The 57,671-nt window shown below is 64.0% G+C and carries 50 protein-coding genes (2 of these 50 only partly in view); 20 read left to right on the top strand and 30 right to left on the bottom strand.

Annotation, left to right across the window (positions count from 1 at the left end; genetic code table 11):
- The 4 genes in view from E1748_RS03800 to pilV are tightly spaced (at most 34 nt apart) and all read left to right on the top strand, a layout consistent with a single transcriptional unit that may run on beyond the window.
- Positions 1-403, top strand: the 3' end of a protein-coding gene (locus tag E1748_RS03800; protein ID WP_133645806.1) for a type II secretion system F family protein. 674 nt of this gene lie to the left of the window's left edge; 403 of the gene's 1,077 nt are visible here — the last part of the coding sequence; its start codon lies off the left edge, out of view; it ends in the stop codon at positions 401-403.
- A gap of 34 nt (positions 404-437) precedes the next feature.
- Positions 438-1,067, top strand: a complete 630-nt coding sequence (locus E1748_RS03795) for a type 4 pilus major pilin (RefSeq protein WP_240766298.1) — start codon at positions 438-440, stop codon at positions 1,065-1,067.
- 31 nt (positions 1,068-1,098) lie between these two features.
- The gene (pilM, locus tag E1748_RS03790) at positions 1,099-1,575 is read left to right on the top strand and encodes a type IV pilus biogenesis protein PilM (RefSeq protein ID WP_133645805.1); all 477 of its coding nucleotides are present in this window, start codon (positions 1,099-1,101) and stop codon (positions 1,573-1,575) included.
- On the top strand, positions 1,572-3,269 hold the full coding sequence (gene pilV / locus E1748_RS03785; RefSeq protein ID WP_240766296.1) for a shufflon system plasmid conjugative transfer pilus tip adhesin PilV: 1,698 nt from the start codon (positions 1,572-1,574) through the stop codon (positions 3,267-3,269). The genes pilM and pilV overlap by 4 nt, the downstream gene beginning before the upstream one ends.
- A gap of 74 nt (positions 3,270-3,343) precedes the next feature.
- On the opposite strand, the gene E1748_RS03780 is transcribed toward pilV, so the two are convergent.
- Entirely contained in the window at positions 3,344-4,444 is a 1,101-nt protein-coding gene (locus E1748_RS03780; protein WP_133645804.1) for a type IV pilus twitching motility protein PilT, read from the bottom strand.
- A 113-nt stretch (positions 4,445-4,557) separates the two neighbouring features.
- Here E1748_RS03780 and sctC point away from each other — a divergent pair, with 113 nt between their 5' ends.
- The 4 genes from sctC to E1748_RS03760 all read left to right on the top strand — a co-directional run bounded on the left by sctC (position 4,558) and on the right by E1748_RS03760 (position 9,706).
- Positions 4,558-6,351, top strand: a complete 1,794-nt coding sequence (gene sctC / locus E1748_RS03775; protein ID WP_133645803.1) for a type III secretion system outer membrane ring subunit SctC — start codon at positions 4,558-4,560, stop codon at positions 6,349-6,351.
- Between the two features lie 90 nt (positions 6,352-6,441).
- The gene (locus tag E1748_RS03770; protein WP_133645802.1) at positions 6,442-7,491 is read left to right on the top strand and encodes a sensor histidine kinase; all 1,050 of its coding nucleotides are present in this window, start codon (positions 6,442-6,444) and stop codon (positions 7,489-7,491) included.
- A gap of 52 nt (positions 7,492-7,543) precedes the next feature.
- Positions 7,544-8,320, top strand: a complete 777-nt coding sequence (locus E1748_RS03765; RefSeq protein WP_133645801.1) for a response regulator transcription factor — start codon at positions 7,544-7,546, stop codon at positions 8,318-8,320.
- A 3-nt stretch (positions 8,321-8,323) separates the two neighbouring features.
- A complete protein-coding gene (locus E1748_RS03760) occupies positions 8,324-9,706 on the top strand; it encodes a type II/III secretion system family protein (RefSeq protein ID WP_133645800.1) in 1,383 nt (460 codons plus the stop codon).
- A gap of 75 nt (positions 9,707-9,781) precedes the next feature.
- On the opposite strand, the gene E1748_RS03755 is transcribed toward E1748_RS03760, so the two are convergent.
- Positions 9,782-10,747, bottom strand: a complete 966-nt coding sequence (locus E1748_RS03755) for a carbon-nitrogen hydrolase family protein (protein WP_133645799.1) — start codon at positions 10,745-10,747, stop codon at positions 9,782-9,784.
- A gap of 138 nt (positions 10,748-10,885) precedes the next feature.
- Complete coding sequence (locus tag E1748_RS03750) at positions 10,886-11,818, bottom strand: carbon-nitrogen hydrolase family protein (protein ID WP_133645798.1); 933 nt, start codon at positions 11,816-11,818, stop codon at positions 10,886-10,888.
- 102 nt (positions 11,819-11,920) lie between these two features.
- On the opposite strand from E1748_RS03750, the gene E1748_RS03745 reads away from it, so the two are divergent.
- Entirely contained in the window at positions 11,921-12,841 is a 921-nt protein-coding gene (locus tag E1748_RS03745; RefSeq protein ID WP_133645797.1) for a LysR family transcriptional regulator, read from the top strand.
- On the opposite strand, the gene E1748_RS03740 is transcribed toward E1748_RS03745, so the two are convergent.
- The 11 genes from E1748_RS03740 to sctU form a co-directional block, all read right to left on the bottom strand.
- The gene (locus E1748_RS03740; RefSeq protein ID WP_133645796.1) at positions 12,838-13,293 is read right to left on the bottom strand and encodes a type III secretion system chaperone family protein; all 456 of its coding nucleotides are present in this window, start codon (positions 13,291-13,293) and stop codon (positions 12,838-12,840) included. The genes E1748_RS03745 and E1748_RS03740 overlap by 4 nt on opposite strands.
- 105 nt (positions 13,294-13,398) lie before the next feature.
- Positions 13,399-13,605 (bottom strand): hypothetical protein, encoded by a 207-nt coding sequence (locus E1748_RS03735; protein WP_240766295.1) that lies wholly within the window; start codon positions 13,603-13,605, stop codon positions 13,399-13,401.
- A gap of 103 nt (positions 13,606-13,708) precedes the next feature.
- Positions 13,709-13,975: a type III secretion system protein gene (locus E1748_RS03730; protein WP_240766293.1), complete on the bottom strand. Its 267-nt coding sequence runs from the start codon at positions 13,973-13,975 to the stop codon at positions 13,709-13,711.
- A 17-nt stretch (positions 13,976-13,992) separates the two neighbouring features.
- Positions 13,993-15,048, bottom strand: coding sequence for an HrpD5 family protein (gene hrpD5, locus E1748_RS03725; protein ID WP_133645794.1), 1,056 nt, complete (start codon positions 15,046-15,048; stop codon positions 13,993-13,995).
- Between the two features lie 76 nt (positions 15,049-15,124).
- Positions 15,125-16,324: a hypothetical protein gene (locus E1748_RS03720; protein WP_133645793.1), complete on the bottom strand. Its 1,200-nt coding sequence runs from the start codon at positions 16,322-16,324 to the stop codon at positions 15,125-15,127.
- A complete protein-coding gene (gene sctS, locus E1748_RS03715; RefSeq protein ID WP_133645792.1) occupies positions 16,321-16,584 on the bottom strand; it encodes a type III secretion system export apparatus subunit SctS in 264 nt (87 codons plus the stop codon). The genes E1748_RS03720 and sctS overlap by 4 nt, the downstream gene beginning before the upstream one ends.
- A gap of 11 nt (positions 16,585-16,595) precedes the next feature.
- A complete protein-coding gene (sctR, locus tag E1748_RS03710; protein ID WP_133645791.1) occupies positions 16,596-17,252 on the bottom strand; it encodes a type III secretion system export apparatus subunit SctR in 657 nt (218 codons plus the stop codon).
- Complete coding sequence (sctQ, locus tag E1748_RS03705) at positions 17,239-18,399, bottom strand: type III secretion system cytoplasmic ring protein SctQ (RefSeq protein ID WP_133645790.1); 1,161 nt, start codon at positions 18,397-18,399, stop codon at positions 17,239-17,241. The genes sctR and sctQ overlap by 14 nt, the downstream gene beginning before the upstream one ends.
- A 24-nt stretch (positions 18,400-18,423) precedes the next feature.
- Positions 18,424-19,581, bottom strand: a complete 1,158-nt coding sequence (gene sctP / locus E1748_RS03700) for a type III secretion system protein SctP (protein ID WP_133645789.1) — start codon at positions 19,579-19,581, stop codon at positions 18,424-18,426.
- Positions 19,582-19,597: 16 nt separating this feature from the next.
- On the bottom strand, positions 19,598-21,607 hold the full coding sequence (sctV, locus tag E1748_RS03695; protein WP_133645788.1) for a type III secretion system export apparatus subunit SctV: 2,010 nt from the start codon (positions 21,605-21,607) through the stop codon (positions 19,598-19,600).
- Positions 21,608-21,612: 5 nt separating this feature from the next.
- Complete coding sequence (gene sctU, locus E1748_RS03690; protein ID WP_133645787.1) at positions 21,613-22,671, bottom strand: type III secretion system export apparatus subunit SctU; 1,059 nt, start codon at positions 22,669-22,671, stop codon at positions 21,613-21,615.
- A 360-nt stretch (positions 22,672-23,031) separates the two neighbouring features.
- Here sctU and E1748_RS03685 point away from each other — a divergent pair, with 360 nt between their 5' ends.
- The 9 genes from E1748_RS03685 (at position 23,032) to E1748_RS03645 (ending at position 30,064) form a co-directional block, all read left to right on the top strand.
- Positions 23,032-23,604: an HrpB1 family type III secretion system apparatus protein gene (locus E1748_RS03685; protein ID WP_133645786.1), complete on the top strand. Its 573-nt coding sequence runs from the start codon at positions 23,032-23,034 to the stop codon at positions 23,602-23,604.
- A gap of 47 nt (positions 23,605-23,651) precedes the next feature.
- Positions 23,652-24,047, top strand: a complete 396-nt coding sequence (locus E1748_RS03680; protein ID WP_133645785.1) for a serine kinase — start codon at positions 23,652-23,654, stop codon at positions 24,045-24,047.
- Position 24,048: 1 nt separating this feature from the next.
- The gene (gene sctJ, locus E1748_RS03675) at positions 24,049-24,846 is read left to right on the top strand and encodes a type III secretion system inner membrane ring lipoprotein SctJ (protein ID WP_133645784.1); all 798 of its coding nucleotides are present in this window, start codon (positions 24,049-24,051) and stop codon (positions 24,844-24,846) included.
- Positions 24,847-24,878: 32 nt separating this feature from the next.
- The gene (locus tag E1748_RS03670; RefSeq protein ID WP_133645783.1) at positions 24,879-25,712 is read left to right on the top strand and encodes a type III secretion protein HrpB4; all 834 of its coding nucleotides are present in this window, start codon (positions 24,879-24,881) and stop codon (positions 25,710-25,712) included.
- Positions 25,706-26,728, top strand: a complete 1,023-nt coding sequence (gene sctL, locus E1748_RS03665; RefSeq protein ID WP_133645782.1) for a type III secretion system stator protein SctL — start codon at positions 25,706-25,708, stop codon at positions 26,726-26,728. Before E1748_RS03670 ends, sctL begins: the two co-directional genes overlap by 7 nt.
- A 103-nt stretch (positions 26,729-26,831) precedes the next feature.
- Complete coding sequence (sctN, locus tag E1748_RS03660) at positions 26,832-28,139, top strand: type III secretion system ATPase SctN (protein ID WP_240766483.1); 1,308 nt, start codon at positions 26,832-26,834, stop codon at positions 28,137-28,139.
- Positions 28,140-28,166: 27 nt separating this feature from the next.
- Positions 28,167-28,652, top strand: coding sequence for a type III secretion system protein (locus E1748_RS03655; RefSeq protein WP_133645780.1), 486 nt, complete (start codon positions 28,167-28,169; stop codon positions 28,650-28,652).
- 32 nt (positions 28,653-28,684) lie between these two features.
- Complete coding sequence (gene sctT / locus E1748_RS03650) at positions 28,685-29,491, top strand: type III secretion system export apparatus subunit SctT (protein WP_133645779.1); 807 nt, start codon at positions 28,685-28,687, stop codon at positions 29,489-29,491.
- 69 nt (positions 29,492-29,560) lie between these two features.
- Entirely contained in the window at positions 29,561-30,064 is a 504-nt protein-coding gene (locus tag E1748_RS03645) for an HrpB1 family type III secretion system apparatus protein (RefSeq protein WP_240766291.1), read from the top strand.
- An 89-nt stretch (positions 30,065-30,153) separates the two neighbouring features.
- Here the strand turns inward: E1748_RS03645 and E1748_RS03640 are convergent, their stop codons facing one another.
- The 13 genes from E1748_RS03640 to E1748_RS03580 all read right to left on the bottom strand — a co-directional run bounded on the left by E1748_RS03640 (position 30,154) and on the right by E1748_RS03580 (position 53,984).
- On the bottom strand, positions 30,154-34,749 hold the full coding sequence (locus tag E1748_RS03640; protein WP_133645778.1) for a coiled-coil domain-containing protein: 4,596 nt from the start codon (positions 34,747-34,749) through the stop codon (positions 30,154-30,156).
- A 301-nt stretch (positions 34,750-35,050) separates the two neighbouring features.
- Complete coding sequence (locus tag E1748_RS31685) at positions 35,051-35,641, bottom strand: hypothetical protein (protein WP_240766290.1); 591 nt, start codon at positions 35,639-35,641, stop codon at positions 35,051-35,053.
- A gap of 250 nt (positions 35,642-35,891) precedes the next feature.
- Positions 35,892-36,836, bottom strand: a complete 945-nt coding sequence (locus tag E1748_RS03630; protein ID WP_240766288.1) for a phage tail tip lysozyme — start codon at positions 36,834-36,836, stop codon at positions 35,892-35,894.
- 376 nt (positions 36,837-37,212) lie between these two features.
- Positions 37,213-37,824: a hypothetical protein gene (locus E1748_RS03625; RefSeq protein WP_133645777.1), complete on the bottom strand. Its 612-nt coding sequence runs from the start codon at positions 37,822-37,824 to the stop codon at positions 37,213-37,215.
- Between the two features lie 168 nt (positions 37,825-37,992).
- The gene (locus E1748_RS03620) at positions 37,993-38,847 is read right to left on the bottom strand and encodes a methionyl-tRNA formyltransferase (RefSeq protein ID WP_133645776.1); all 855 of its coding nucleotides are present in this window, start codon (positions 38,845-38,847) and stop codon (positions 37,993-37,995) included.
- Positions 38,848-39,157: 310 nt separating this feature from the next.
- Positions 39,158-40,183 (bottom strand): hypothetical protein, encoded by a 1,026-nt coding sequence (locus E1748_RS03615; protein WP_133645775.1) that lies wholly within the window; start codon positions 40,181-40,183, stop codon positions 39,158-39,160.
- A 180-nt stretch (positions 40,184-40,363) separates the two neighbouring features.
- Positions 40,364-40,993: a hypothetical protein gene (locus tag E1748_RS03610; protein ID WP_133645774.1), complete on the bottom strand. Its 630-nt coding sequence runs from the start codon at positions 40,991-40,993 to the stop codon at positions 40,364-40,366.
- Positions 40,994-41,173: 180 nt separating this feature from the next.
- Positions 41,174-41,689, bottom strand: a complete 516-nt coding sequence (locus E1748_RS03605) for an HrpB1 family type III secretion system apparatus protein (RefSeq protein ID WP_133645773.1) — start codon at positions 41,687-41,689, stop codon at positions 41,174-41,176.
- Between the two features lie 325 nt (positions 41,690-42,014).
- Positions 42,015-42,530, bottom strand: coding sequence for a lytic transglycosylase domain-containing protein (locus E1748_RS03600; RefSeq protein ID WP_133645772.1), 516 nt, complete (start codon positions 42,528-42,530; stop codon positions 42,015-42,017).
- Between the two features lie 62 nt (positions 42,531-42,592).
- A complete protein-coding gene (locus E1748_RS03595; protein ID WP_133645771.1) occupies positions 42,593-44,017 on the bottom strand; it encodes a helix-turn-helix transcriptional regulator in 1,425 nt (474 codons plus the stop codon).
- A gap of 567 nt (positions 44,018-44,584) precedes the next feature.
- Entirely contained in the window at positions 44,585-45,502 is a 918-nt protein-coding gene (locus E1748_RS03590) for a response regulator transcription factor (RefSeq protein WP_133645770.1), read from the bottom strand.
- Between the two features lie 520 nt (positions 45,503-46,022).
- Entirely contained in the window at positions 46,023-50,543 is a 4,521-nt protein-coding gene (locus tag E1748_RS03585) for a DEAD/DEAH box helicase (RefSeq protein ID WP_133645769.1), read from the bottom strand.
- A 207-nt stretch (positions 50,544-50,750) separates the two neighbouring features.
- A complete protein-coding gene (locus tag E1748_RS03580) occupies positions 50,751-53,984 on the bottom strand; it encodes an autotransporter family protein (RefSeq protein ID WP_133647215.1) in 3,234 nt (1,077 codons plus the stop codon).
- A 435-nt stretch (positions 53,985-54,419) separates the two neighbouring features.
- Between E1748_RS03580 and E1748_RS03575 the strand changes: the two genes are divergently transcribed.
- Positions 54,420-55,478 carry an aldo/keto reductase gene (locus E1748_RS03575; RefSeq protein ID WP_133645768.1) on the top strand — a complete coding sequence of 353 codons (1,059 nt, stop codon included), beginning with the start codon at positions 54,420-54,422 and terminating at the stop codon, positions 55,476-55,478.
- A gap of 48 nt (positions 55,479-55,526) precedes the next feature.
- On the opposite strand, the gene E1748_RS03570 is transcribed toward E1748_RS03575, so the two are convergent.
- Positions 55,527-55,874, bottom strand: coding sequence for a carboxymuconolactone decarboxylase family protein (locus E1748_RS03570; RefSeq protein WP_133645767.1), 348 nt, complete (start codon positions 55,872-55,874; stop codon positions 55,527-55,529).
- 115 nt (positions 55,875-55,989) lie between these two features.
- On the opposite strand from E1748_RS03570, the gene E1748_RS03565 reads away from it, so the two are divergent.
- Entirely contained in the window at positions 55,990-57,018 is a 1,029-nt protein-coding gene (locus E1748_RS03565; RefSeq protein WP_133645766.1) for a cupin domain-containing protein, read from the top strand.
- Positions 57,019-57,055: 37 nt separating this feature from the next.
- Here E1748_RS03565 and E1748_RS03560 read toward each other — a convergent pair whose 3' ends face one another.
- Positions 57,056-57,457, bottom strand: a complete 402-nt coding sequence (locus tag E1748_RS03560) for a hypothetical protein (protein ID WP_133645765.1) — start codon at positions 57,455-57,457, stop codon at positions 57,056-57,058.
- An 83-nt stretch (positions 57,458-57,540) separates the two neighbouring features.
- A protein-coding gene (locus E1748_RS03555) for a hypothetical protein (protein WP_133645764.1) crosses the window boundary here: on the bottom strand, positions 57,541-57,671 show its 3' end. It continues 163 nt past the right edge of the window; the window shows 131 of its 294 coding nt (coding positions 164-294); its start codon lies off the right edge, out of view — the gene reads right to left on this strand; the stop codon is at positions 57,541-57,543.

Raw genomic sequence — 57,671 nt, 5'->3', positions numbered from 1 at the left:
TGCATTTTCGTCGCTGCAATCGGCGGGCTTTACCGTCGAGAAATCGCTGACGCGTCTCGCGGACAACGCGAAGCCGTGGCTGCGCCAGCGCATCGACGACATGCTGTTCGGCGTGAAGTCCGGGCTGAACGTCGGCGAGGCGATGAAGAACACGGGCTACGGATTCCCGTCGACGGAAATCGTCGACGACCTGTGCATTTATGCGGAATACAAGGGGTTCGCGGACGCGCTGCAGTCGCTCGCGGACGAATGGATGCAGGAAGGCGTGACCGTGATCGAAGCGCAGATGCGCATTGTGAACGGCGTGGCGATCGTCACGCTCGCGCTGGTTCTGTCGTGGCTGATTACCGGTTTTTTCGGAATTCAGCAGGAAATTGCCGCTTTGTCCCGTTCGATGCATTGAACGCGGTATTCAATCGTCATGCGGGTCGGGCTGCATGAAGCCGGGCGGGCGGGGCACCTGCCGGCAGCGGATGTCTGTGTTTATCAAGGAGATCGACATGCAACAGATGGTGAAACTGGCTTCCGGGCACGGCACACGGCCTGGAGTCCGCGCGCTTCGCAAGGCACGCGGGGCGCAGCGCGGCGCGTCGCTGCTGGAAGCAATCGCGTACCTCGGGATCGCGGCGATCGTCGTGATCGGTGCGGTCGCGTTGTTGAACGGTGCGTTCAGCAGTGCGGGCACGAACGAACTGGCCGAGCAGGTGAATGCGATTCAGGCGGGGGTGAAGAAGCTGTATATGGGGCAGACGACGGGCTACACGGATATCTCGAACTCAGTGCTACATGCTGCGGGCGTATTCCCGAGCACTGTGCCGGTCGATGCCGCCAACAATGCGACGGATAACTGGGGCGGTGCTGTGCTTATTGCTTCGCCGAGTGCAGGGACGTTCACGATCAGCTATGCCAACGTTCCGGCGGCTGTGTGCATTAATGCAGTGACGGCTGGTGGTAGCTGGACGGGGATCTCGGTCAACGGAACGGTAGTGGCGTTGCCGCCCACTCCTGCCACTGCGCAGGCGGCTTGCAACGTTGCTAACAACTTGATCCTCTGGACCTCCGTCTAACCACACACAAGGACATCCCTGACCCTCCACCATGTACGCAATCTGGGTGATCGTAACGTTAGGCATGCTGACCGGCGCGTACGCGCTGTTCGACAACCAGACGCTGTCGTCTACCCCGAACCCCGTCAACATGAACCTCGCGTTGAGCATGAGTGCTTATCGCGAGGCGGTGGTTGCGTACGCGCAGAAAAACCCTGCGTTTCAGGGGCAGGTGCCGGTCGGCGGTCTCGCGCTACCGACCGGCACGCAGACCGCTTCGCTGCGCAACTACGTGGAGCCGAATGCGGGCGGCGTGGCCGGCAGTGTGGTGGTGATCTACGGCACGGCGGCGAGTTCGGGCACGGCTGCGCTGGATGTCGAGCAGATGGCGCAAGGGTCGGCGCTCGCGGGTATCGCGCAGGCGGGCAGCATTCAGTCGCCGGGCAATCCGGCGGTGCCGCTGCCCGATGCAATTGCAGCGACCGTGCCGAACGGCGCGGTGGTGTGGATGGCACAGGCTTACCTATGACGGGCACGTTCAATCAAGCCCGACGCATGCACGCGCATGGCATCAAGCGTGACTTCGGACGCGGCGTCGGGCGCGGCGCTGCACGCAGTCACGCGCACGGCTTCACGATGATCGAAGTGCTCGTCGCGCTCGCGGTCACTGCGGTGATGCTCGCGGGCGTGGCGACGATGATCAACTCATCGCTCGAAGACACCCGCGGGCAGCAGGCCGCGCTGTATCAACAGCAGGTCGGTGCGGCGGCGAAACAACTGATAGAAACGAATGTGTCGGCGCTGACGCTGGCGGCGCCGACGATCGTGCCGTTCAGCGGCGGCGGCTATCAACTGGCGAGTTTCCTGCCCGCCGGCATGCGGTCGACCAACGCGTACGGACAGACGCCGTGTCTGCTCGTCACGAAACAGTCGGACGGCACGCTGAGCGGATTGCTCGTCACCGAAGGCGGCACGACAATCAAGGATTCCGAACTCGGCTACATCGCAGCTAACTCAGGTCAAGGCGGCGGTTCGATTCCCGCGACCAACAACACGAACGGCTCGGCGATCGGTGCGTACGGCGCGTGGACCGCGCCGAAGCCAACGGGTGCTTGCACGAAGCTGACCGGCGTCGGACACCTCGCGAGCCAGGTTTATTCCGGCACTACAGCCACACAGAATTCAGACTATCTATACCGCGTATCGGTGCCGGGCAATCCGAAGGCAAATACGATGCAGGTGCCTATTGTGCTTGGGCCGACACCGCAAGCCGATTATCAAACCTGCAATGCGCTTGGTGCGATTGGGACCGACGCGCTTGGTAACGTAGTGAACTGCACGGCAACGGTGAACGGCACTCTTTGGGTACCGCAGCCCGCATTTCGCTGGCGCGGCGCGCTGGCGAACGAGGACGCCATATTCTCGGCAAGCAATAAGCCCGCCGTGGCCAACGACATGATGATGTCGCAGGCGACGAATCGCGCGTATGTGTATGACGGTACGACCTGGCAAGCGCTCGCCGTAGACAAGAACGGCGACCTCCAGCTCGGCAACACGCATACGATTGGTGACCCCTGCCCGACGCCGGACTCCACCAGTGCGACGACGCTTGTCAGCACCGACACGCACGGCATCGTCGTGTCGTGCCAGAAGACGGCGAATAACACCTACAAGTGGCAGGATCAATCGCAGATCACACCAGGCCAGCCGGTGAACGGCTGCGTGATGATCATGCAATCGCCGGGCGCCGGTGACTACCCCGACTGTGACGGTGCACCGGGGAGCAATTACCAGGCGGCACCGTTCGTGTTCAACAAGACGAACGGCACCTATTCGTATCCGAAGACCATCTCGGTCACGCTCGACAAACCGGGCGCGGTGGTCGTGGTGTCGTGGGCGCACATGAACGACGGCCTCTGTCCGACTCCCGCGGGATCGCGGGCGCAGATGTCGCAGAGCGTCGACGTGTACCCGCAGAACTCGAACAATTCGCTCGCGCACACCGAGAGCCAGACACCGACGCTGACAGACGATTCGGGCGGCATCAACAACAGTCTCACGCAGGCATTGCCGGTCGGCACCTACTCGGTCGTCGTGACGACCAACTGGGCAACCTACAACAACCTGTCGACACCGTGGACCAGCAGCTACTGCGGCGAGAACAGCACGTTCATCGCCAACACCCCAGTCGCAGCCGGCTGGACCGTCAACACCTACTACTGAGCAAGCGCAAACGCCCCTCGATGAACGCCCCCTCCGTCACCGCTGCGCTGCTCTCACCGCCGCCGCTGCCGCGCTCAACGCGGCACGATGGCCTGCAGCAGGTCGTGCAGTTCCATCCGGTTGTAGGTGGTGCGCATCACGTCGCGCGGCGTGCAGAGATTCTTCGCGACGAGGCTCGCCAGATGCTCGTTGAGCAGTCGCGACATGTTGTCGTGCTTGCGCTTGAGGAAGTCGCCGATCAGCGGCAGCTTCGACGGATCGACCAGCATCGCGCTGATCTGCTGGTTGTTGTTGAACAGCAGTTCGCTCGCGAGCACGAAATTCTCGCCGTCCTGGGTCGGCACGAGGCACTGGCACACGACACCAATCAGCGAATTCGCGAGCGATGCCGCATAACGTTCGCGATGCTCGGGCGGGAAGAACGACAGCAGCCGCGTCAGCGTGCCGACCGCGCTGCCGGTGTGCATCGTCGCGAGCACGAGGTGGCCCGATTCGGCGGCCTGCAACGCGGTTTCGGCAGTGTCCGGGTCGCGGATTTCGCCGACCATGATGACGTCCGGCTTCTGCCGCAATGCTTCGCGCAAACCGGCGGGAAAACTCGGCGTATCGGTCGGCACTTCTCGTTGCGACACGATCGACGTGTGGCTCTCCAGCTCGTATTCGATCGGCTCTTCGATCGTCACGATGTGGCCGTTGCGCGTGCGGTTGATGTAATCGAGCATCGACGCGATCGTCGTGGTCTTGCCCGAACCCGTCGGACCGGTGACCAGCACGAGACCCTTCGGACTCTCGATCATCGTGCGCACGTAAGCAGGCAGACCGAGCTTGTCGAGTGCAAGCGGCTGCAGCGGCAGACGACGAATCGATATCACCAGCTTGCGGCCGCCGTAGGTGCGGTAGATGTTGCAGCGCAGACGGCAACGCGTCAGCACGAACGGACGGTCGATCGCACCGTCCTGCATCACCTCTTCCCAATCCGGTTCGATCGATTCGAGCGTGGGCACCATTTCCTCGAGCAGCACCGGTTCCTCGCCGACCGCGAGCCAGCCTCGCGGTGCCTTGATCATGATCGGCCGGTCCTGTTCGATGTGGATGTCGGTAAAGACCTGGCGCAGATCGATGAGGTCGAGGATCTCGCGCGTCAGGTCGCGCCGTTCGAATCGAGGGGTATTCATGTCGAAGCCTGTCGTATGGGCAGATGGGAAATTCTCACACGAAATCGCTCGCGACGTATCGAATGCGGCTCCCTGTTTTAGCAATTAACCCGGTCAGGCACGCAATGGCAATCATGAAGTGGAGCAGAACCCTGAATACCGTCGTCGTCAGCACGGCGTGTGCACTGGTACTCGCACTCGCGGTCGCACCGCACGCGGACGCGGCACCGTTACGGCTGCGCTCGGCGCCGATCGACTATGCCGCCGACGGCAAGGACATCAAGGACGTGCTGCGCGATTTCGGCGCGAGCCAGGGTCTTGCGACGAATATTTCGCCGGGCGTCACCGGCACCGTGAGCGGCAAGTTCCATCTCGCGCCGCGCCAGTTTCTCGACACGCTTGCCGCGTCGTTCGGCTTCGCGTGGTACTACGACGGCGAAGTGCTGAACGTGGTCGCGTCGTCGGATCTGCAGAGCACGCTGATCAAGCTCGACAGCGCGAGTACCGAGTCGCTGCGCGACACGCTCGCGAAAATGCAGATCGCCGACGACCGTTTCCCGATCACCTACGATTCGACGCAGGGCACCGCAATCGTTAGCGGACCGCCGCGCTACGTGCAGCTCGTCCAGCAGATCGCCGAGCGCATCGATACGAACGCACAGCGCCGCACCGGCACGATGGTCCGCGTATTCCCGCTGAATCACGGCTGGGCGCAGGATCGTACCGTGGTGCTCGAAGGCGACAAGGTGACGCTGCCGGGCGTCGTGTCGGTGCTGAACAATCTCTACCATCCCGATGCCGGCAAGGAAAAGGACAAGGAGAAAGGCGGCGGGGGCCGGGGCGATGGCCGCAGCTCGGGCGTCACGCGCAATGCGCCGATGACCGACGTGAACGGACAGACCTACAACGGCCCGTACGTGCCGCCGCCGCTGCCGCAAGGCGGAGCGGCAAACAAGGGGATGTTCGCCGGACTCAGCGGCGAGCCGTCGCCGCAACTGCAGTCGGCGATCGGCCAGACACCGCCGCCGCCGGCGTCGAGCGTGCCCGCGCAGGGCGGTGACGGCACGCTGCCGGTGATCGTCGCCGACCAGCGCACGAATTCGGTCGTGATCCGCGATACCGCCGATCGCATGTCGCAGTACGACACGCTGATCCAGCGGCTCGACGTGAAGCCGCAATTGATCGAGATCGAAGCGCACATCATCGAGATCAAGGACGATGCGCTGCGCCAGCTCGGCATCGACTGGACCGCGCACAACAGTCACATCGATATCCAGACCGGCACCGGCACGAGCACGCAGAACGGCTATAACGGCAACCTCACGCAGTCGTTCGGCAACACGACGTTGCCGGGCAACGTCGCGGCTGCGGCGTCGCCGGTCGGGCTGTCGATGGCGGCGGTGCTCGGCGACGCGGGCCGTTATCTGATGGCGCGCGTGTCGGCGTTGCAGCAGTCCGACAACGCGAGGATCGATGCGAGTCCGAAGGTGATCACCGTCAACAACATCGAGGCGATCATGGACAACAAGACGCAGTTCTTCGTGCCGGTGCAGGGCTATACGTCGGGCGATCTGTACAGCATCTCGACCGGCATCTCGCTGCGCGTGTTGCCGATGGTGCTGGAGGAAGATGGCCAGACGCGCATCAAGCTCGACGTCGCGATCGAGGACGGCGAAGTGTCGACGACGCAGACCGTCGGCAACCTGCCGGTGATCCAGACGAGCAACATCAACACGCAGGCGTTCATCAACGAAGGACAGGCGTTGCTGATTGCCGGCTATCGTGCCGACACGGACGAGAGCGGCGTGACCGGCGTGCCGTATCTGTCGAAAATCCCGCTGCTCGGCGCCTTGTTCCGCACCGACAACCGGACGAAGAATCACATGGAGCGGCTGTTCCTGCTGTCGCCGCGCGTCATTACCCCGTAGTCGTCCGAACCCGAAATTAAAATCGGGAAGGATAAAAGGACCAACAGCGTGGATGAAGAAGCCCGAAAGTCTGCTGCGGAAACGCGGCGCATGCGTGCAGTGCTGGACGGGATGCCGTGCGGGATGATCTCGCTCGACAGCTGCGGTGTCGTGCTCGATGCGAGCGCGCGCGCGGACGCGCTGCTGCACATGACGGTGCCGGTCGGTGCCGATCTGGCCGCCGCGCTCGGCGATCAGTTCGAGATGACCGAGGTGGTGCGTCGCGAGGACTTCGAGCGCGGCTTCGATCTGCACGTCGAGGACACCACGCTGTGGGTGCAGGGCAACTCGCTTGCGAACGGCGTGCTCGGAATGGTCGTGACGGTCAGCGACGTGACGCCGCTCAGCCGCTCGGTGGACGAACGTGCGATGTCGCTGCGTTTCCTGCTGCATGATCTGCGTTCGCCGCTGAATTCGATCAACGCGCTGACGCAGCTCGAGGAAAGCGATCACGAAGCGTTCGATCGCTGCGGCGGGATGCAGCAGATCACGCAGCTTGCGCAGTACGTGCTGTCGCTCGGCGAGCAATATATTTTCAGCTCGGTCACGGAACATCTGCACGCGCGCGATTTCAAACGTTTCGACTTGCGCAGCACGGTGCGGCAGATCATCTCGCAGCTCGAGGTGACCGCGACGTACTACGGCGTGCCGCTGCAACTGTGGTTGCCGAATGGATCGCCGGCATGGGTCAACGGGATGCGCAATTTCGTCGCGCGCGCGATCCAGAACGTGATCGACAACGCGGTGCGCGCATCGCCGCGCGGCGATGCGGTAACGGTGTCGGTGCGGCATCGCGACAGCTTCGTCGAAGTGATCGTCAACGATCGCGCGGGCGGTTTGCCGGGTCTGCGCGAAGCAGGCGGCCGGCTGACCAGTTTCGACGCGCTCGGCAAGAAAAGTGCGACCGGCTTCGGCCTAGGTCTCAAGCTCGCGGTGCAGATCGTCGAGCTGCATGCCGGCACGCTGCACGCCGAACTGAACGACGACAACGGTACGACGTTCGTGCTGCGGCTGCCGTGTCTGAATTCGGCTTCGGTGCGTTCGTCGGGCGGCTCGTCGCTCGTCGATGCGGACCGGGCGCTGCACGCATCGCGCAAGTAGCGCGCAAGTAACAAGCGATGCGCGCGGGTCTCAACATGAAGGAGTTTCAACGATGAAACTGATGTCAGGAAGACCGGTGCGAATACTGCTGGTCGAGGATGACCCGGCACATCACGCGTTGATGGTTTCGTGGCTGAAGACCGAGGGCTACCAGATCAATTCGTTTCACAACGGTATGGAAGCGCAGCAGTATCTGGCCGACAACTGGGCGGATCTCGCGATTCTCGACTGGGACATTCCCGGCGTGTCCGGCGACAAGCTGCTGCAAAAAATTCGCGGCCGCTCGCAGTCGACGATGCCGGTGCTGTTCCAGACCGTGCATTCGGCGGAAACCGACATCGTGAAGATTCTCGATGCGGGCGCCGACGATTACCTCGTCAAGCCGTTCGACCGTCAGGTGCTGCTCGCGCGCGTACGTGCGCTGCTGCGCCGCTTCGGCGCGGCGAACGTGCAGGGCCGCAAGATGATCGTCGAGGACTGCGTGCTCGACCAGCAGGCCCGTTCGCTCGTGACCGCCGACGGCGAATCGCACAAGCTCGGCACGAAGGAATTCGACATCCTGTGGCATCTGTCGTCGCACCTCGGCGCGGTCGTGCTGCGTCAGGATCTGATGAGCGTCGTGTGGGGCTGGGACGCGGCGGTGCAGAGCCGTTCGGTCGATATGTACGTGAGCCGCGTGCGCAACAACCTGAAGGCAGCGGGCGTGGGCTGGAGCGTGCAGTCCGTGTATGCGACCGGCTACCGGTTGACGTTGCAGCCCGACGGCGCGGCGCGCGGCGAAGCGGAGCCCGGCGACAAGCCAGGCCCGGCCGTTACGCGGGCCCGATAATCCATGTCGATCAGGATCCCGATGCATCGCACGTTACTCGCCGGCATGCTCGCGCTCGCGTGCAGCGGCCTGAGCATGACGGACACCGCACACGCGGCCGGCGTCGTATGGCAGGGCACGCGCTTCGTCTACATGACGAACGGCAGCAGCATCGCCGAAACGTTGCGGCTGTTCGCCGAAGGACAGAACCTGCAGCTGCAGGTCAGCGGCGACGTGAATGGAACAGTGCGCGGCCGCTTCGATATGCCGCCGCAACAGTTCCTCGACATGCTGTGCGCGTCGTACGGTCTCGTCTGGTACGACAACGGCACGACGATCGAAGTGATGCCCAGCGCCGATCAGCAGATTCTCGAAATGCGGCCGAACTACATGACGCCGCTCGCGCTGGCCGCCGCGCTCGATCATGCGGGCGCGAGCGATCCGCATTTTCCGTTGCAGATCGAGACGGCGAACGGCACGGTCGGCGTAAGAGGGCCGGCGTCGTATATCGAGCGCGTGCGCACCGCTGCACAGCATTTCGAACTCGATGCACGCGATCACACGCGTACCGCCGTGAAGGTGTTGCGGCTGAAGACGGCGATTGCAGCAGATCAGGTCCGTTCGATCGACGGTCGCAACGTGGTCGTGCAGGGCGTCGCGACACGGCTTGCGAACCGTTTCCGGCGTGGCAGGATCGACGGCAGTGCGATACCGGCGGTCGAATTCGCCGCCCCGCTGCCCGTGATCGAAGCGGACGCGGCAACGAACTCCGTGCTCGTGCGCGACAAGCCCGAGCGGATCGACGGCGATGCGATGCTGGTCGCCGATTTCGACGTGCAACCGCAACTCGTGTCGTTGCAGACGTGGGTCGTCGACGTCGATCGCGATGCGCTCGCGGAACTGGGCGACGTGTTGCCGTTGCACGCGGCCGCACCGGACGATGCGGCGTCTGCTACGCCCGCAACACCCTCCGCGACGCCCGACTTCGCGACCGCCCCCGACGGTGGCCGCGATCTGCTCGATCGCCTTCACGCGCTCGTGCAGGCGAAGCGCGCGCATACCGAAGTGTCGCGCACTGCGCTCACGGTCGATCGCTCGCCGGCGGTGATCGATCGGCACGAAGCACGGCTCGCGGTGCGCGAAGGCGATGTGCCGGATGCGTCGATGGATCTGTGGCTGTCGGTTCAACCGACGCTCGATAGCGACGCCGCGTATCAGCGGATCGGCCTGCGTGTCGATCTCGGTCGAGCGGCACCGGTGGTCGAAGGCAAGCCGGGCGCGGAGCGGATCGTCGCGGCGAATCTCGCGCCGGGCGACTGCCTGGTGATCGTGGCGCCTTCGTCCGACGATGCGGATCCGCATGCGCCGCAGCGGCTAGTGCTGCTGATTCCGCGTATCGCGGCGTGAGGTGATGCGCAGGCGTCTGAAGCAGGCCACTCCAGCACGACGAGTGGCCTGTCTGTCGATCATCCGATGGCGGCGTTACTCCCCGGTATCCTTGAAATAAGCAATCTGCTGCCGGGTTCTGTCGACGTTGAGCGAAAGGACATCGGGTCGTGAGTAATGACCCGCGACGTCGAAGTTTTGCCGTTCGCGACGGATCGCCCCTCGGTCGAGCGTGGCAACGAGCAATCGCTCTTCGTTGACGACAGGCTCGATGATCCACTCTCCGTCCGGACCGGCAATACACGATCCCCCATTCGACAGAATCTCGGGCGAGCCGGCGATAAAAAGATCGCGGTGAGGGAAGTCGGCGGGAATATCATCCCGACGCATCACACCGGACACAGCCAGCACGTAACACCGCCCCTCCTTTGCGATGAATCGGGTGGTGTCGTGCGTGTTGTGAAGTCCGCCCGGCCACAACGCGACATGCAGATCCTCACCTTGAGCGTAGAGCGCCGCCCGTGCCAAAGGCATCCAGTTTTCCCAGCAATTCAGGCCACCCACTGTGAATGGCCCGACTGGATGGACGCGCAAACCATGCCCGTCCCCGGGCGACCAGCTTAGCCGCTCTTCGTAGGTCGGCATCAGTTTGCGATGGACTGACAGGACTTCACCGTTCGCATCGATCGCGACGCGCGAACAATACAGGCTGTATCCGCCACGCTGCTCCGGCCGTTCGATACAGCCCAGCATGACCGCTATCCGGTGTTTCGCCGCAGCCTCGCGAATGGAGTCGAGTCCGCCTTTCTCAATGCAAACAGACTCGGCGATATACCGCTCGTGAATCTCCTTTTGCACGCGTGAATTGAACGCGGCACCGTCCGTATACGCAAGCCAATGAGGATAGCCGGGCAGCAACGCCTCACCGAAAGCGACAAATTCGCATTGCTGATTGGCCGCCTGTTCGAGGTAAGCGATCATCTTCGCCGCCGTTTTCTCCCTGTCCAGGAGAACCGACGAGATCTGCGCGAGACCTACTTTCAAGCTATCGGACTGAGACACTTCCTGCCTCCTGATTCGAAACGATCTGACCGTAGTGTGGATGGGTGCATATTCGCCCGGCTACGATAAGCAAGGAAGGGATCGACGTCTTGTCCAGGATTGCGCATTTGTCGAGCGCGCGGCGGCCAGCCACTCGAATCAGCGCTCGTCCGAAGTGAACGAAACGGTACGCTTGCGTCGCTCGTCGACAGACAGCGAGAACACGTCTGGCCGCGCATAGTGGCCGACGACGTCGAAGTCGTAGCGGGCACGCGTCAGCTCGTCCGTGTCGATTTCCGCGACCACGAGACCGGTTTCGCCCCGCAGCGGCCCGGCGAGAACGTCGCCAAGCGGCCCGACGATGACACTGCCGCCGTTGATCAGCGGTCGATCTTTGTCCCAGCTCGGCACTTCAATGCCGAGCTGCGCCGGCGACGGCTGCACCTGACACGCGCTGATCACGAAGCAGCGGCCTTCGTGGGCTATATGGCGCATCGAACATTGCCAGATGTCGCGCTCGTCGACAGTCGGCGCACACCAGACCTGCACGCCCTTCGCGTACATTGCCGTGCGCAGCAGCGGCATGTGGTTTTCCCAGCAGATCGCCGTTCCCGCGACGCCGGCACCGGTTTTGACGACGGGCAGCGTCGAGCCGTCACCCATACCCCAGATCAGTCGCTCGGTGCCGGTCGGCATCAGCTTGCGGTGCTTCGCCACCAGACCTTCGCCGGGACTGAAGAACAGCGCAGTGCAATACAGCGTGTTGCCGTCGCGTTCGATCACACCGATGACAATCGACGCATCGCAGCGGGTGGAGAAGTCGGCGAGGGCGGTGGTCTCTTCGCCGGGGACATCGATCGCGTTCTCGTAGTAGCGGGCGAAGGCTTCGCGACCTTCGGGCAGGCGATAGCCGAGCCGGGTGCCGAAAATCTCTCCCTTCGGATAACCGCCGAGGAGCGCCTCGGGCATGACGACGAGTTTCGCTTCCGACGCGCGAATGGATTCTTCGAACGCAAGAATCTGGCGCAGCGTATCCGCCTTACCGGCAGCGGACGATCCGATCTGCAACGCAGCAACTTTCGATTTAGGCACGGTGACAGTCTCCATCAGGTTGATCAGGTTAATCAGGTTGTTGACGTCCGCTATGTTTGCGTGTCAATAGAGGTCTGGGAATGCGTGCCGGAACTTTTCAATATGAATAAATTTGATATCTCCGCAGTCGATCTGAATCTGCTGAAGATTTTCGAAGCGCTGTTCGAAGAAGGTGGCGCCAGCCGGGCAGCGATCCGTCTCGACCTGACCCAGTCGGCGGTCAGCGCGGCGCTGCGGCGCTTGCGCGAGGTGTACGCCGACATACTCTTCGTGCGGACCGGCCGTGGACTGGCACCGACATCGCGGGCTCGCGAGCTGAAGCCGGTCATCACCGACGCACTCGACAAATGCCGGCAGAGTCTGGCGATCGCGTCACCCGATGCAACGACGTTCCATGGGCGCGCGGTATCGATCGGACTGTCGGACGACTTCGAGCTTGCCCTCGGACGACCGATCATCGACTGGCTCGAACGTCGCGCACCGGGGCTCAGGATCATCTTCCGGCAAACGCATAGCCAGATCGTCAGCGACGCGCTGGCCAATCAGGAAATCGATCTGGCGATCGCGGCAGGAGGCTTTGCGTCGCGTGGACTGAGTCGGAAAATTCTGGGCGAAGGCAACTACGCGTGCCTCGTGGACGACACGCAGATCGGAGCCGATGGCCTGACGCTCGACGACTATGTGTCGAGAGGGCACATCCTCATCTCGTCGGGAGGGGTGGTCGGGATTGTCGATGAAGGACTGGCGGCCCTTGGCCTGAAGCGCAATGTCGTCGCGTCGACGACTCACTTTGCTGCATTGCCCTTTCTGTTGAAGGGCTCACGTGCAGTGGCGACGCTGCCGGAACATGCCGCGCAGGCGATGGCCGCGGTCACCGGACTCCGGCTTCTGGCCTGCCCGATCGAACTACCCGACTATCCGATCGAATTGGGGTGGCGCACGAGTTCAATGCGCGATTCGGCGGTGGTCAAGGTTCATGCTGCAATCACCGAATGTTTTGCGGACATTGCCCGTTGGGCCTAAGCCCGCAACCACATAAAATTGCCCGACACGATCCCTTCGAACATCTCATCCGACGACGCGACGATGTTCGTCTGCCAGTAACGGCCGTGTTCCGCGTAGTGCGCGAACAGCTCGGCGAGATAGTCGCCGGTCAGATCGTCGGTGATCGGCACGTGCACGAGCAGCACGATGCTGCCGGTATCCGCGTCGAGACAGAGCTGTGCCTGGTCCTGCGCGTAGATCAGCAGGTTGGCTTCGAGCATCAGCTTGAACACGACGAGCGTACGCCCTGGCGTGATCGCGCCGTAATGGAAATTGACGTAGAGCGAACCCGGGTCGTTGTCGTAGTTTTCGAGGCGAACGTCGAATCCTTCGATTTCGAGCGTTCTCGTTTCGAGCACGTAATCGGCGTCCGGCAGGTCGACGACCTCGCACACCTCGCGCACCAGTTCCTCGTATCGTTCCCGGCTCATGGTAGGACTGACTGAAAGACAGGGTGGGAATGGTTACGGGACCGGATACCACCACCTGCTCTCCGGTCCCGCAACCCGCGCATGCAGCCTGGCTGTACGCCGGGCTTACTGACCCTTCGCGGCGTCGGCGATGTTCTTCGCGCCGTTGTTGCCGACGGACGCGAGCGCCGCCGTCATCTGCTGCTGCATGTTGATCTGCATGCTGGCCATCGTCATCGCGTTGTTTTCGTTGGCCATGTTCTGCATCTGGCCGACCATGTCCGCGTTGCCGGCAGCGGCTTGATTGGCGCCTTGGGTTGCAATGCTGCTCATGATGATTCTCCAAAAAATAAAGTTGAGTAAGCCAAACGTGCTGCAAGGGGTTGAAAAAGTACAGCTACTGCCGGTTACCGAAGCGCGACCGCGCTTCGCAACCTCACACCAGTACGCCGCGTTCGCCGTGGCGTTCGTGAAGCGTGAGGACGATGCGTCGTGCGGCGATCATGCCGCGGTACAGCTTCTGCAACTCGGTGCGTTCGTGATCGTTCGCCGCGCCCTGGGTCGCCGAACTGATGCGCCGCGCGGTTTCGTCGAATGCGCTGGCGATCCGGGCGATGCGCTGCTGGCTGTCCGGCGCGTTGAGCGTCGCGTCGAGCGAATTGAGGTCCTGCGCGATAGGGAGCAATGCGTCGTACATGGTCATGATCATCCTCTTGAGGTTCAGTCGGTTTCCTTGCTGGTGCCGGTCGTGTCCAGCAGATGCTTGGTACCGTCCGGCGTTTCGATGTAATGCAGGTTGCCAACCGACACGACGGCGGCATACCGGATCGACGGAACCGGCGTGCGCGTTTCCTTCACGTCGACGTCCAGTCGTTTGACGTTGCTGTCCAGGTCGGGTTTGACGTTGGCCAGCAGTTGCTGAAACTTCCTCATCGAGGTCACGGTGCCGCTGATGCGGAACACGCCGTGACCTTTGTAGTCGACCCGCGCGCCGATGTCGCCGAGCGACTGCTGGATGTTGTCGACCGCCTGCTGCGCGACGTCGTACTCGCGCAGCGAGCGTCCTTTCGCGAGGTCGTCCATCACGCGGCGTGCCGCTTCGCTTTCGTCGCCGGTCGCGACCATCCCGCTCACGACCACCTTGTTGCCGCGCGGGCTGGCCGTCAGATCGACGAGCCCCGCGCGATGCAGCGCTTCGGTGACCTGCTTGGACAGCGTCGTCGAATTGAAGCGGACCATCGCGGCTTCGGTCGATTGCGAGCCTGCCAGCATCACACCGGTCGCGAGCACACCGACGACGAGTGCGGTACACACCAGCGCGACGCCGGCGGTGCGCATCGCCTTGCGGCGCGATGCCTGCGGAGCGTCCAGCTGCGCGTGTAAGCCTTCAGCCGCTTCGATTGCCGCTGTGGTTTCAGCGCTATCGACGACGTTCGCATCGGCGGAAACTTCCACCGTGGCCACCTCAGGTTCGGCGGTCTTCCACAGGCCGGCGAGCAGATCCAGATCGCGCGGCCATTCGCCTTCGTCCGGACCGACGCAGAACACCACGTCGCCGTACGGCACCGCGACGAAGTCCGCGAGCAGCACTTCTTCCGCACCGCCGAGGCGCAGCCGCGTCACGCCTTCTTCGCCGAGCGTCACCTCGAGCGTCTCGACCTGCCAGTCGCTCAGACAGATATCGGCGTCAGCGTCGGCGCCCAGTCGGTAGGTGCCGGCGGTCAAGCGGATTTGCGCGCCGGCGTGGGTGCCGGTTAGTACTCTCAGCGCTTTCATGCTCGTGGGTCCCGTTAGCCTTTTCGGTCCGGGCTGGCTGCCGATGCCGCCTTACCCGGATTTCGATGACTTCAGTTTATGAGCCTGCACCCGGCGCCGTCGGCGCAACGCGAACTTCCGGCGGATTTTCCGAACCGGTTGGCGTACCGTGCGATGCAACCAGCGTCGGCATCGCGGCCTTCGCCGCCGTCAGGAAGTCGCGCACGGACATGATGCTTTGCTGGTCGACGTCGTACGACACGTCGAACTGCTGCCGGGTCTTCGACAGATCCGCCGAATGGTTCAGGATGCCGACCGTCGCCGACGCCTTCGCCGGTGCATTGGCGGGTGCATTAGGCGCACTCGCACGGCTGTTCTGGTTGAACGTCGCGCTGGCGATGTGTGCCTGCATCCGCGACGCGCTGCGCCGCAACCCGGCAGGCGAGGTCGCCGACAGCAACAGCAGCGGCGCCAGCGCAAAGCCGTTCTCGATCTGCGATACCTGGCGCAGCACGACCTTCGCAAAGGTCTGCAGCAGCACGCGGCCCATCTCGGCCGGCGGTGCATCTTTCAGCTTCGTGCCGAGTGCCTGGAAATTTTCGGGAACCTTGACGGTCACGCCGACCTTGCGGCGCGAGATCGCGAACTTCGCGGCGCCACGGTTTTCGCCGCCGCCTTCGCGCGACTGGCGCTGCTGTTGCTGCTGTGGCTGGCCGTCGTCGTTCTGCTGTTGACGGCGTTGCTCGCCGTGCTGCTGTTGTTGCTGCTGCGGGGAATCGCCGTCTTTTCGCGGATCCTTGCCGGACTGCTGCTGTTGCTGACGCTCGCGTTCCTTTTCCTTTTCTTTCTCGCGTTCCCTGTCGCGCTCGCGCGGCTGCTGCTGATTGCGTTCATGTTCGCGCTCGCGTTCGCGCGGATGCTCGCGCTCGATGCGATCCTTGTCGTGTTCCTTTTCATGCTCCGGCCCGTGCACGTCTTTGGCGACTTCCTTGTCCTTGCCGCGCAGATGCGACTGCTTGCCGGCCATCGCCGAGCGGTCGGGTTTCGAGCCGAACATCGTCGCCACTTTCTGCGACATCGCGCCGCGCGCGGCCATCGCGTGGTTGTGCGCCCACTTCTTGTTGAACAGGAATTTCGCCGCGAGCAGATTGCGCTGCATCTTCGTGCGCTGCATCTTGACGCGCTGCAGCTTCGCCGAGCGCATCGTCTGCTGCGTGTGATGCAGATGTCCGGCCTGTTCGCCGACCTGCGCCATCTGCGCATGATTCGACGAAGAATGATCGATGCGTTTGCTCATGACGGCACCGCCAGTACGATGATTTCGTTCGCGAAGCGCAGCACGGCCGCGGCGCCCCACGTGCCCATGATCAGGATGGTCGCGACGACCGCGACCAGCTTGACCGCATACGAAATGCTCTGGTCCTGCATCGACGTGATCGCCTGCAGGAACGAGATCGCGAGACCGGACAGCGCGGACACGACGACGACCGGCATCGAGATCGACAGGCACAACAACAGACCTTCGGTGGTGATGCGAACCAGCGTATCGGTTTCCATGACGCGTCCGTTCAGTGATAGGTCATCACGAGACCGTGTATCAGCGCCGACCATCCGTTCATCACGACGAACAGCAGCAGCTTGAACGGAATCGCGACGTTGGTCGGCTGCAGCTGGTTCAGCCCCATCGCCATCAGCACGTTGGCGATCACGACGTCGACGACGACGAACGCGATGTACAGCAGGAAGCCGATCTTGAACGCGTCGGTCATTTCGGTCAGCGTGAAGGCCGGCGCGAGCACGATCAGGTCGTCGTCGCGCAGCTTCGCGGCCATGTCCTTCGGCCAGATCGCCGTGGCGGAGCGCACGAAGAAGCGCTTCTCGCGTTCGTGCGCATGCGCCTTCAGGAACGCGCGGAACGGTTCCTTGCCGGCGTCGAACGCGTCGAGTACGAGCGCGGCCGAATCGCCGCCCTGGCGATGCTGCATCGTCTGCATGTTCTGCATCGCCTGCATGCCGATCGGCGCCATCACGTATGCGGTCACGAGGATCGCGATGCCGTTGAGCACCATGTTCGGCGGCACCTGCTGGACGCCGAGTGCGTTGCGCAGCAGGCCGAGCACGACGACGATCTTCGCGTACGAGGTCGCGACCATCGCGACGAACGGGATCAGGCTGATCGCGACAACCGCGATCAGTAGCCCGGTGAGGTCGTTAAACTGAACCATGGCTTTGCGACAGCTGAACGAGGCGCACACCGAGGTGATCGCCGACACTGACGAGCTCGCCGAAGCCGATGGTCTGGCCATAGGTGACGAGGCGGATGCGCGCGTCCGGCAGCGCGGTCGGCAGTTCGAGCACGTAGCCCGCGCGCAGCGCGGACAGTTGCGCGACCGGCAGCGACACGGTGTCGATCTCGAGCTTCAGCGGCAGGTCGAGATGATCGATCTCGACGAGCGCGTCGCGCGAATCGGCGAGAGGGGTGTTGAAGCTCGTGTCGTGGCTCATGGTGGGATTCCCGGTCAAGGTAAGTTGGTCGTGTGTGACGTCGGCCATCGCGTGCAGCTGCCGGGTGCCGTGATGGCCCCAGACGATCGGCAGCTTCACCGACGCGGCTTCGTTCTGGAAAAAAGCGCGCAGGCCTTCGGGCAGCGCGCGCAGGATCACGTCGCCGGGGCGCAGCGAGTCGAGCGCCGTGAGGCTGATCGATTTTTCGCCGAGCAGGATCCGGCCGCGCACTTCGATTTCGCTGACGTGCGTCGCGAACGGCATCCGGTGTTGCGCGACGAGCGTTTCGAACGCTTCGAGCCAGCCGTCGTCGATCTGTTCGATCACGGCGTCGTAGCGGGTATCGTTCGCGACGAACGACACTGCGCAGCATTCGGTCGACGCTTCGTTCAGTGCGCCGACGCGTTCGACGGTGACGACTTCGACGCCGTCCATCCCGAGCTGCGCGAGTGCGTCGAGCAGCGGTGCGAGCAGCAACGCGGAGACCGACGCGCGCAGTTCGGCATCGAGCTGCGGGTTCGATTCGTCGGGTGTGTTCGATGCATTGATCTGCACGACGCTGTCGAGTCCCGGCAGTTGCGCGACGTCGAGTAGCACCGACGCGTTCTGAACACCCCAGCGCAGACTCAGTCGTGCGGTGCGTGCGGCGTCGAGCGGATTGCGCGTGCCGGCGTTCCAGCCGGTCACGCCGAGTGCATGCGTGAGCACTGCGCCGAACCGCTCGTCGACCACGAGCCGCTGCTGACGCGCCGTGCTTCTTCCGACCACCGGCAGCGACGCAAAGTCGAGCGCGACGGGCATGCGACCGGCTTTTTGGGCGGCGGTATCGTGAGCAGTGACGGCAAGCGGCGAAGCGGTAGGGTCCATGGTCTTCTTGTGGTCGGGCAGTGCTTACGTGACGGTGATGTCGATTCCTCGCCGGTTGTCGCGGTGAAGGCCCGGTAGTATTTCGAGCCGTTCCTTCAGTGCATCGGCATGACGCAAGATTAATTGTTGCGAAGCCGTGTCCGAGGTGGAGAAGCGAAGCGTCAGGTCAAAATGCGAAAGCATCAGACTCAGCTGGCAGCCGGGCAGCAGCGCGGGATCGAGCGGCACGGTGAGGTGCCACGGGCTGCACGAAAACACGACCGGATTCGCGCAGAAATCCGCGACGCTGGAGACGATCGAATCGATCAGCGGGGCGGAGGGCTGTTTGTTGTCGAGTGCGGCGATGGTCTGGGTGCTGGAGGCGGCTTCGACGCGTTGGGGTTGGGTTTGCGTTTGCGTTTGCGGCTGCGCTTGCGACTGCGTTTGTGCCTGAGCAAGCGGCTGCGGTTGAGCCGCCTGCTGATGAGGCATCGCGAAGGGCTGCGCGTCGGATGACGGGTTCGACTGCGAATCCGCAGGCTGCTCGTCCGGTTGCGCGGCCGGTGTGGCAGGGAGGGGCGATCCGGACGAGCCCGCACGCGCCAGCACGCCTGCAATCGGGCGCGTTTGTTGTGGCGTGGCAAACGTGGCCGCCTGCGTGCCCGAAGTCGATGCCGCAGCCGTGGACGGTGCGATCCGCATCGTCAGCGACGCGGGCACCGGCATCGGTATCCGCGCGCGCGGGGTTTCGTCGCGTTTCGCGTCGTCGCGCGGTTGCGGTGACGCTGACGGCGGCGGGTCGTGGCGTTGCCCGGACTCCTGTTCGCCGACCAGCAGCGGCAACATGACCAGGCCGGAACCCGCGCCTGCATCGTCGTCGCCGGCTGCAAGCGACGCACCGTTGCTGCCGCCGCGCGTCGGCCAGCGCATTGGCGCATGCGGCTGCTGTTGCGCTTCTTGCGCTGCCTTCTGCTGCGCGTGCGAACCCTCCGCATCGCCATCGGCCTTCGGTTCCTGCGCAAACGCATCCGAAGCGACCGCTTCCGCTTCCGCTTCCGCCTCATCGAGCGCCACGCGATGCGCATTGAACAGCGCGGCCTGACGGCGCAGCTGCGCCGAGTCGGCAGGCGAGGGCAGCGGGTCCGATGCCGACGACGCAGCGTTCGGAATCAGATGCGAGCGATGGGTGCCTGACGTATGCATGATCGTCCGCTCCGCACTAGACCATCAGCCGGCCGACCGGCTGCAGATCGATGTGGGCGCCCAGCTCCTGGTACGAATACACCGGCAGCCAGCCGAGCCGCGATTCGATCATCCGCTTCACGTAGCGGCGAATGTCCATCGACGCGATCACCGCGAGCGGCCCACGCGGCGCTTCGCCGACGAGCGCGACCAGGTTGTCGATCAGATGGCCGATCTCGTCGGGCGGCAGCGCGAGAAAGTTGCCGGTCGGCGTCTGCTTGATCGACGCGCGGATCTGCTGCTCGACCTGCACATCGACGAGCACGGCAGGAAGGTCGCGCGGACCGCCGGTCGCGCGGTACGCGATCATCTTGCCGAGGTCGACGCGGATGTACTCGGTCAACATCAGCATGTCCTTTTCCTTCGGCCCCCACGTAATCAGACTCTCGGTAATGCCGCGGATATTGCGGATCGGCACCTGTTCTTCCAGCAGCCGGCGCAGCACGTCCGCCATCTTCTGCAGCGGCAGCGCCTTCTGCACTTCGGCGACGAGGCCCGGGTAATCGGTTTCGAGCTGGTCGAGCATCCACTGCGTTTCCTGGATGCCGAGGAACTGGTGCGCATGCGTGCGCAGCAGCGAGATCGTGTGCCGCGCGATCGCCATTTCGACCTTGAGCGGCGCGGCATCGGCTGCCTGGCCTTCCGCGCCTTCGAGGCCTTCAGCCGGATTGGCCTGATTCGTCGTGGCCAGCTGCGGTGCCTCCGCACCCGCCGCGACGCTGGTGCGCGCATGCGGCACGTCGAAGATCACCACTTCGTAGTGTTCGTCCGGCAGCGTTTCGTCGGTCCACATCATGATGCCGGGGAAGGGCAGGCCGACTTCCGCCTGCAGCTTCGCGCGTTCGACATCGAATGCCTTGTCGAGCGCATCGCCCGCGATGCGTCCGCTCAGATCCTTCGACATCCGCACGCCGATCGGGCAGGTGAACTGCGGCGGACGCGGCAGGATCGACGGGGCTTCGCCCTTCGCGCCTGCGCGTTGCAGCGACACGACCGGCTTGCCGGTACCGCGCTTGTGGCTGCCCTTCTTGTTCAGCCGGTAGCCGACGAAGCCGAGCAGCGCCGCCAGCAGCACGAACAGCGCCGCCGGAAAGCCCGGCACTAGCGCGAAGCCGAACAGCATCAGCGCGGCGAGGTACAGCGCGCGCGAGCTGCTGGCGAACTGCTTGGTGATGTCGTCGCCGAGCGAGTGCTCGGCTTCGTTGTCGTCGTCGCCGACCCGTGTGATGATCACGCCGGCCGCGACCGAGATCAGCAGCGACGGGATCTGCGACACCATCGCATCGCCGATCGACAGCACCGAGAAGCGGTTCGCCGCCTCGCCCGCCGTCATCCCGTGGTACGCGACGCCCACCGCGATACCCGCGACGATGTTGATCATCGTGATCATCAGGCCCGCGATCGCGTCGCCCTTGACGAACTTCATCGCGCCGTCCATGCCGCCGTGCAGCTGGCTTTCCATCGCGAGCTTCGCGCGTTTCTTGCGCGCTTCGTCGGCGGTCAGGATGTTCGCGCGCAAGTCCGCATCGATGCTCATCTGCTTGCCGGGCATTGCGTCGAGCGTGAAGCGCGCGCCGACTTCCGCGACCCGCTCCGAGCCCTTCGCGATGACGATGAACTGCACGACCGCGATGATCATGAACACCACGAGGCCGACCACCAGGTTGCCGCCCACCACCAGTTCGCCGAAGCTCTCGATGATGTCGCCGGCATCCGCGTGCAGCAGGATCGACTTGGTCGACGCGATGTTCAGCGACAGCCGGAACAGCGTCGTGAACAGCAGCATCGACGGAAACGACGACAGCGACGTGATGCTGCCGACGTACAGCGTGACCATCAGCAGCGTCACGCTGATCGCGATGTTGCACGAGAGCAGGATGTCGATGACGATGGTCGGTAGCGGCAGGATCATCAGCGAGATGACCGCGACCAGCAGCACCGCGATACCGGCCTCGCCGACCCCTGGGATCTTGAAGTTCTTGAACATGGGCGTTACTCCGTAGTGGCGGTTTTAGCGCCGAGACTGGCGACCCAGCGAAGAATCGCTGCGACCACCTCATACAACTCTTCTGGAATCGGCTTGTTTTCTGCGACCTTGTGCAGCATCCGCGCGACCGGTGGATTGGCGACGATCGGAATGCCGAGCTGCGCAGCCTGGCGGCGCAGCAGCAGCGCTTCGTTGTCGAGCCCCTTGGCGATCACGACCGGCAGCGGGAATTCGCTCGGGTCGTAGCGCAGCGCGACCGCATAGTGAGTCGGGTTGACGACCACGACGTTCGCGCGCTTCAGGCCCTTGCTCGGCGCCTCGCTCGCGAATTCGCGCGCGAGCTTCTTGCGCTCGCCTTTGACTTCCTGGTCGCCGTCGTTTTCCTTGGCCTCGCGCTTGACTTCGTCCTTGCTCATCTTCTGTTTCTTGGTGAACTGCATCTTCTGCAGCTTGTAGTCGACCGCGGCGATCACGATGAACACGCCGAGCGCGGTCGCGAGCACTTTCTGCACGACGGTCCACAACACGTTGATCAGCTGCGGCAGCGGCTGGTCAAGCGCGCTCGCAACCACCGGCATCACCGAGACGATCGTCGTCTTCATCACCGCGAGGATCACCGCGCCTTTCACGGTCATCTTCGCGAGGTCGATCAGCGAACTCGACGAGAAGATCTTCTGCAAACCCGACGACGGGTTCACCGCATTGAATTTCGGCGCGATCGCCTCGAACGAAATCATCATCCCGACCTGCGGCGCGAGCGCGATGATCGCGGCGAACAGCGAGACGATCGCGACGCCGCAGACCATGCCGATCGCGTGGCCCGTCATGTCGGCGAGCGTCACGTATAGATCGTCCATCGAGCGTGGCCCGCTCATGAAATCGATCGAACTCTTCAGTACCGCCCGTAACGAATCGGTGAAGAAGTGCTCGCCCGCCTGCAACACCAGGATCATCGAACCGAGGCACGCGACTTCGACGATGTCCGTGCTCTTCGCGACCTCGCCTTTCTCGCGGGCCTTGCGAAGTTTCTGTTCTGAGGGCTCTTCGGTCTTGTCGTCGCTCATCTCTGCCAGCGCGTCCTGTTGCTTCGTTTTCGGTCAGCAGCGGACTGTGCCGCCATATAGAGAGAGACGGTATCCGTTCGGCTTCGCGCGCCGGGGCGCCGATGCGAAGACCCGGCGAGGCGTGCGAAGCAACGCGGCGGTCCGGCTGGCGGGCGGCTGTCAGAGAGTGGGAGCGCCCGCCGGCACGCCCCGAAACCCCACGTCGGCCCCATCCGCCCGGTCGCTTCGCAAATCTGTGTGCGACTTCGTACCGGATGCGAGACGCGAATCCGCTGCCGCGTACTCTTTCGATGAAGCCTGGTGATGGGATGCCGGGCAGGTAAAGCCTTCCGCCAATCTTGGATTTCCTGGGGAAAAGGAATGGATGATCAGAGGGAACACGCGAAATGCTCGCCGGCGGTGCTCGGTTGTCTCGTCGACCTGGTCGGCGCGGCATTTGGCGCGAGCGACGGGGTGGCGACGAAAGTCGACGTGGACGACATCGAACAACTGGTAGACGTACTGCACGTCCTGCGGCCCGCGCGTACGGATTTCGAGTTTTTCGACGGCTGGCTGTACATGCTGCGCAAGGACTGGCCGGAAGCGGAGGCGGTGTATCGCCGCCTCATCGAGCGCTCGGTCTGCCTGCCGGCGAGCCACGGGATGCTGCTGCAGTGCATGCGTGCGGCCAAGACCTTCGGCTGGCAGGACGATGCGAGAAAACTGCTCGAGGAATTCGGCGACCACGAAGTGGGGCGTCTCGCCCGCACCTTTCTCGCGAACGATGACCTGCAGCAGGCCTACGAGACCGCGCGCCGCACGGGCAACTTCGTGGCGCCGGAATCGGTCGGCGAACTCGAGCAGGAAGCCGCGTCGCCGGAGCCGCGCGCCAGCGCCGCGCGTCCGTTGACGAGCGACGACATGATGATGTCGATGCAGTACATCCGCATCTAGCCCACGCGATACACGTTAAAGCAACTGAACTTCACGGGAGAACGGACATGGACCTCGCGATGATTTCGCATCTTCAGCAGATGAATCTGGTGCCGCAGAGCGCGGGCGTCGAGGCGCCCACCGCGACAGTGGACCAGGCGGACCGCTTCCAGACACTGATGGCGCAGGGTCCGTCGGCGCCGCCGGTGGAGAGCGTGCCGGAGCATCCGGATCACAACATCGTGACGAAGGCGGCGAGCGAACAGGCGGACTACTACCGTCAGGTGCCGAACGACGTGATGTACATGACGCAGCACATGAGCCAGATGTCGCTGCAGCGTATCGCGGCCGCGAACATGACGGTCCAGCTGGAGGTCGCGAGTCTGAACGCCGATCTGCAGGTGAAGATGGCCGCCGTGACTTCGTCGAAAGACGCCGTGCAGACCTTGATGAAGAACCAATAACATGAAGCCCCTCACACGTCATCTCGTTCGCGGCGGCAAGCTGGTGGCCTGCGTCGCGATGGTGGTCGCGCTCAGCGCGTGCCAGAAGGAACTGTACGGGCAGCTGAGCGAGCGCGACTGTAACGAAATGGTCGCGGCGCTGGTCCAGTACGGCGTCGATGCGCAGAAGAGCACGCCGGACGGCGGCAAGACCTGGTCGGTCAGCGTCGACGAGAAGCAGCTCGTTCATGCGATGGAAATCCTGCGTTCGCGCGGCATTCCGTCGAAGAAATACGACGACCTCGGTTCGCTGTTCAAGAAGGACGGCCTCGTGTCGACACCGACCGAAGAGCGTGTGCGCTTTATCTATGGCCTGTCGCAGGAACTGAGCGACACGCTGTCGAAGATCGATGGTGTGGTCGATGCGCGTGTGCAGATCGTGCTGCCGAACAACGACCCGCTCGCCGAATCGGCGAAGCCTTCGTCGGCGGCGGTGTTCATCAAGTACCGGCCGGACGCGAACGTCGAGGCGCTGACGCCCGCGATCAAGAACCTCGTCGTGCACAGCATCGAAGGGCTGACCTACGACCAGGTCAGCGTGACCTCGGTGCCGGCGGATCCGCTGACGCTGCCGGCGGTCGCCGCGCCGGGCAGTAGCCCGCTCGCGTGGGTCGCGCTTGGACTCGGCGTGTTTCTGATCGCTCTCGCAGGCGTGCTGTTCCGCTGGCGCGACGAGATCATCGGTCTGACGCAGGGCAAGCTGTCGGGGTTGAAGAAGCGCGCACCGAAAGCACCGAAACCGGCGAAGGCCGCTGCCTGAGCTTCGACTACTGAGCGGTATTGGGGAATCACATGAGCGACGCTCAGGCCATCGACGACGGCGAGTTTGCCGACGACTTCGGCGCCGCGCTCGACGAAGCGGCGCAATACGTACCCGACGTACCCGACGCACCCGACAGTGAGGCGGCACAGCCGGCCGACGCCGGTGCGTCTGATTTCGACACGGACATCGACCCGGAAGTCGAGGATGATGCCGAAGCCGACGATCCGCTCGCCGGATTGAAGCGCACGCTCGCGGCGAACGTCGTCGACTATCACCAGCGCCGCCGCACGCTGTTCGACTGGATGCATCCCGCGCGCGTCGCCACGCTGCCGTATGCGGCGCTGCTGCACGCGGCGGTCGGCACACGCGGCGCGAGGCTCGCCGAAGCGTTTCTCGCGAGCATCGGCGCGGCGTCCGCCGGACTCTCTGCATTCGACGACGACAGCGCGCGGCTCGTGCGCCTGCCGGTGCCCGACTGCCTGAGCCTGTTCCGGATGCGCGCGCTGGTCGAGCACGTCTACGAACTGCGTCTGTGGATCGACCGGCCGCGCCGCGCGCTGCTCGACGAATGGCTCGGCCCGCACCTGACCCGGATGCTGCTCGCGCAACGCGGCAGCCTCACGGCCGGCCGGCCGCTCGACGGCGAGACGTCCGGCGACGCGCTCGCGTGGCGAGGCTTCCGGCTGTTCGAGCGTGACTGCGGCTGGGACGTCCAGCACCCGATGATGCTGTTGCAGTTCGCATTGCCGGACGAGATTGCGCCTGCGCGTCTCGCCGCCGTGAGCGGTCGTGCGAAAGTGAGTAATGCCGGCTTGACGCTGGTTTCTCAACTGCCTGATTTATTCCCGACACGATCATGGTGATCTGGCTACGCAATCCGAACGCGCACGGCGAAAGCCAGGGGCAAGGTGTCGGCGTGAACGACGACATCGTTCGCGCCGAGGATCTGGCGACGCTGGTCGAACTCGACGCCGCGTACGCCGATCTGAGCCGCCGCTCCGAAGCGATGCTCGCCGACGCACGTGCGCAGGCCCAGGCCATTCTCGACGCGGCCGAGGCGCAGGCGGACGAACGGATGGCGCAGGCGCAGGAGATCTACAACGGCGCGGCGCAGCAGGGCTACGAAGCGGGCCACGAACAGGCGCTCGCCGACTGGCACGAACGCAGCCTGCGGATGCTGGCCGAAGGACCGTCGATCGGTGAGCGGCAACGCGACCGGCTCGCGCAGCTCGTTGCGCTCGGCGTCGAACAGATCGTCGCGACCGCCGATCCGGCCGCGCTGTTCCGCCAGGCCGCGCAGACCATCGACCGTATCGTTGCCGACGGCAGCCCCGTGAAGGTGAGCGTGCATCCGGACGATTACACGACCGCCGCCGCCGCGTTCGACGCGGTCGCACGCGAATGGCGCGAAACCGGGCGCTCGGTGAGCGTGCAGGTCAGCACCGATGCGCGGCACGAGCGCGGCACCTGTGTGTGCGAGACCGATCTCGGCGCGGTCGATGCGAGCCTGCCGCAGCAACTCGCGGCGATTCGCGCGGCACTGTCGCGTGCGATCGAGAGCATGCCGGTGGAGGAATTCGAAACGGCGCCGCAGGACGAAAGCGCAGCGGCTTACGCCGATGCCGACGATGCAGACACGCAGGCCGAAGCCGACGCGTATGGAGACGTCAACGACGCGCAGCCCGAACAACAACGTGTCGATCCACACAACGGTCACGACGCAGCGATGCTCGAACCCACGCTCGAACCCGACCTCGAAGAGCAGGACTTCTTCGCGGACGCGGTAGCGAGCGTCGAGCACGCACACGAAGGGCACGACATACACGATGCTCACGAACCGGCCGTCGAATACGCGGCGGCCGAACCGGATCTCGCCTGACCCACGCTTCATTGAGGACTTCACCGAGGACCCCCGCACCATGACGACTTTCGACACCGCCACACGCCCCGCTGCGCCCCGCGCCGACGACCACTTCGACTTCATGGCCGATGCGATCGAGCGCGAGCTGCGCGCCCGCGCGCGGCCGACGCCGGCCGGCAAGGTCCAGGAAGTGATCGGCACGCTGCTGAAAGTGGGCGGCCTCGACGCGACGCTCGGCGAGCTGTGCGAACTGCGCTCGCCGCAGGGTGAACTGCTGCAGAGCGCAGAGGTGGTCGGCTTCTCGCGCGACATCGCGCTGCTGTCGCCGTTCGGGCGACTCGGCAGCATCTCGCGCGAAACGCGCGTGATCGGCTTGAAGCGGCCGCTTGCGCTGCGCATCGGCGACGGGCTGCTCGGTCGCGTGATCGACAGTCTCGGTCAGCCGATCGACGGCAAGGGCGAACTCGTCGATTGTCCGGAATTCCAGGCCGTGTACGCCGATCCGCCGACGCCGATGAGCCGCCCCGTGATCGACAAGCCGATGCAGACCGGCGTGCGCGTCGTCGACGGGATGATGACGCTTGCCGAAGGGCAGCGGATGGGCATCTTCGCGCCGGCAGGCGCCGGTAAAAGTACGTTGATGGGCATGTTCGCGCGCGGCGCGCAGTGCGACATCAATGTGATCGCACTGATAGGCGAACGCGGCCGCGAAGTGCGCGAATTCGTCGAACACATTCTCGGCCCGGAAGGGATGGCGCGCTCGGTGGTGGTGTGCGCGACGTCCGACCGCTCGTCGATCGAACGCGCGAAAGCCGCGTATGCGGCGACCGCGGTGGCCGAGTACTACCGCGACCGCGGGTTGCGCGTGCTGCTGATGATGGACTCACTGACGCGCTTTGCGCGTGCGCAGCGCGAGATCGGTCTCGCGATGGGCGAGCCGCCGACGCGGCGTGGTTTTCCGCCGTCGATCTTCGCGGAGCTGCCGCGTCTGCTCGAACGCGCGGGGCTCGGCGTGCAAGGCTCGATCACCGCGTTGTACACGGTGCTCGCCGAAGATGAATCCGGCGGCGACCCGATCGCCGAGGAAGTGCGCGGGATTCTCGACGGCCACATGATCCTGTCGCGTGAGATCGCCGCGCAGAACCGCTATCCGGCGATCGACGTGCTCGGCAGCCTGTCGCGCGTGATGACCCAGGTGGTGCCGCGCGACCACGTGCAGTCGGCCGGGCATATCCGCCGGCTGATGGCGAAGCACAAGGAAGTGGAGTTGCTGCTGCAGGTCGGTGAATATCAGAGCGGCACCGATCCGCTTGCGGACGAAGCGATCAACAAGATCGACGTCATTCGCCAGTTCCTCGGCCAGGAAACCGATCAGCTTGTCGATATGAATCTCACCGTCGACATCCTGCATCAGATCGCGCGGGCGTAACCGTCACGCAACCGCGAAGGAGCGCAGATGAAAGATCGCCGGGTCGTTTCTCTCGAACGGGTGCTGTCGCGTCGCAAGACGCTCGACCGCAAGCTGAACGATGCGCTGCTCGTGCTGCGCGGCGAGCGCCAGGCACTCGAACAGGCGGTGACCGAATGCCGCGATGCGGTCGATCGTCAGAGCGAAGTGCTCGCCGAGCAGGACCGCAAGGTCGACGAGATGATCGGCGGCGCGTTTCGTCCCGACGAATTCCTGCGGCTGCGCGAGCATCAGGTCGATATGGCGAACCAGCACACGATGCTGCAGCAGAACGTCGCGCGTGCCGAATCGCAGGTCGCGGGCAAGCAGGCCGAGATCGACCAGGGGCGCGCGAAGATCGTGCAGAACCGCGCGCGAATCGATATCTACGGCAAACGGCGCGACAAGCTGCGCCAGGCAATCGAAATAGCAATCGAAGATGCGCAGGACGAGGAGGCGTCGGAGAACCGGCGGCCCGGTCCGCGGATGTTCTGATTTCTCCGCACTTTTCTGGAAGCGAAACCACGATGAGCGGCATCAGTTATAACGCAATCGAACTCAGCCACCATCTGGTCGGCTACATGATGTTGCTCGCGCTGTGCAGCGAGCGTCTGCTGGTGCTGATGATGGTCTTCCCGCCGACCAGCGAGAACATGATCCAGGGCCGCGTGCGCACGTCGCTGTCGCTGCTGTGGGGCGCGTTCGTCGCGTATGGGCAGCACGGATTGCTCGATCAGCACACACCGCTCTTTCTGATCGGCGTCGGGCTGAAGGAGGCACTGATCGGCGTCGGCCTCGGCTTCGCGGCATCGACCGTGTTCTGGGCCGCGGAAGCGGTCGGCACCTACGTCGACGATCTGACTGGCTTCAACAACATCCAGATGACCAACCCGAGCCAGGGCCAGCAGACCTCGCTGATCGCGACGCTGCTGAGCCAGTTCGCGATCGCCGCGTTCTGGCTGCTCGGCGGCATGATGTCGCTGCTCGGCGCGGTCTACCAGTCGTATCAATGGTGGCCGGTCGACAACCTGGCGCCGATCGGCGGCCAGATCATCGAGGCGTTCGTGATGCACAAGACCGACTCGCTGATGGAGATGGTCGCGAAGCTCGCGACGCCGATGATGCTGTTACTGCTGCTGATCGACATCGGCTTCGGCTTTACCGGCAAGGTGTCGTCGAAGCTGAACCTGAGCACCCTCGGGCAACCGATCAAGGGCGCGCTGACGGTGCTGATGCTCGCACTGCTGACGAGCGTGTTCATCGACGAGGTACGCGGCCAGCTGGCGCTCACCAATATCGCCGCCGAAGCACACGCAATTGCGCAAGGCAACTGAACAACACGATTTTTTTGGGGACTATGACTTGCGTAACCTACGGGGGTAGTGATGGATGGACTGAACGGGATGGCCGATGACAGAAACGGCGGTGGGGATCATTGGCACGGCGGCATGACGGGTGATGTGATGAGCAGTCCGCCGAACGACAAGGGCGAGTTGCTGAGAGGCATGCTCGATCTGCTGTGGGCCGGTGCGCAGCTCGACCGGCTCGGCGATCTGCACGATCTGCTCGATGCACTCGTCGTGCTGCGGCCGGGCACCGACGACGATCGCGTCGTGCTCGCGTGGTGGCATGTGCGCGCGCGTGCATGGAGCGATGCGCTGCGCGAACTGCGCCGGACCGAACGCTACGGCGAACTGTCGTCGCTTGGGACGGCGCTGACGGCGGTGTGCCTGTATGCGTTGAAGGATCCTGCGTGGCGCACGTATGCGTACGCGGCGGCGTATCAGTCGGACAACGCGCTCGCGACGCGGACCGCGCTCGCGTTGCTCGCGGCGCCGGAAATCGAGCCGTTCGATGGGGATGTGGAGGAACGCGAGGAGCGGGAGGTGAGGGTGCTGCCGGTTTGACGCTGTTCGCGGTCGGGTAGAAAAAAGGAGCCGGTTTATTCAACCGGCTCCTTTTTTTTATGCAGCGCCGACGCGCCGCACGCTCGTCATCACGACGGCGGAAACGCCACCCGCGCCCGGCTGCTTTCCGACGAATACGTCTTCTGCCAGCGCAGGAAGAAGTCGAGCCCCATGTCTTCCGACGTCTTGCCCTTGCTGCGCACCGTGGTGTTCTTGACCGACCAGCTCGCGCGATAGGACAGGATGGTGTTCATCATGTTGCGCGCGTCGGTCGCGGCCTTCGCATCGCCCTGTTTCAGCGCCAGCGCTTCCGCGCCGCGCAGCCCGTCGATCACGCCGCTCATGCGCGGCTGCATCTCGTACTTGATGTTGAACTGCAGACTCGAATTCGAACCGGCCCTGCGCAGATCGGCTTCGAACTTCGACAGGATGTCGGCCGCGATCGCGCGGCGTTCGGGCGTATCGACCTCGTCGGTCTTTGCGCGTGGCAGCGTGTCCATGCAGCGCTGCAGCCAGTCCTCGCGATACGTCTGGACCTCGACGAGCAAGTCCTTCGGCGTGCCGTAGGTGCGATCGACGGCGTGGCCCGTTAGATCGCCGATCGGAAAACGTGTCGCGCCGTTCTTTTCGAAGTTCGACACGATCTCGCGCGAGATCTCGATCAGGTTGCCGGTGAGGTTGATGTGCGCCTGGCCGGTGCCTTTACCGTCGGCGCCGATGTCGCCGATCGCCTGCTTGTACGGCGTCCCGATCACACCGATGTTCGCCGACGCGTTGATCCGCTGCCGTGCCTGGCTGCTGCGGTCGTGCACGGTCTGATGCGCGTAGCCGGTGCGCTCGGTTCCCTGCTCGGCGGTACGCTCGATCTTCAACGAGAATGGCGTCACCGATGCGCCCACCGACAGATGATGCCCCGGCGTGCGCGCCCGCGCGACTGCGCTCACATCGAACGACCCCTGATTCGTTTGACCCTGCTTCTCTCCCGATGCGACGAGCGTATCGGGACTCAACGCGAAGATCGCTTCCAGCGGGTCGGCAAACGGCTGCCCGTCTTCCGCAAATTTGGTCTGATCGGTGTCCCAGCGCAACATGATGTCCAGCAGTTTCAGATTGGCGTCGATCGCTTCCTGCTCCTTGCGCACGCCCATGTCGTCCTTGCCGCGTAGCGTTCGCAACGACGTGTAGATGGTCTTGGGCCGCGACGCTTCGAACTTGGCCGAGCCGGACGGCGCAGTGACGGTCGCGATGCCGACTTCGAGCCGGTGCCCGACGGTGACCTTCGCATCGTGCAGGCGCGACACCGTGCTGCCGACCATGATTTCCGATGCGAACGTCGGGTTCTTGAACTGGATGAAGCGCTCGTTCTTTTCGGCGTAGAGACCAAACGATGCACTCATCGGAAACTTGGGCACGGCCGGCAGCAGCGGAATGCCGGCGCCGAGCGTACCGCCGCTCGTGACGGTGACCTGATCGCGCAGGCGCAACGTTTCGAGCATCGGCCGGAAAAACGCTTCGACGTCGTCCTTCGATTCGAACCGTTTCATTTTCGCGAGGCGCACCTGCTCGTCGATCTTCGGTGTGCCGGCCGCGCCATCAGCACCGGCAGCACCAGCAGCAGGTGCCGCGAAATTCTCGCTGAGTATCGTCATCGACGACGCCATCGCTGCTTTCGTCCCGTCGGAACTTGTGCTCAGCTCCGTCTCGAGCGTCTTCAACAGATCGGTGACCGGCACGCGTTCCTGGTTGAACAGCGCCTCGATGGCGGGCGGCAGCGGCGCGACTGCGCTCGGATTCGGCTTGGTCAGCTTGCGCGAACCGATCGCAGGCCGGGGCGGGTAGAGCAACGCGTGGACAGCCTGGCGTATCTTCGTTTTTTCGGCCGGCCCGAGATTCGCATCGTAGATGCGCTTCGTGTGGTTGAAACTCGGCGCACTGATCGGGGTCGTCAGACGGCTGATGATCGTCGGGCTGCGTTTCTCCTGACCGACGTAGTCGCTCAACGCGACTAGCGTGGCGGCGAACAGGCGATCCTTGTCATCCGCTCTGTCCTGAGCAGACGGCGGCAAGGACGGCGTCGCGGCGTTCCGCGGATCGGGTCTGCGTGCTGCCGGCAACTGGTTGAAATGGACCCGCGCTTCCTTACCTAGTTGCTCGAAGGCCGTCATGATGCTGGCCTCCGCGCGCGTCTTGGTCGTGTCCATCCCTTGCGCTTCCATCTGCTTCTGCGCAAAGCTCAGCGTCTTCGGATCGAACAGGGTGGCGGCCTTCGCGGGATGGAACGAAGTCGGCAGCAGACCGGTGTTGTTGTTTTCTCCGATCGTCGTGGTCACGTTCAGCAGATTCTGGTTGCTGAGGTCGTAGTCCGATCCCTTCGCATTCGACAGGAACCCGTTGCGCACCGCGTTGAACGCCGCCTGGTTTTTGAGGGGCAACGCGGCGGTATCGAAAACCGTTTCTTCCTTTGTGTTGCGCACCACGTGAGACGCCACGTTCATTGCGTTGCCCAGCCACGTCTTGACGTTGTCGTCGGTTTCCGCGCTGCGCGCCGCGTGGGCCATCCAGTAAGCCTGGGTTGCCTCGACCTGCCCGCGTTCCAGCGGCTTGCCGTCGGGCGGCGTCGATGCGAGGTTGAGCACTTCGATGCCGCGGGGTATCTGCGCCATCAACTGCGAGAGCTCGGCCATGTGCGCGCTCGGTGCAGTGTGTTCGACCGCGCTGGCGCCATCCGTGCCATCCGTGCCACCGGTCGCCGGCGGTGCGATCCAGTGATTCAGCGGATGCGAGGTCAGCTCGCCGAGGAGTCGATCGGCGGCCTGCGCGTCGCTGCCCGTCACCACGGCCAGGGAGCGCGAAATCATTTCCATCGCGGCCGCGCGCGGCAATACACGTTCGCCGCTGACGTCGTCTTCGGGCAACGCTTCGGCGAGCGTCTGAAGTTTCTTGACGAGCGATGCGCCTGCCGGTGTGGCGAGATGCTCGGGATCGAAACCGGGTGCGGTCGACGCGATCGCCTGCGTGCCGATCGTGCTCAGTTGCTTCTCCAGCTCGCGGTTCTTTTCCAGTTGTGCCGTGCTGGCCGTCAGCTTGTCGCCGATCGCTTGCGCGGGACTGTCGAGTCCGTTCGCAGCAGTGTTCAGCTTCGTCTGCAATTTGCCGAGCCGGTCGATTTCCTGGTCGATGTAGGGCGTGAATTCCGTCAGCGCGCGTGTGGCGTCTTCGGCGGCTTCACGACACTGTTCCAGATCTTCGCCTGCGTCTTTCAGCGCGGCTTTGACGGCGTCGAGTTCGCGCGCGAGACTCTTCGCGTGATTCGACAGTGCGGGCACGCTGTCGCGTCCGCGTTGCTTCTGAAGCCTTTGGCCGGCGCTATCAAGCTGCTGGCCTGCGCTGTTAAAGAGGCTTCGGGCATGGGCCACCTCGTCCGGGCTCACGGTGTGGCCGGCTTGCATCCGCGCTTCGAGCTGCGTGAGCGCATCGAGTGCATCGTCTGTCGCACCGACGGCCTGCGTCGCATTCGACAGCGGCACACCGCGATTTTGTTGTGCTTTCTGGAGTCGCGCCTCGAGCTGCGCGACCAGCGCCGTGGCATTCGTATGCAGCGTCTGTGCGGACTCGAGATTCGCCGCCGTCAGCAACTGCTTCTCGGCGATCCCGTTCTTCGTGCTCACCAGGTTGCCGATGATCTGACCGACGTCGGTATTGTCCTTTCCCAAATCGCTGCGCAACTGCGCGATCTGCGTGTCGACGAACCTGATCTTCTGGTTGACGAGATCCGTCGACAGCACATGCACGCCGACGTCGAGCATCGAGCAGATCGATGCGCTTGCGCGCAGGTCGTCTACTGCACCCTTAAGCGTCTTGTGTGCGTCTTCGAGTTGCGCTTCTTTCGTCTTGACGGTGTCGGCTGCGGTGGCTGGATTCGCTGGAGCCGCGCCTTCCTGTGGTTGCGCGCCCGTTGCGCCCTGGGCTGCCTGCTTCGCTTCGTCCAGTTCGCGCTGCGCCGTTTGCACGTTTCTGATCGCGTCCTCGGCAGCCGCACTGTGTGTCGCGAGCTGGCCTAGCATCTTCGTCTGATTGCCTTCGATCTTGCCTGCGTCGACGTCGCGATCACCTTTGGTTTGCGCGGTCTTCTTCGATGCGGTCTTATAGGCAGGGTCGCCCGCCATCAATTCGCGAGCGGTCTTGGGTTTCAGCACATGACCCATGCCGGGAATGACGAGCAGCGCACGCATCGCGGCCGATCGCTGCGGACGCTCGTTCGTGCCCGGCAGTTCTTCGAGCGTCGTGTCGAGTATCGACTTGACCCGCTCGGTGAGTTCATGTGCCTGCTTCAACGAATCCGAGTGCGGATCGTCGCTGAGATCCGACTCGACCGATTGCTGCGGAAGCAGCGCGTTACTCGGCATGTCGTTTGAACGGCTCTTGCCGATACCGAGGATCCGGGTGCCGACGGTCGTCTGGCGTCCCTTGAAGTTCGCGCGCAGCGCGGCGAACTTGCCGGATTCGTTGTTCGAGGATTGCTTGACAGTCTTCAGGCCAGCGAAGGCCACGTTCTGATTTGCCTGCGTCGCGGATGAATTCGAACCAGGCGCCTTCGGAGCGGAGCCGCTCGACGGTGCGTCATTCGTGCGATTGGCATCGTCGGGTGCGGCGGTCCGGCGAAGAGAAGTGAAGATCGATGGCATCGTGCGACTCGGTACCCAGATGGTCTGAACTACGGTCGGCATCAACACGCTTCACGGATGCTTGCGCATTGATTGCCGATCTTGTCGGTGTATCAAGCGAAGCGGCGTGAATCCGGACACGCTGGTTCTTGGGTCGCACTAGAATTTTGGAGCGCCGCGTCGTTAAGGAAATCCTATATTTCGAATGTGACGTCCATTTGAATCGTGAGTGCAACGTGCGCTACACGACCCCGAACGCTACGGGTTTCTGGACGAAATTGCGCAATGCATGGAGGCGTCGTGCGACGCTCCGCGCGATTGATTATCGAGCGGCTTTTTTGCAGCGCGCGTGCAGGAGATCACGCATGAAGGCCGCGTGAATAACCGGCCATTCCGGCGAATGCATCGGCATGTCTTGTGGATTTTTCTTGCCTTGCGCGCGACGGATCGCGCCGACCGTCACGATCAGCGCGCTGCCTTCGGCACATGCGGAATAGCGGACGGAATCGATTGGGTGCGGTTCGGGTTGGGCGTCCTGGTTTGACTCTGTCGATACCGATGGTGCATGCGGTGCGATGCGTGTCGCGCAGGCCGCACGCAACGTGCGCAGCAACGGCGAGCCGAAGTTCATGCGCCAGATGTCGAACGACAATCTGGCGAGCGTCGCGGTGTCGCGAAACGCGGGTTGCTGCAGGAACGCGGGCGCGAGGGCCGTTGCGGTTCGCGCGAGCATGACCTGCTCGGCGCGCGTCGTGTGCACGCGATCGGGGCCAAGCCACACGCGGATCGATTCGGCAGACTGTGCCGCACGCAGCCATTTCCCGCTGCGCGTATGTTCGATCAACTGCACGACGACCAGATGGCAGAGCAGATCACAGCGTGCTTCGTCGTTCAGGCGTTCGGGTGCGGTCATGGTCTGATTGGCTCGTTGTCAGTCTTATGGATGCGCTGCTTCGATTGTTATCGTGAATGCGCGTTTATGCATGCACTGGATCGACGGCATGGGCATCATTCGCGAATGTGCTTCGATGCCCATGCCGTCGATCCGCGCCGGACACGAAACGCACGTCCGCTCGCGTCGAGCTTCGCGGACGTGCATAGGTGACGCGCGGGACATGATGCTGTCCCGCGTCGCGTCGACGCGGTCTACCGTCTCCCGCTTTTTAGCCCTGGACCAGCGCGAGGTCGGCGAGGCGCGACGCCAGTTGCGGATCGCTCGGCTTCTCGAACGCATTCATGAACGCCGAGGTCGCATCCTGCGCGCTGCTCGTGCCCTTCACCGCGTCGATTGCGCTCGAGTACGGTCCCGAGAGTTCCTGCTTCAGGTAACCGTAGTTCGCGGCCTGGCTCGACGGATCGAGACCGTGTGACGATGCGTATTGCTCGAGCCCCTGCTTGCGCGTGCCGCCCCATTGCGCGATGCCGTAGCCGTTCGCGTTGTCGTCGGCATTGTTGCCGCTCGGTCCGCCGATTGCGCCGCCCTGGTTGATACCCGAGTTCATGCCGCCGCTCTCGTGATACAGATTCGCGACGATGCCTTCGGCCTGCGGCTTCGTGAGGTTGAAGTCGTGCATCAGGTTCGTCACGTACTGCTGCGCGACCTGCTGGCTCTGCTGCGGCGTATTCGCGGTGGTCTGCGGTGCGGTGCTGAGACCCGCGGGCGGTGCGCCCGAGCTGCTGCCCGGCGAGGTCGTGGGTGTGCCGGTGGTTGTCGGGGTGTTGCCGGTTGCCGGAGCACCGCCGGGTGCCGGTGCGGGTGCGCCGCCAGGCGCCGGTGCACCACCTGCTGCGGGAGCGCCGCCCATTGACGGCATGCCGCTGCCACCGCCGCCGCCACCACCAACGGGCGGTGCGCCGCCACCGTCGGAGTCGCCGCTGCCGCTCGCGTTCTGCAAGGCCTGCTGGAACAGCTGCAGCAGCTCCTCGATGAACTGGATGATCTGCTGCTGGCTGAGACCGCCGACCGGGCTGTTGTTGCTGCTGCTGCTCGGTCCCGAAACGCCGCCGTATCCGTTCCCCGTACCCGAGAACGAACCGATACCGCTGCTGCCGTTCAGGTAGTCCATCGGGTTGGTCGAATAGGGGCTCGCCACCGCTACGCCTGCCATGGGTCTTCTCCGTTTTTGAACCTGCGTTGAGTGAGTAGCGGCTATGTGTGTAATGAGCCGCCTGTTCGGAGTCAATATAGGATTTGGCGGTGCCGCAGCCTGTATATCTCAGGAAGTTTTGTCCAGTAGCGCGAAGCGAATTTTGCGAAGGGGAGGTGGGCGTTGCGACGTGCTGGTGGTTGGGCAAATGATCGACGTTGTCGCGTCGATCGGCATGCGATGACGGGGTAGTGGGTCTGCGCGAATGCCGGCGATGCGCTACAAAAACGCCCGCAGAAAGAGAAACAGCGGAGCGCGGCGTGTGGCCGCTGCTCCGCTGTTATCGGTATGTATCGATGCGTAGCCGCGTCGTGCGGCCGCGCATCGGTTCCTGCGATCAGGTCGGTGCCGGCAGGTTGCCCGCCGTCAGCGTGGCCGAACCGGCCTTCAGCGTTTCCGTGCCGTCGCTGTTGTGCGACAGTTTGCCGCCGAGTCCGTTGAGCAGCATGCCGCCCTTGCCGAGCGCATCCTTCGCGTCGTCCAGATTGTCGAACTTGATCGAGCCGTCGGCCATCTGCTTGCCGATGTGCTTTTCCGAGCCGTCTTTCTGCGGCATGTACAGATCCGACGAACCGTCGGCCTGCTTCGGACCTTGCATCAGATCCTTGCCGCTGAGGCTCGAGCCGACCTGCAGCTGAACGCTCGACAGATTCGTGTTCGAGTTGCCCGTGTTCGTCGGCAGTGCGCCGGTCGTCGGCAGCGGGCTCGTGGGCGGTTGCTGCGCGTACATCTGTTGCGGCTGTTGTTGTGCCGGGAATTGTGCCGGCGTGTTCGACGCGCCGCCGCCGAGCGTTTGCATCATCTGTTGCAGTTCCGACAGCAGTTGCGCCGCGACCTGCGACGGCGAGCTCGCGCCGGGTTGGGTGGCGAGACCGATCTGCGGCTGGATGCCGGTGAATGCGCTGGCACCACCAGGCTGGTTCGACGAAACGGTAGTGGTAAGACTCATGGCTTGCCTCTAGCTAGGGTAGTTGATCAGAAGTGTGCTGCTGGTTATGTGGTGAACAGCGCTTCCACACACACAGAATATTGAATTGGCGCTGCGTCGTCGGGCGCGATGCGAAGCGTTGCACTACATCGCGAACGTCTCGCACGGCGCGTGTGTACGTAAGCGAACTCACGGTCCCATCTGCGCGCGCACCGTCATCGTCAGCGGGCTCCATTCGATCAGCGCGATGAAACCGTCCTGCACCGCGATCACGATCCGGCGGCGATACTCGTGCACGATCTCGCCGGGTTGATAGCGATGCGCTTCGACCCAGCCTTCCGCGCGCCGCACCGAGACGTGCGTCGCATGCAACGGCGCGAGGCATTCGATCAGCCCGCATGCGCGCACGACGCGCAACACGTCGGCGACCGGCTGGTTGAAGTCGAGCGTGCGCTGCTCGTCGCTCACGCGCGGCCAGTAGCTGCCCGGCGCTTGCGGCTTGCGCTCTTCCCACAGCCGGTGAAAATCGATCGCGACGCGTCCCGCGAGTCGCTGCGTCGCCATCTGCAGGCGTAGTTCGAGCGATTCGTGCGACTCGTCGTGCGACAGCGGAAAGCGCTCGATATCGAGCACGTCGCCGGTGTCGAACTCCGCCGCAATGCGATGGCAGCTTGCGCCCCATTCGGGACGCGGTTCGAGCAGCGCCTGAATCAGCGGGTAGGGGCCACGCCCTTCGGGTAGCGGCGATGGATGAAAGTTGATCGCATACGGAAGCGAACGGGTCCAGTCGGGAATCTTCCACGCGTAGCCCGCGACGATCAGCGCGTCGCATTGCATCGCCTGCAGCATCCGCAGATCGTCATCGCGAATGCGCGAGAGTTTCAGCGGCAGCTGGTGATGCTCGGCGCGCGCGATGGTTGCGTCATGGAAGTCGACCCTGTTGTCCACCGGAATGGTGAAGACCGCCGCCGGTTCCCAGCCCGACTGCACGAAAGCGTCGAACACGCCGATCCAGCGGTCGAATCCGGCGAAAGCGAAACGCATGGTTTCTCCTGATAGAAAAGTAGGGGTGATGCGAAGGATGCGCAGCGCGTGCGATGTGCCGCTGTCCCGCATGTGCGAGGATCGGCAGCGATCGCCTTTCGGTATGGCCGGGTGCGGTGAAGCGAGAGCACATACGATACGCCATGCGCATACCATGAACAGCGTACTGCCGTGTCTGCTGTGCTGATACGTATGTCCGAAGTTCCGTTCGCGCGCGCGAAGCGCTATGCATTAATGCATGAAGCGCGTCGCGCCGACGCGGCGAGATGGATAGCGCGCGCCCGAATTTTTCCGGACTCTGCTTGCTGTTCTACGAGGTTTGCTTGCGCAGTGCGGCGAGTTGGGCGGTGACGTGGTCGAAATCGTCCTGCGTAATCAATCCGCCGATAGCCTGGCGGCAGAACTCCAGCGACTGCTCCAGCGCCGGCAGTACCGCTGCACGAGTCTTCGGCGATGCATTGCCGTCGCTAACGGACTCGATCACATCGACTGCGTGGCGTTTCCAGTCGCATTTGCCCATTGCGTAATACGGCAGTAGTTGCGCGGCGGTCTGCAGAATCGGAGCGCGTGCGTCATCGGGGATGTCGCGTGTTCGCACGAGTACCTTGTCGAGGTTGCTGCCGGCATGCTCGAGCGATTCCGGCATCAGCGGGGCGCGTGTCTTGAACAGATTGGTTGCGAGCGACAGCAGCGTGCCGGACCGGCTCTGCGCCGGATAACCGTCGATCTGCTCTGCGAGTCGATCGAACATCCGCTGTTCATGCGACGGTTCGATCCTGTTCAACGTGCTGGCGATGACGCTCGTCGCCGCGGCGCGCGACGGTTCGTGCGGGAACCGCCCTGCGGCATCGAGGCAACGATCGAGCGTAGCGCCGGACAGCTGCTCCGGCGCTGCGTCGATCAGCGTCGTTATGCGGTGTGCGGTGCGCATCGTGAAGTCGACGTGATCTGCCGGCGAGAGTGCTGCGATGCGTGTCCTCAGTGCTGCGTGTGCGGGAATCGCTTCGGTAGACGACTGCGTTTCCGTCATCGCAAGCAGGTCGTCGAGCGAAGCCGTTGCGCAGAGGGCCTTGAGGGGCTTCAATTCGTCGAGCGCGCGGCTGTGATGTGCGCTCAGCGATGCCTGCGCGGCGACGAGGCCACTGACGTCGCTGTTACGCCGCATCGGAGCGGGTCGCGAAGTCTGCGGTGCGGGGGTGTTCAATGAAGCGAAGCGCGGGTCGGTTGCGAGGCTGTTCCGGCGCGCCGTGTCGGTGTGAGTCGACGGTGCGCTGGTGAATGCGTCGGGCTGCGGTGCGAATGCTGCTCTACCCGTGGGAAAAGAAGTGCCGGACATGATGGGGATCGACGCGGTTGAGCAGCGCGACGCCACGCGCGGTGGCGGTCGTGACGAACGGGAAGCATGCGGATGGAGGCGAACGACGGATTGTCCATCCGCACACGGAAATCTCCTGCGACGTTGCAGATTCGCGCCGACCGGTTCGGTACCCGACCGGCGCGAGTCCGCCGCGGAAAATTACTTGCTGTTGAGGATGCTCAACGCGTCCTTAAGGCCGTCGACCGCCTGCTGAGCGAGCGCCTTCGTAAATTGACTTTGCTGGTTGATCTTCGCCAGTTCCATGTCCATCTTGCGGTTTTGTTTTGCAGTGATGTTGGCCGAATCGAGTTCCGATTGCTGGTCCTTGTCCAGGTTGACCACCGGAGTGTTCGCGGCCATCGGATTGGTCGGATTCATATTCGTCTTGATATCCGATGCCATATCGGATGCGGCCGCCGCGATATGCTGGGGATTGAGTTTGGTTTTCGCCATATCGACTGCAGTCCCCGCTACGCCCTGCATCAACGAAGACCCCGTACCGAAGGCATCGCCGGGAATCTTGGAAAGTATCGAGGAGTCTTTTGCAGACGACATTCCGGGCGCTCCCGCGCCGGCATCTCTCATTTGCGTCGGAAGCATTGAGTGCCGCATGGAGGATACTCCGGTGCTTGCATCCTTCGCCTGCTGTTTGGGCGCGGATTGCAACATCGACAACGCCCCCCCAGGGACATTCGATATGACCTTCTTCGCCTGCTTCGCTATCGCGGGGGCAGCTTCAGAGGCCGCCTTATATAAGGAACTTAACCCTTTAAGTGCTGTGACACCCATGTTGATTCTCCTAAAGGTGGCGGCAAACCGCCTGAACAGAGGACGTTTCTTCCGAACCGGTCGGATTGGCCTACCTGATAAAACACTACGTCGACGCCGAGATCGCTACGCTACGAATGCGAAGCCGTGATCCGTTTCGCGAAGCTCTGCGCTGCGCGATGCACGGTTGCACACTTCACATCACGCCCGCATCCACGTCGGCGGCATCGGTGCAGCCGGCGCAGCCGCTGCAGCAGGTGCCGACCACGCAGCCGCTGCCGCAGGCTCTGCGGCACCCGCAGCCGGCTCATCCGCCGCAGCCCGCACGCTGCTATCAAGCTTCGCCGCGCGTTCAAGCAACCGCGTCCCGATGCTCGATGCCTCGCGATGCTCGCGCTGCTCGGCCGCCGTACGCGCATAGCTCTGCCACAGCGGGTCCTGCATGCCGAACAGGCACACGGCCATCAATGCGGAGTGCAGCGCGGAGCGCTTCGCTTCCTGGTCGTCGTCTTCGAGTACGCGCAATGCCTCGATCCACGACTGGCGGCGCAAGTAGCGCCATGCGACGACGGTGCCTGCGCCGTTCCAACGGGGCCGCAGCACCCGGATCGCGTCGAGCAGATCATCGAAGTCGGACAGATCCTCAAGCTGCGAAGCGGTCCACAGTACCTTGGTGAGGCCGCCCGCAACGTCGTCCCTGCATCCTGTGTCATTCACGATTTCGTCACCTGTGTGGGAGTTGCATTAAAAGACCGTGACACTCGCTCCACCTGCGCAGCCCCGTCTTCCCCGGCCGCTGCCGCAATGTGAGCACAGCCGATATGATCAGTGTGTCGCATCCGCTCCTGTGTCGAATCGTCCGATGCGAACGAATCGACTGCGGAGCGAAGGGGCGCTGTCACGATGCTGCTGGTGCACGCGTCCCCGGTTTTGCCGCGGGTTTCCTGCCGATCGGCCGATTGCCCGATACAAATGTTGCCGGCCCGGCAACGGCTACCCATCGGGTTGCCGCCGGTCCGTCGATACGTTGAAATGCGGCCCGTCATGACGGATCGTCGTCGCGCTGGAACTGCGGCAACTGCTGCAGGCGCGCGACGATCTGCTGAATGGAGCGCGCATAACGGTCGCGCTCGGCCGGCGTTTCGGAGTGGTACGCGCCCACGGCGGTCCACGTATAGCCATACTTGACGGTCATCCGCCGCAGATACCACGCGGCGATGAAGATGTTCTTGCACGGCACGTACAGATCGCTCGCCGAGATGCCGTAGCGCGATAGCACCGGCAGATGGATCGAGTTGATCTGCATCATCCCGTAGTCGGTTGAGCCGTTTGCGTTGTGATGGATCGCGCGCGCGTTCGCGTGCGACTCCTGCCACGCGATCGCCCGCAACACGAGCGGACTCACATGCTGATACGAAGCCGCGGCGGCGAAACAGTCGGTCTGCTGTGCGTGTGCGGCGTTCGGAAACAGCGCGAGCGACGCGAACGTCAATGATGCAAGCGCGGGGGCGGCAGTTGCACGAATGAAGCGGGGTGCGAAGTGTAGTGAAACACGCATGATGTTCTGTCCGAAGGATGAAGAAACGGCGGACTCGTGATGCATCGTCCGCCGGTTTTTCCTTAGCGCCCCATCGTTTCCGACGGGGCTTCGTTGAACACGCTGCGATAGCCGTTGATCAGCGTCGAGCGATGCTGCACGCCCCACTTCTTCGCGACGTCGAGTACGCGGGCAACCGGTGCATCGTCGTCGAGCAGTTCTTCGCGGATGCGCTCCATCCGTTGACGGCGGATCAGTTCGCTCGGCGACAGGCCCAGGTGTTTGCGGAACGCGCCTTGCATCGCGCGCTCGGTGACGCCGATCTGCGACGCGACTTCGCGCACCGACAGATCCTTCTGATCCAGGTTGTCCATCAGGTAGCGATACGCGCGGCGATACTTCGCGGGCAAGCGTGCGCTGACGTCGTCGGCGCGCGGGGCGCTGCGCGATTGCGCGGCTTCCGGCGCAGCGGAGGGCAGCGATACGCTGTCGGCGCGGACGTGCTGGATCGACGCGAGTGCGTAGCGGCCGTACAGCGTCGCGAACTCCTGCGTGCGCATCTGTTGCTGCATGATCTTCGCGCGGCAGTAGAGGAAGTCCAGATACCAGCGCGCGTTCTGCGTGCCGTGCAGCGCGGCGGCGCCGGACTGTTCGAGCAGTTCCTCGGCAGCGGCCGTCGCACGTGCGGCAATCGCGCCGAGCGTCATCTCGAGGCACAGACTGCGGTGATAGTCGCCGAGACCGGCCTTGCGGCTCCACGTTGCGTATTGACGCAGCGGTTCGCGTGCATCGGCGCGGCCGTCGGCGAACGATTGCAGATGACGCAGATAGTCGAGCCGTTGTTCGAGCAGCGGGAGGCGGATGTTGCCTGCGAGCGTGGCCGGCGTATTCAGACCTTCGAGGCTCGTGACGACCGAGCGCCAGTAGATGTGATCGGCGAGTTGTTCGGCACCGTGCAGCGCGTGTTGAGCGAGCAGGTCGCGGCGCAGCATGTCGACGAGCGTGGCCCAGCGCGGATCGGCGTGTGCAGCGGCGAGCGGCGCGAGTTCGGTCAGACGATCGCATGCGGCCTGCACACAACCGAGGTGGAACAGCACGAGCGTTGCGCCCATGAGGCTGTCGAGCTGCTGGGCGGGCGTCGCGCTGCGGTCTTCGGCGACGCGGCGGAAGCAGGTCAGCGCGACGTGAAACTGGTTACGGAAGCAGGCTTGCCAGCCGGCGTTGCGTACCGACACGACACGCATTGCATCGCGTGAGTGGCGGATCGCCTTCTGCGTCTTGCGATATGTTTCTTCGGCTTCTTCCTGACGTCCGAGCGCCAGTTCGAGGTCGGCGAGGATCTGCAGCGCGAGGTAACCGTCGTCGCCGGCTTCGTCGGTATCGGCGTAGTTGGCGGCGAGGCGAGCGGCTTCGAGAAGCTGGCCGTCGAGCACGCGCGCCGTGAGCGCTGCGGGCAGACCGTCGCACGAGAGGACCGAGGAAGCTGCGAAATAGACCGTCGAGAACATGGTGTCGCTCCTGACTAAAGATTCTGGTGTGGCTCGCTGGTTTGCCGTCTTCGGCGAACTGCTGAACCGGTGAGTGAATCTTTTCATCGGGGCGCTGCGCGGTCGCGAGTTTGTGATGGTCTGTTACCTTCCGGCGCGAATGTTTACTACGCGGCGGTAGGGCGTTTCTCGCGGAAACGTTTGTGGGGCGGGGCTTGCGAGCGTTTTGTCACGTCGGGTGTGGTGCGCACGATTGTCGATCAGGCATCGTTCGGCGTGACACTGTGACGATTGGCGATGCGATTCCTTTGCGGAAAACATCGAGGGGTTTGTGCTGCGTTGGAACGAGTCATAGCCTGCGCGAATGCATGCGCATGTTGGACTGCCCAGGAGGGCTCCCCGATGTTTTGCGAAGGTGCGGGACTCGCTATCCCGTCGTGCTTCGCGTTGATGTCACTATGCTTGAAAAGCACACGCGTTTTGCGCGATGCCGGAATGCATGACGACAAAAGCGAAGCGAAGGGATAGGGCGGTGAAGGACGCGGTGCGACTGCGGCGAGCGTGATTCGGCTCGCCGCGATCGTAGGGTCACGGCCGTGCGTTGCGCACGGCGGGGCTGCCAGGCGTATGGATTTCCGTATGCGGCGGAACGTGCAGCACGATCGCGGGTGTTGCCGCTGCATGCACACTGACGTCCGGCAGTTCCACGAAGTGCCGTGTTCGCGCGGTCGCGTGTGTCGATGCGCTCGCGGTTGTCTCTGCAGGTGTCGTCGCGGCGAGTGCCGGCTGTGCGTCAGAGGCGGTATCGACAGATGAGTCGGCCCGCTCGACACGATAACCATGCGCGTACATCGTGCGCAGATGCACGCCGTGTGCGCCGTTCAGTTCGAGCTTCTTGCGCAGCTTGTAGATATGCTGCTCGAGCGTGCGACCGACTACCTCTTCGGGGCTGCTCCACACGGCCCCCGCAATCTGACGACGACTCACATACTCTCCGAGCCGCGAGAACAGCAGCCAGACGATCGCGAATTCGCGCGACGTCAGGCGGATGACCTTGTCGTCCATCTGCACCGCGCATGTGCTGCGGTCGAGCCGGTAGGATCCGCATTCGATCGCATCGTCCGCCTGCGAAGCGGGCGTGCACTGAAAGCGTCGCAGCGCGAGATGGACACGCAGCACGAGTTCACGCGTATCGACCGGAGAAAGCACGACGTCGTCGGCACCGGCGTCGAGTGCATCGGAGATGCTCTCGCGATCGTGCAGTGCCCCGACTACGACCACCGGCGCGCGACGATCCGAGTAACACTCACGTCGTGCGAGTAATGGACGCAATGGATTGAAGCCGGTATCGGCATCGACGAGGATCGCGCTGAATTCTTCCCGATATACGGCACGCGCGAGCGCAACGTCGTCGGCGAACCGGCTGCATGACGCACCCTCGGCCTCGAAACACTGACAGATCAATCCGTACAGACTGGTGTTTCGGGTCATCACTGCAAGCTTCATCTTTCCTCCGGTGGGTCCCTTGTGATCGGCGGACCGTGACGCAAAGCGAACCGTGGTTCGCCTGGCGTTCTTGTGATTGATCGGACAGTAGAGCGTCGGCTTGATCAGGGATGTAACGGATTGTTTCAATCGAGATGCGCCCGTCATAAACGTAATGTCGGGGTTTTGATGGGGCTAGGGGGTGGTCGCTGCGTTCGCGACAGGAAGGAGCAGTTTGGTGGGAGTTTCGCGGTACTTCGGCGGCGAGGTATTCTTTGCGCGGTTACGGGAGCTTACGGTCGTTTCGACCGACCCGTCTGGAGACGCCTTGTCGGGCGGGCGTTTGCGCAAATACTTACGTTCGCGTAAGCGTAATTTAAGTTTTTGTGAGACTTTTATTTTTTAAGATTGCGCGCGTATCAACAAAGTGTGCTGCGGTATGCGAAGCACGACAAGACGCCGCTACAGCAGGCGATACACGTATGCATGTTGCACAGATGGACCGCGCAGGCATGCACGCGGCATCACGTGCATGCTGCCGTCAATATCGTCGCGCGAGCAACAGACGCATCGCGCTTTTCGCGGCGCTGTCCGGTTCACCCAGATAAGAAAATTCGCTGGCGACGAGCGTCGCGACCGGCACGCCGTCGCGATAGAGCACGCGATTGCCGGCTACTGCGGGCACCTTGTCGCCGGGCAGCAAAGTACCGAGTAGATTCAGCGGATCGGTGCCGCCCACGCAGACATACAGCCCGTCCTCCGCATGGCGACGCGTTTCGCGCAGCAGCGGAATCGCTTCGGGCAACGCGAACTGTTCGCCCGACGGGCCATTGACGAAGCGGCCGCCGCGCACCTGGCCGCGTGCTTCGAGCCGTTGATACACGCGCAACAGGTCACGCCACGGCGGCAGCCATTCGGCTTCGCGTTCGAGCAGACGCCAGAACACGACACCGTAGCGGCGCAGCAAGGTCATCGCGACGTGCTCGAGCACGTCGGCATCGAAGGTGGGTCTCCGCGTGTTCGTCGTTGTGGGTTCGAGCACGGTGGACGGACGCCGCAGCAGCGCCCAGCGACCCGCATCGTCCATCCCGCCGATCAACGCGCCGACCCGTCCACGACGGCTGCCGTAGTACGCGTTGCGTTTCGCAACCGGCTTGAGCAGCGCGCGCAGTCCCGCGAAGCTGTCCGAATTCACGAGTCCCGCTGCAACGAGTTCGCCGAGTGCATTCTCGAGTTCGATGCGCAGCGTGTGCACGTCAGTGAGCAGTTCGTCGAAGAACATCGCGCCGTGTTGCGCGAGCACGTCGTGCACGCGTTGCGCACGCGGCGACAGCGCGGCGGCCTGCGATGAATCGGGCAACGCGCTCCACACCGCGAGATCGCGACGCGGCAGCAGCACCACAGGCGTGCTGCGCACCGGCGCGGAGGCGGCACGTGCGCGATCAGTGAGTCGTGTCCACACGATCTTGCCCGAGCGGCACAGCTCATCGAGCGATGTGACCGAATAGTCCTTGAGTCGTGCCGGCAGAATATCGTCTTCCCACGCGCCCGCCGATGCCTCGAAGCCTTCCAGCTGATCGAGCACACCGGCGAGCGCATCGCGTCCTTCGCCGCGCGTCGAGGGGCTCACGTGCTGCCATTCGAACAGGAAACGCATGAAGTCGTGACGCTCGACCGGTTCGATCTCGCGCCGCAGTCGCCGTACCGTATAGCGATGAATGCGTGCCAGCAGATGCCGTTCGCACCACTCTTCTTCGCGTGCGCCTGGCGTGAAGCGGCCGCGCATCACGTAGCCTTCTGCTTCGAGACGCGTGAGCGCAAGCGCAATAGCGGACGCGGGCAACGCGAGCGGACGCGCGATCGCGGACACTGCGAGCGGCCCGTAGCCCGTGAGCCGCGCACGCACCACGTCGACGATTGCGTCGTCTTCGGTCCACGGGTCTGCGTAGCCCTTCGGCGGTTCGATCGACGGTTTGATCGGCGCGGCCGGATAGATCGCGTGCAGGCCGGCAAGACGTTCCGCGGCGACCCACAGCGCGTCGTGCTGCGCGATCTGCATGCGCGTCGCGCGGCCTGCGTGGGCGAGCGCTTCGAGCCATGCGGGCCAGCCTTCGTTTTGCTGCGCCTCCGCGTCGGTGATGCACGCGAGACCGGTCAGCGCTTCGTGCATTTCGTCTGCGTCACGCACCTGCGGCCACGCTTCGTCGCGCACGCTCGCGATTGCATCGGCATCGAGCGCGCCGAGATCGTCGGCGGATTCGGGATCGGTCCAGCGACGATTCAGCACGGCCTGCGTGCGACGTTCTTCGAGCGGCGCATCGTCGAGGAATGCGTAGGGCTTGGCCGTCAGGATCTCGGCGGCGAGTGGGGACGGTGCCGGCAGTTCGCGCGTGACGAGCGCGACTTCGCCGGCCTCCATGCGTCGCAGCAATCGCAGCCAGCCGTCGGTGTCCATCGCTTCGTGCAGGCAGTCGTCGACAGTCTGATCGACGAGCGGATGCGACGGCAGTTCGCGTTCGCCGACGATGTTCTCCAGACACGCGACCTGATCCGGAAACACCGTCGCGAGCAGATCCTCGCTACGCATGCGCTGCAGCTGCGGGGCGGTCTTGCGGCCGCCGGTGTAGCGCGGCAACGCGAGCGACGTCGTCGCGTTCCAGCGCCAGCGCGCGCCGAACAGCGGTGCGTCGAGCAGCGCCTGGATCAGGATATGTTCGGCGGTGTTCGAATGCAGGTAGCGCCACACTTCGTCGAGCGCGAAACTGTGGCTGCCGGTCAGCGACAGGATGATCGCGTCTTCGGTCGCGGCCGCTTGCAGCTCGAAGTTGAACGCGCGACAGAAGCGCTTGCGCAGCGCGAGACCCCACGCGCGATTGAGCCGGCTGCCGAACGGTGCGTGAATAACAAGCTGCGTGCCGCCCGATTCGTCGAAGAAGCGTTCCATCACGAGCGTGTCCTGCGTCGGCAGCACGGTGAGTGCCGTGCGGGCGCGTGCGAGGTAGTCGACGATCTGCTGGGCGGCTGTGTCGGAGAGGGCGAGTTCGTTGGTCAGCCATGCAAGGGCGCGTGGGATGTTGCCGGCATGAGTGGACGATGCAGCAGGAGGCGTGTCCGTTACTTCGATTGAAGAGGCATCGTCTGCGGTAGCCAGCGCGAGCGCTTTACGTGTCGATGTTTTCTTTGTTGCCGCGCGTTTTGTGGCGACTGTGCTGGCTGCGGTATGCGCTGCGTCGTGTTCATCGCGCTCACCGAGCAACGCATCGATCCGAGCACGTAACCGCGCGACACCGAACGACAGTTCATCGCTACGTCCCGGCGCTTCGCCGAGCCAGAACGGAATGTTCGGCGGCTGCCCCTGCGCATCGACGACGCGCACGCGGCCGGTCTCCACACGCAGAATGCGGTACGACGCATTGCCGAGCTGGAACACATCGCCTGCAAGACTTTCGACGGCGAAGTCTTCATTGACGGTGCCGATGTTCACGCCTTGCGGTTCGAGCAGCACCGAGTAGTCCGCGTTCTCCGGAATCGTGCCGCCCGACGTCACCGCGACCAGCTTGCCGCCGCGCCGTCCGCGCAGCGTGCCGTTCACCGCATCGCGATGCAGGTACGCGGCGCGCGGACCGTGACGGCTCGTGTAGCCCTCGGCGAGCATGCGCAGTACCGCGTCGTATTGTTCGCGCGCGAGGTTCGCGTACGGCGCTGCGTGACGGAAGCAGTCGAACAGCGCATCCTCGCTCCATTCGGCATTCGATACTTCCGCGACGATCTGCTGCGCGAGCACGTCGAGCGGCGCACGCGGCACCTGTAGTGCGTCGAGTTCGCCACGTCGCACGCAATCGAGCAGCGCTGCGCATTCGAGCAGATCGTCACGCGACGTCGGAAACAGACGACCCTTCGGCATCCCGCCGACATGGTGCCCCGACCGCCCGACGCGCTGCAGGAACGGTGCGATTGCGCGCGGCGAACCGAGCTGGCAAACCAGATCGACGTCACCGATATCGATCCCGAGTTCGAGCGACGCGGTCGCGATCAGCACGCGCAATTCGCCGCGCTTCAGGCGTTGCTCCGCATCGAAGCGAAGCTCCTTTGCGAGACTGCCGTGATGCGCGGCGACCGCTTCCTTGCCGAGTCGATCGGTCAGATGGCGCGCGGTACGTTCGGCCATGCGTCGCGTGTTGACGAACACGAGCGTCGTCCGATGCTGTGCGACGAGTTCGGCGAGGCGGTCATACACGCGTTCCCACACGTCGTTGGCCATCACCGCTTCGAGCGGCACCGGCGGAAGCTCGAGCGCGAGATCGCGATCGCGTGTGTGGCCGACGTCGACGATCGCGCATTCGTCCGGATCGGGCGGTGCATCGCTGTCGAGATCCGCGCCGCCGATCAGAAAACGCGCGACGGTCGCGATCGGCTTTTGTGTCGCCGACAGACCGATGCGCGGCAGGCGTCGCCCGCACAATGCGTCGAGACGTTCGAGGCTCAGTGCGAGATGGCTGCCGCGCTTGGTGCCCGCAATCGCGTGAATTTCATCGACGATCACGGTGCGCGTCGTCGACAGCATCGCACGGCCCGAGTCGGAACCGAGCAATACGTATAGCGATTCCGGCGTCGTGACGAGAATGTGCGGCGCGCGTTTGCGCAGCGCGGTGCGTTCCTGCTGCGTGGTGTCGCCGGTGCGTACGGCGGTGCGGATGTCGAGCGCGGGCAGTCCACGTTGTGCGAGTTCGGCGGCGATGCCTTCGAGCGGGACCTGCAGGTTCAGCCGGATGTCGTTCGACAGCGCCTTCAGCGGCGATACGTAGACGACGAGTGTTTCGTCCGGCAACGCGCCGTCGTGTGCGAGGCCGTTGCGGACGAGTTCGTCGAGCGCGGACAGGAACGCGGTAAGTGTCTTGCCGGAACCGGTCGGCGCGGCGACGAGCGTCGAGCGGCCGCTGCGGATCGACGGCCACGCGGCGACCTGCGCATCGGTCGGCGCCGCGAAGGTCTTCAGAAACCAGCCGGCAACCGCCGGATGAAAATCGGCCAGCACGCCGGCCGGGGGCAGGGCGGAAGTCATGGAACCGTAGTTGGGGGCGAGGTGGTCGATATCCAGTCGAATCTGATCGGTGGTCAGCCAGCCTCGCACGCACCGTGCGAACTCTGCGATGAGGAGGGATCAGTCTCGCAGGTTTCCGGCGGTCGCGCACGCGGCAATCGCGTGCGCGACTGTACGGCAGTAGCTGTCAGGATTAGCTCCTTTTTAAAGGGTCCGCGCAGCAATCGCTCACCACGCCCAGCGCACGCCCGCATCGCCCATGATCGTGCGCTGATGCGCGCCGCCGAGACTGGTCTGCCAGTTCGCGGTCGCATACACGCTGGCCCGCTTGCCGACCTGCGCGGCAATCCCCGCGCCGATCTGCCCCGACGTCTGCCCGACCTGCGTACCGAGCGAAGTGGCGCCTCCGTATGTCACCGAATCGCTCGCGCCGAACGCACGCAGCACGCTCACGCGCAGCCACGGCTGCCAGTCGATGCCCGCGCTGTTGAAAGTGCCCTTCAGCCGCACGCCGAGCCGACCGGTGAACGTGTTGCCGTCGTCGAACGCGACGTTCGACACGCCGTCGTTCAGATCGTTGATCGACAGATGTTGCCACGTGAGCTGCGCCTGCGGCTCGATCGTCAGCCCGTTGCCAAGCGGCACCGGCAAGCCAGCCTCGACCGATCCGCTGACCGACGTGCCGTGCGTTGTCGCGCCGATGTCGTCGCGCGAACGCGGATCGACGCTCAGCGTGCTGCCCATCAGCACGGTGTCGGTGTACCAGCCGCCGGGGCCGACGTGGGTCCAGTAGCCGCCGAGGCTGTACGTGTTGATCGCGAGATGGCCTGCATCGACGTTCGGCATACCGAGCGCGGTGCCTTCGACGTCGCCGGTCGCACGCGCGAAGCCGACGAACAGACCGTAGTGATTACGATGGCCGCTTGCGCTGCGATCCGCGTACAGATCCTGGCCGGCCTGCGCGCCGTACACCGAGCCGTCGAATTCCGGGCTCGCCGCGCCGCTCTGACTCAACACATCGTGACCGCCCCATGCGCGTGCCCATGCGGCGGGTAGCGGACCGTTACCGTCGAGCAGCGACTGGTCGCCGTGACGGTCGTGGAACGTCTCGATCTGCAGCAGACCGAGTTGCCGCGCGACACCTGGAATCGCCGCGTAGACCGGCACCTCGACGCGGTACAGCGGGATCGGCTCCGAGCCCGCGGCGGGCTCCGGCAGCGGCGGCGTGCCGACGGCCGCGACCGGTTCCTCGCCGGTCGTTCCCGTTTCTGCCGGCGGCACCGTGTTGCGCAGATACCAGTCGTTACCGGTGCCGGTCGTCACGCCGCCTTTCGCGAGGTAGTACGAATACGCGCCGGACTTCACCGACGTGGCGAGCGTGAACGCGCCGTTCGTGGTGGTCGCGCCGTTCACGGATTGCACGACCTCGATGCCGTCGCCGAGCGTCTCCGCACCCGCGCCGCCGACGTTCGTCACCTTCAGGCCCGTCGTGCCGCTGCCGGTGCCGCCGTCGATTACGAGGCGGTCGGACGCGGCACCGTCTCCGGCGACGACGGTGTTCAAACCGATCGTCCCGTTCTGTCCGACATAGCTGCCGCGCACGACGAGCTGATTGCCGACGCCGCTGCCGCCGATCTGCGCGAGCCCCGCATTGGTCAGCGAGCCGGCGATCGTGAAGCTGCCGTTCGCTCCACTGGCGAACGACGGTATCGTCGACAGCGCGTTCGCGACTTCGATCGAGCCGGCGTTCGTCACCGGCCCGCTGACGCTGCCGTAGCCGCCGAGCGTCGCGCCCGCCGCGACCGACACGCCGCCATTGCCGGCGAGCGCCGCATTCGTATGCGCCGCATCGCCGATTGCGAGCGTGCCGGCAGCCACCGTCGTCGCGCCTGTGTAGCTGCTGACACCGGTCATCAACAGGCTGCCGCTGCCGGCTTTCGTGAACGCGCCGCTGCCGGTGACCGGCTGCGCGAGTGTGGTGGCGAACGACTGCGTGTCGAACGTGCCGCCGCCTGCCGCGAGCGTGACCGCGCGGCTCGCGGCGAGATCGAATGCCTGCGTGAGTTGCAGCGTGCCGCTGTCGAACGTGACGCCGCCGCTCGTCGCACCGAGCGCATTGTCCGCGCCGACCGCGAGCGTGCCCGCGCTGATCGTCGTGCCGCCCGCATAGGTGTTGCCGCCCGCCGCCGACGGCGCGAGCGTCAACGTCCCCGCGCCCGCTTTCTCGACGGCGCCGCTGCCCGAGATCATGCCCGCGTAGGTGCCGGACGTGTCCTGCGCGAAGCGCACGAGACCGTTGTCGGTGACGTTCTGCGGCAGGTTCTGCGCGTTCGCTTGCAGCGTCGCACCTGCATCGACGAGCGCAGCCGCCGATGTGCCGAGCGTCCCCGTCAGATTCAGCGTGCCGGTCTGCACGTGCGCGAGCGTGAACGTACCGCTGCCGGTCCAGTTCCACAGCGTGCCCTGCATCAGCAGCGTCTGGAAGTTCGCGAACGCATTCGATGCGGTGCCCGTTCCTTGCAACGTCACTGTGTTCGTGCCGTTTCCGCCGTCGGCAGTGCCGTTGATGACCGAGCCCGTCTGCAGGATCAGCGAGTCGTTGCCGTTGCCCATCGAGATCGCCGTGCCGTTGCCTTGCACGAGCCCCGCGTTGATCACGGTACTGTTGCCGTTCAGCGTGCGGATGCCCGCGGCGCCCTGGCTGATGATCTGACCGCCCGCGCGATTCTCGATCGTCGCGGTGAAGCTCGATGCGACCGTGTTCGAGAACACCGCGTCCGCGCCGCTGCCGCTCGCGGTGATCGTGCCGGTGTTGACGAGGCTGTCGTTGTTGCCCTGCATGTAGGCGGTGGTGCTCGACGTGCCGGTCGTCGACAGCGTGCCGCTGTTCGTGATGCTGCCGCTGCCGCCGAGAATCGATGCCGCGCGCGCGTTGCTACCCGACGTCGACACGGTGCCGGTGTTAATCAGCGTGTTGTTCGACTGGCCGGTGTTGGTTTGCCCCCAGGCCGCGCTCATTCCGTACGCGTTGGGGCCGGCTGTATTGATCGTGCCGTTGTTGACGAGCGTGTTGCCGCTGCCGTTCGCGGCGATGCCGTCGTTGAATGCGCCGGTCGTGGTGATCGTCGCGCCCGTCGCGTTGGTGAGCGTGTTCGCGTTGCCGACACCGAGCAGAACTGCGCCGCGCGCAGTACCGGTGCTGCCGCCGCCGGTCAGCGTGAGGCTGCCGCTATTCGAGACCTGGCTGGTGTTGTCGACGCTGAACACGGTCGCGGTCGCGCTGCGCGTGAAGCTGGCCGTCGTGCTCGCGTCGGCGTTGATCGTGACGTTCGCCGCGCCGGTCGCGGCCGTTACGGGTGCCGTCACTGTGCCGGTGCAGGTGACCGTCGTGCCGGCAGTGGGCGCGTTGTTGCTGCACGCTGCCATCGCCGACGGACCGAAAGCCTCCGACAGGAGGACCATACCGCCCACACCGATGCCAAGCGATTTTCTCATCGTTATTGTCCTTGTCTATACGGGAATAAAACGACGGCACTCGAATGCATGAGAGTTATAGCATTCCTTACATCAAAAGAAAGGAATTGATTTAATTGACTGAAGTAGTTGGGAACTGTCTGTCGCTAATGAGGCGCTGCCCGCCGCAAGGCTCCGACGCTCTATTTCACTACGCTGCGGCGCAGTAAAGCGACCCATTGCGTTTGTCGTGGATTACGCAAAGTGGACTGAATTACCGGCTAATTTTCTCTCGCGGTACGATTTTCTTTATTCGACTTCTTTCGAATGGCATTCGCATGTCGCCGCATGAGTTGCTGGTCTCACGACAGCTTTCTCATCGTTGCGCTATCCTCGGACGGTTGGATTTTCGTTTCCCTTTTTCATGAACGGGAGTCTCTGGCAATGCGATACAACCAGCTTGGCCGTACCGGCGTTTTCGTTTCGGAACTGTGCCTCGGCACGATGACCTTCGGTGGCGGCGAGGGCATCTATAAGCAGATCGGTGCGCTGCAACAGGCGGACGCGGAACGGCTCGTCGGACGCGCGCTCGATGCGGGCATCAACTTCATCGATACCGCCGACGTTTACGCAGGCGGTCTCTCCGAACAGATCACCGGACAGGCGCTAAAGAACCTGCAGGTGCCGCGCGATCGCGTCGTCGTCGCGACGAAGGTGTTCGGCGCGATGGGTGAGTATCCGAATTCACGCGGTGCGTCGCGCTATCACGTGATCGACGGTGTGAAGGCGAGCCTGAAGCGCTTGCAACTCGATCACGTGGACCTCTATCAGATTCACGGCTTCGACCCGGCGACACCGATCGAGGAAACGGTGCGTGCACTCGATACGCTCGTGCAGCATGGACACGTGCGTTACGTCGGCGTATCGAACTGGGCCGCGTGGCAGATCGCGAAGGCGCTCGGCATTTCGGAGCGCCTCGGCCTCGCGCGTTTCGAAACGCTGCAGGCGTATTACACGATCGCGGGCCGCGATCTCGAACGCGAACTGGTGCCGATGCTGCAGAGCGAAGGTGTCGGGCTGATGGTGTGGAGTCCGCTCGCGGGTGGATTGCTGAGCGGTAAATACGGTCGCGACCGCGACGGCGAAGAAGGCAGCCGCCGCACCACGTTCGATTTTCCGCCGGTGAATCGCGAGCGCGCGTATGACTGCATCGACGCGATGCGCACGATCGCCGACGCGAAACGCGTATCGGTCGCGCAGATTGCGCTCGCGTGGTTGCTGCATCAACGGGTGGTGACGACGGTGATCGTCGGCGCGAAAAAAGTCGAGCAGCTCGACGACAACATCGCGGCGACCGGCGTTGAACTCAGTGCGGAAGAACTGGCGACACTCGATGCGGTGAGCCGTCTACCGGCCGAATATCCCGCGTGGATGTTTGCGCGTCAGGGCGACGCGCGTCGCGACATGCTGGCGCAGTCGCGTCACGCATTGCCTGCGCGCTGAACGAACGCGCGGCGCGCAGGATGCGTGGGTGGTTGCCTGTACGACGGACTACGCTTGCTGCGCGCTGTGTGCTGCGACAGCGTCCAGCGTGCGGGCGGAGTACACGAGCGCGGCACCCGCATTGATCGAGATCGCAACGCCGAGTACTTCGGCGATCTCTTCACGGGTCGCGCCGTGCTTCAGCGCTTCGCCGGTGTGAACGGTGATACAGCCGTCGCAGCGCAGCGTCACCGCAACCGCCAGCGCGATCAGTTCGCGCGTCTTCGCATCGAACTGGCCGGTCTTCTGTCCGGCTCCCGACATCATCTGATAGGCCCTCACCGTGTCCGGCGACAGCTTGCCCATTTCACCGATGCGACCCACCAGCTCCTTGCGATAATCGATCCAGTCCAGCATGGCTTGCTCCTTGTCGAATGGCGCGGGCCGGATGCCCTGCGCGGTGAAGCCAGTATTGCGCCGTGCGGCGATCTCCTGAATACTCGCTCGACTCTTCTTTTAGCGGATTCGTCTCATGGATACACTCAGCCGCCTGATCGACCTTGCGCGCCCCCAGGCGAGCCTAGATCTGCGCTGTCTGTTCGCTGGACCGTTTACCGTCGACCACACGCCCGAAGAACCCGGTATTGCACCGTTTCATCTCGTGCTGGACGGCGCGTGCAGCATCGAGACGCCCGCGGCACGCACGCCGCTGTCGCTGCGTGCCGGCGATTTCGTGCTGTTTCCACGCGGTGCCGCGCATCGGGTGCGCGAACGCCGTGCGGGATCGAACGAACGCGAATCGTCGGAGCATACGACGCAGCCACTCACGCTGACACATGACGGCATGCTGCCGGTGCGGCGCAACGGCGAGCCGGCCGAACACGTCGATCTCGATCTGCTGTGCGGCCGCTTCATCTATACGAGCGGACCCGCTGCGCTACTGCTCGATTCGCTGCCCGATCCGTTGCACGTGTCGCTGGCCGATGCGTTGCCCGGCGTGTTCGTGGGCGGCGAGCCCACGGCCGATCTTTCTGGCGCCGCATCTGCCGGCCACGCACTGCGTATGCTCACGACGCTGATGCGCGGCGAAGCGGAACAGCGTGCGCCGGGCGCGCTCGCGATCGTCACTGCGTTGAGTCACGCGCTGCTCGCGTTGGCGTTGCGCGCGCATGGCGCTAACGGCGCTAACGGCAGTAACGGCGGCTCGCCGATGCAGTCGGGCGTGCTGACGCTGCTGTCCGATCCGCGTTTGCGCGGGTCGGTCGAAGCGATGTTGAATGCGCCCGAGCGAGCATGGACGCTCGCGGAACTCGGCGACGTCGCGGCGATGTCGCGAGCCACGTACGCGCGTCATTTCAGCGAACGCGCGGGCATGACGCCGATGGACTTCCTCACGCAACTGCGGATGGCGATCGCGAGCGATCTGCTGCTGCGCACGCAGCGCAGCGCGGCGGACATCGGAATGGCTGTCGGGTATCTGTCGGAGGCGGCGTTCGGCAAGGCGTTCCAGCAGAGCACCGGTGAGACGCCGGGACGCTACCGGCGTCGGCCGAAAGCGTAGCCGCAGCCTTAGCGACGTGCCACTGCTATTCGATGCCTTACTGCGAACCCGCCTTCATACCCTGTAGCTGACGAAGCGGGCTGAGCGGTGCGAGCGGCAGCAACTCGAAGCTCATCAGATGCGCACGGCCCAATGGCAGTTTCTCGAGCATCGCGCGAGCGGCAACCGGATCCGTCATGTTCAGGATGAACGCGACGCCCATGCGCCCCTGAAGCGAGAACCATTGATCGATCTTGCCTTCGAGGTACAGGTCGGCGGTATCGTGCATTTCGGCGGGCAGGATCGCGCGTATCGCGGCGGGATCGACACCGGGATTCGCAGTGCCGATCGCGAGGATGCGTGTGGTGGGTGTCGGTGGAACGGCGGACTGTGCGCGCGCGGCACTCATGCCCGCGGCACACATGATCAGCGCGAATGCCAACGAGAGTGCGGCTTTCATTCGTTATCCTTCGTCGTTGCGGACAGCGCCGCCGATGCGTACGCAAGACGCGTTGTATCGGATATCGGCGGCACCTCCTGGGCTTACTTGCCCTGGATCAAACTACCCAGCGGTGCCAGCGGCCCGACCGGAATGATGTCGAAGGTCATGAAACCGCCTGCGGTCAGCGGCAGCTTGCCTACGGCCGCCTTCGCGTCGTCGATCGACTCGACCT

This window comes from Paraburkholderia flava, assembly GCF_004359985.1.
Taxonomy (GTDB): domain Bacteria; phylum Pseudomonadota; class Gammaproteobacteria; order Burkholderiales; family Burkholderiaceae; genus Paraburkholderia; species Paraburkholderia flava.
Note: the sequence above shows the minus strand (reverse complement) of the source record. Positions and strands in the feature narration are given on the sequence as shown.

Bases quoted from the DNA above. Each gene is read 5' to 3' on its own strand.
- E1748_RS03640 (WP_133645778.1), bottom strand. From the start codon at position 34,749: ATGCCATCGATCTTCACTTCTCTTCGCCGGACCGCCGCACCCGACGAT.
- sctQ (WP_133645790.1), bottom strand. From the start codon at position 18,399: ATGGACCCTACCGCTTCGCCGCTTGCCGTCACTGCTCACGATACCGCC.
- E1748_RS03580 (WP_133647215.1), bottom strand. From the start codon at position 53,984: ATGGTCCTCCTGTCGGAGGCTTTCGGTCCGTCGGCGATGGCAGCGTGC.
- E1748_RS03585 (WP_133645769.1), bottom strand. From the start codon at position 50,543: ATGACTTCCGCCCTGCCCCCGGCCGGCGTGCTGGCCGATTTTCATCCG.
- E1748_RS03685 (WP_133645786.1), top strand. From the start codon at position 23,032: ATGGATGATCAGAGGGAACACGCGAAATGCTCGCCGGCGGTGCTCGGT.
- sctV (WP_133645788.1), bottom strand. From the start codon at position 21,607: ATGTTCAAGAACTTCAAGATCCCAGGGGTCGGCGAGGCCGGTATCGCG.
- E1748_RS03765 (WP_133645801.1), top strand. From the start codon at position 7,544: ATGAAACTGATGTCAGGAAGACCGGTGCGAATACTGCTGGTCGAGGAT.
- E1748_RS03740 (WP_133645796.1), bottom strand. From the start codon at position 13,293: ATGAGCCGGGAACGATACGAGGAACTGGTGCGCGAGGTGTGCGAGGTC.
- E1748_RS03780 (WP_133645804.1), bottom strand. From the start codon at position 4,444: ATGAATACCCCTCGATTCGAACGGCGCGACCTGACGCGCGAGATCCTC.
- E1748_RS03770 (WP_133645802.1), top strand. From the start codon at position 6,442: ATGCGTGCAGTGCTGGACGGGATGCCGTGCGGGATGATCTCGCTCGAC.
- sctL (WP_133645782.1), top strand. From the start codon at position 25,706: ATGGTGATCTGGCTACGCAATCCGAACGCGCACGGCGAAAGCCAGGGG.
- E1748_RS03600 (WP_133645772.1), bottom strand. From the start codon at position 42,530: ATGCGTGTTTCACTACACTTCGCACCCCGCTTCATTCGTGCAACTGCC.
- E1748_RS03730 (WP_240766293.1), bottom strand. From the start codon at position 13,975: ATGACCATGTACGACGCATTGCTCCCTATCGCGCAGGACCTCAATTCG.
- hrpD5 (WP_133645794.1), bottom strand. From the start codon at position 15,048: ATGAAAGCGCTGAGAGTACTAACCGGCACCCACGCCGGCGCGCAAATC.
- E1748_RS03565 (WP_133645766.1), top strand. From the start codon at position 55,990: ATGGATACACTCAGCCGCCTGATCGACCTTGCGCGCCCCCAGGCGAGC.
- E1748_RS03795 (WP_240766298.1), top strand. From the start codon at position 438: ATGAAGCCGGGCGGGCGGGGCACCTGCCGGCAGCGGATGTCTGTGTTT.
- E1748_RS03595 (WP_133645771.1), bottom strand. From the start codon at position 44,017: ATGTTCTCGACGGTCTATTTCGCAGCTTCCTCGGTCCTCTCGTGCGAC.
- E1748_RS03655 (WP_133645780.1), top strand. From the start codon at position 28,167: ATGAAAGATCGCCGGGTCGTTTCTCTCGAACGGGTGCTGTCGCGTCGC.
- E1748_RS03570 (WP_133645767.1), bottom strand. From the start codon at position 55,874: ATGCTGGACTGGATCGATTATCGCAAGGAGCTGGTGGGTCGCATCGGT.
- sctP (WP_133645789.1), bottom strand. From the start codon at position 19,581: ATGCATACGTCAGGCACCCATCGCTCGCATCTGATTCCGAACGCTGCG.
- pilM (WP_133645805.1), top strand. From the start codon at position 1,099: ATGTACGCAATCTGGGTGATCGTAACGTTAGGCATGCTGACCGGCGCG.
- E1748_RS03610 (WP_133645774.1), bottom strand. From the start codon at position 40,993: ATGGGTGTCACAGCACTTAAAGGGTTAAGTTCCTTATATAAGGCGGCC.
- E1748_RS03575 (WP_133645768.1), top strand. From the start codon at position 54,420: ATGCGATACAACCAGCTTGGCCGTACCGGCGTTTTCGTTTCGGAACTG.
- sctC (WP_133645803.1), top strand. From the start codon at position 4,558: ATGAAGTGGAGCAGAACCCTGAATACCGTCGTCGTCAGCACGGCGTGT.
- E1748_RS03630 (WP_240766288.1), bottom strand. From the start codon at position 36,836: ATGGCAGGCGTAGCGGTGGCGAGCCCCTATTCGACCAACCCGATGGAC.
- E1748_RS03625 (WP_133645777.1), bottom strand. From the start codon at position 37,824: ATGAGTCTTACCACTACCGTTTCGTCGAACCAGCCTGGTGGTGCCAGC.
- E1748_RS03670 (WP_133645783.1), top strand. From the start codon at position 24,879: ATGAGCGACGCTCAGGCCATCGACGACGGCGAGTTTGCCGACGACTTC.
- E1748_RS03560 (WP_133645765.1), bottom strand. From the start codon at position 57,457: ATGAAAGCCGCACTCTCGTTGGCATTCGCGCTGATCATGTGTGCCGCG.
- E1748_RS03680 (WP_133645785.1), top strand. From the start codon at position 23,652: ATGGACCTCGCGATGATTTCGCATCTTCAGCAGATGAATCTGGTGCCG.
- E1748_RS03590 (WP_133645770.1), bottom strand. From the start codon at position 45,502: ATGAAGCTTGCAGTGATGACCCGAAACACCAGTCTGTACGGATTGATC.
- E1748_RS03745 (WP_133645797.1), top strand. From the start codon at position 11,921: ATGAATAAATTTGATATCTCCGCAGTCGATCTGAATCTGCTGAAGATT.
- E1748_RS31685 (WP_240766290.1), bottom strand. From the start codon at position 35,641: ATGACCGCACCCGAACGCCTGAACGACGAAGCACGCTGTGATCTGCTC.
- E1748_RS03615 (WP_133645775.1), bottom strand. From the start codon at position 40,183: ATGTCCGGCACTTCTTTTCCCACGGGTAGAGCAGCATTCGCACCGCAG.
- sctS (WP_133645792.1), bottom strand. From the start codon at position 16,584: ATGGAAACCGATACGCTGGTTCGCATCACCACCGAAGGTCTGTTGTTG.
- sctJ (WP_133645784.1), top strand. From the start codon at position 24,049: ATGAAGCCCCTCACACGTCATCTCGTTCGCGGCGGCAAGCTGGTGGCC.
- sctT (WP_133645779.1), top strand. From the start codon at position 28,685: ATGAGCGGCATCAGTTATAACGCAATCGAACTCAGCCACCATCTGGTC.
- E1748_RS03720 (WP_133645793.1), bottom strand. From the start codon at position 16,324: ATGAGCAAACGCATCGATCATTCTTCGTCGAATCATGCGCAGATGGCG.
- E1748_RS03620 (WP_133645776.1), bottom strand. From the start codon at position 38,847: ATGCGTTTCGCTTTCGCCGGATTCGACCGCTGGATCGGCGTGTTCGAC.
- pilV (WP_240766296.1), top strand. From the start codon at position 1,572: ATGACGGGCACGTTCAATCAAGCCCGACGCATGCACGCGCATGGCATC.
- E1748_RS03735 (WP_240766295.1), bottom strand. From the start codon at position 13,605: ATGAGCAGCATTGCAACCCAAGGCGCCAATCAAGCCGCTGCCGGCAAC.
- E1748_RS03645 (WP_240766291.1), top strand. From the start codon at position 29,561: ATGGCCGATGACAGAAACGGCGGTGGGGATCATTGGCACGGCGGCATG.
- E1748_RS03760 (WP_133645800.1), top strand. From the start codon at position 8,324: ATGTCGATCAGGATCCCGATGCATCGCACGTTACTCGCCGGCATGCTC.
- sctR (WP_133645791.1), bottom strand. From the start codon at position 17,252: ATGGTTCAGTTTAACGACCTCACCGGGCTACTGATCGCGGTTGTCGCG.
- sctU (WP_133645787.1), bottom strand. From the start codon at position 22,671: ATGAGCGACGACAAGACCGAAGAGCCCTCAGAACAGAAACTTCGCAAG.
- sctN (WP_240766483.1), top strand. From the start codon at position 26,832: ATGGCCGATGCGATCGAGCGCGAGCTGCGCGCCCGCGCGCGGCCGACG.